The sequence below is a fragment of the Pseudomonas sp. NMI542_15 genome (assembly GCF_021283425.1).
GTDB classification, from domain to species: Bacteria; Pseudomonadota; Gammaproteobacteria; order Pseudomonadales; family Pseudomonadaceae; genus Aquipseudomonas; species Aquipseudomonas fortuita.
The window spans coordinates 1-55796 of record NZ_JAJSRO010000024.1 but is presented as its reverse complement, the minus strand read 5'-3'; the positions used below and the strand labels follow the sequence as shown (position 1 = coordinate 55796).

Annotated in this window: 53 protein-coding genes, 3 pseudogenes and 1 riboswitch (1 of these 57 running past the window's edge); of the genes and pseudogenes, 22 read left to right on the top strand and 34 right to left on the bottom strand. The window is 62.3% G+C overall.

The genetic code is table 11. The features are described 5' to 3' along the window. Both cra and LU684_RS25495 read left to right on the top strand, forming a co-directional pair. Positions 1-219, top strand: the final stretch of a protein-coding gene (gene cra / locus LU684_RS25500) for a catabolite repressor/activator (RefSeq protein ID WP_024717667.1). Its footprint begins 777 nt before the window's first position; the window shows 219 of its 996 coding nt (coding positions 778-996); its start codon lies beyond the left edge, outside the window; the stop codon is at positions 217-219. A gap of 2 nt (positions 220-221) precedes the next feature. Beyond that, on the top strand, positions 222-1010 hold the full coding sequence (locus tag LU684_RS25495) for a TatD family hydrolase (RefSeq protein ID WP_060517671.1): 789 nt from the start codon (positions 222-224) through the stop codon (positions 1008-1010). Positions 1011-1089: 79 nt separating this feature from the next. On the opposite strand, the gene ampE is transcribed toward LU684_RS25495, so the two are convergent. The 3 genes from ampE to LU684_RS25480 form a co-directional block, all read right to left on the bottom strand. Further along, the gene (ampE, locus tag LU684_RS25490) at positions 1090-1920 is read right to left on the bottom strand and encodes a regulatory signaling modulator protein AmpE (RefSeq protein ID WP_024717666.1); all 831 of its coding nucleotides are present in this window, start codon (positions 1918-1920) and stop codon (positions 1090-1092) included. Further along, the gene (gene ampD / locus LU684_RS25485) at positions 1917-2489 is read right to left on the bottom strand and encodes a 1,6-anhydro-N-acetylmuramyl-L-alanine amidase AmpD (RefSeq protein WP_016484915.1); all 573 of its coding nucleotides are present in this window, start codon (positions 2487-2489) and stop codon (positions 1917-1919) included. The genes ampE and ampD overlap by 4 nt, the downstream gene beginning before the upstream one ends. An 88-nt stretch (positions 2490-2577) precedes the next feature. Beyond that, on the bottom strand, positions 2578-4734 hold the full coding sequence (locus tag LU684_RS25480; RefSeq protein WP_232895189.1) for a DUF1631 domain-containing protein: 2157 nt from the start codon (positions 4732-4734) through the stop codon (positions 2578-2580). 240 nt (positions 4735-4974) lie between these two features. On the opposite strand from LU684_RS25480, the gene nadC reads away from it, so the two are divergent. After that, on the top strand, positions 4975-5823 hold the full coding sequence (gene nadC, locus LU684_RS25475; RefSeq protein ID WP_232895188.1) for a carboxylating nicotinate-nucleotide diphosphorylase: 849 nt from the start codon (positions 4975-4977) through the stop codon (positions 5821-5823). A gap of 59 nt (positions 5824-5882) precedes the next feature. Here nadC and trxB read toward each other — a convergent pair whose 3' ends face one another. Next, positions 5883-6845: a thioredoxin-disulfide reductase gene (gene trxB / locus LU684_RS25470; protein ID WP_016484911.1), complete on the bottom strand. Its 963-nt coding sequence runs from the start codon at positions 6843-6845 to the stop codon at positions 5883-5885. A gap of 331 nt (positions 6846-7176) precedes the next feature. On the opposite strand from trxB, the gene cysZ reads away from it, so the two are divergent. Then, positions 7177-7905: a sulfate transporter CysZ gene (gene cysZ, locus LU684_RS25465; protein WP_016484910.1), complete on the top strand. Its 729-nt coding sequence runs from the start codon at positions 7177-7179 to the stop codon at positions 7903-7905. Positions 7906-8082: 177 nt separating this feature from the next. Here cysZ and LU684_RS30845 read toward each other — a convergent pair. Both LU684_RS30845 and LU684_RS30840 read right to left on the bottom strand, forming a co-directional pair. Next, a pseudogene (locus tag LU684_RS30845) lies at positions 8083-8496 on the bottom strand (methyl-accepting chemotaxis protein); the annotation flags it as partial. A 174-nt stretch (positions 8497-8670) separates the two neighbouring features. Further along, positions 8671-9270, bottom strand: a pseudogene (locus tag LU684_RS30840) (PAS domain-containing protein); the annotation flags it as partial. A 307-nt stretch (positions 9271-9577) separates the two neighbouring features. Between LU684_RS30840 and LU684_RS25455 the strand changes: the two are divergent. Continuing rightward, complete coding sequence (locus LU684_RS25455; RefSeq protein WP_016484908.1) at positions 9578-10768, top strand: glycosyltransferase family 4 protein; 1191 nt, start codon at positions 9578-9580, stop codon at positions 10766-10768. Positions 10769-10832: 64 nt separating this feature from the next. On the opposite strand, the gene LU684_RS25450 is transcribed toward LU684_RS25455, so the two are convergent. After that, positions 10833-11315: a glutathione peroxidase gene (locus LU684_RS25450; protein ID WP_232895187.1), complete on the bottom strand. Its 483-nt coding sequence runs from the start codon at positions 11313-11315 to the stop codon at positions 10833-10835. Between the two features lie 144 nt (positions 11316-11459). Further along, complete coding sequence (locus LU684_RS25445; protein WP_016484906.1) at positions 11460-11945, bottom strand: FKBP-type peptidyl-prolyl cis-trans isomerase; 486 nt, start codon at positions 11943-11945, stop codon at positions 11460-11462. Between LU684_RS25445 and LU684_RS25440 the strand changes: the two genes are divergently transcribed. Both LU684_RS25440 and pta read left to right on the top strand, forming a co-directional pair. After that, positions 11944-12246: a DUF3565 domain-containing protein gene (locus LU684_RS25440; protein ID WP_024717665.1), complete on the top strand. Its 303-nt coding sequence runs from the start codon at positions 11944-11946 to the stop codon at positions 12244-12246. The two genes, LU684_RS25445 and LU684_RS25440, sit on opposite strands and share 2 nt — an antisense overlap. Before the next feature lie 31 nt (positions 12247-12277). After that, positions 12278-14365, top strand: a complete 2088-nt coding sequence (pta, locus tag LU684_RS25435) for a phosphate acetyltransferase (RefSeq protein ID WP_060517680.1) — start codon at positions 12278-12280, stop codon at positions 14363-14365. 117 nt (positions 14366-14482) lie between these two features. Here the strand turns inward: pta and LU684_RS25430 are convergent, their stop codons facing one another. The 8 genes from LU684_RS25430 to LU684_RS25395 all read right to left on the bottom strand — a co-directional run bounded on the left by LU684_RS25430 (position 14483) and on the right by LU684_RS25395 (position 26990). Then, entirely contained in the window at positions 14483-15205 is a 723-nt protein-coding gene (locus tag LU684_RS25430) for an OmpA family protein (RefSeq protein WP_016501466.1), read from the bottom strand. 109 nt (positions 15206-15314) lie between these two features. Continuing rightward, positions 15315-15959 (bottom strand): MBL fold metallo-hydrolase, encoded by a 645-nt coding sequence (locus LU684_RS25425; RefSeq protein ID WP_232895185.1) that lies wholly within the window; start codon positions 15957-15959, stop codon positions 15315-15317. Between the two features lie 144 nt (positions 15960-16103). Beyond that, positions 16104-16796, bottom strand: coding sequence for a sensor histidine kinase (locus tag LU684_RS25420; protein WP_016484902.1), 693 nt, complete (start codon positions 16794-16796; stop codon positions 16104-16106). Further along, positions 16793-18400 carry a tetratricopeptide repeat-containing response regulator gene (locus LU684_RS25415; RefSeq protein WP_016484901.1) on the bottom strand — a complete coding sequence of 536 codons (1608 nt, stop codon included), beginning with the start codon at positions 18398-18400 and terminating at the stop codon, positions 16793-16795. The genes LU684_RS25420 and LU684_RS25415 overlap by 4 nt, the downstream gene beginning before the upstream one ends. Before the next feature lie 159 nt (positions 18401-18559). After that, positions 18560-21277: a LuxR C-terminal-related transcriptional regulator gene (locus LU684_RS25410; protein WP_016484900.1), complete on the bottom strand. Its 2718-nt coding sequence runs from the start codon at positions 21275-21277 to the stop codon at positions 18560-18562. A 421-nt stretch (positions 21278-21698) separates the two neighbouring features. Then, on the bottom strand, positions 21699-23063 hold the full coding sequence (locus LU684_RS25405) for a DUF1329 domain-containing protein (RefSeq protein ID WP_016484899.1): 1365 nt from the start codon (positions 23061-23063) through the stop codon (positions 21699-21701). Positions 23064-23088: 25 nt separating this feature from the next. Beyond that, positions 23089-24975, bottom strand: coding sequence for a DUF1302 domain-containing protein (locus LU684_RS25400; protein ID WP_016484898.1), 1887 nt, complete (start codon positions 24973-24975; stop codon positions 23089-23091). 332 nt (positions 24976-25307) lie between these two features. Then, entirely contained in the window at positions 25308-26990 is a 1683-nt protein-coding gene (locus tag LU684_RS25395) for a fatty acid--CoA ligase (protein WP_232895184.1), read from the bottom strand. Positions 26991-27151: 161 nt separating this feature from the next. Between LU684_RS25395 and LU684_RS25390 the strand changes: the two genes are divergently transcribed. The 3 genes from LU684_RS25390 to LU684_RS25380 all read left to right on the top strand — a co-directional run bounded on the left by LU684_RS25390 (position 27152) and on the right by LU684_RS25380 (position 30020). Continuing rightward, positions 27152-28117, top strand: coding sequence for a 2-hydroxyacid dehydrogenase (locus tag LU684_RS25390; protein ID WP_232895183.1), 966 nt, complete (start codon positions 27152-27154; stop codon positions 28115-28117). 52 nt (positions 28118-28169) lie between these two features. Then, entirely contained in the window at positions 28170-29168 is a 999-nt protein-coding gene (locus LU684_RS25385) for a class I SAM-dependent methyltransferase (protein WP_016484895.1), read from the top strand. A gap of 39 nt (positions 29169-29207) precedes the next feature. Then, a riboswitch (yybP-ykoY riboswitch) is annotated at positions 29208-29348 on the top strand. An 87-nt stretch (positions 29349-29435) separates the two neighbouring features. Beyond that, positions 29436-30020 (top strand): TMEM165/GDT1 family protein, encoded by a 585-nt coding sequence (locus LU684_RS25380; RefSeq protein WP_016484894.1) that lies wholly within the window; start codon positions 29436-29438, stop codon positions 30018-30020. A 36-nt stretch (positions 30021-30056) separates the two neighbouring features. Here LU684_RS25380 and LU684_RS25375 read toward each other — a convergent pair whose 3' ends face one another. The 5 genes from LU684_RS25375 to LU684_RS25355 form a co-directional block, all read right to left on the bottom strand. Next, positions 30057-30872 carry a M48 family metallopeptidase gene (locus tag LU684_RS25375; RefSeq protein WP_016484893.1) on the bottom strand — a complete coding sequence of 272 codons (816 nt, stop codon included), beginning with the start codon at positions 30870-30872 and terminating at the stop codon, positions 30057-30059. A 202-nt stretch (positions 30873-31074) separates the two neighbouring features. Then, complete coding sequence (locus LU684_RS25370) at positions 31075-32664, bottom strand: M60 family metallopeptidase (RefSeq protein WP_232895182.1); 1590 nt, start codon at positions 32662-32664, stop codon at positions 31075-31077. A gap of 105 nt (positions 32665-32769) precedes the next feature. Beyond that, a complete protein-coding gene (locus LU684_RS25365) occupies positions 32770-33390 on the bottom strand; it encodes an SOS response-associated peptidase (RefSeq protein ID WP_016484891.1) in 621 nt (206 codons plus the stop codon). A gap of 15 nt (positions 33391-33405) precedes the next feature. After that, a complete protein-coding gene (locus LU684_RS25360; protein ID WP_016484890.1) occupies positions 33406-33666 on the bottom strand; it encodes a putative signal transducing protein in 261 nt (86 codons plus the stop codon). Then, positions 33666-33848: a CPXCG motif-containing cysteine-rich protein gene (locus LU684_RS25355; protein ID WP_023047680.1), complete on the bottom strand. Its 183-nt coding sequence runs from the start codon at positions 33846-33848 to the stop codon at positions 33666-33668. The genes LU684_RS25360 and LU684_RS25355 overlap by 1 nt, the downstream gene beginning before the upstream one ends. Positions 33849-33969: 121 nt before the next feature. On the opposite strand from LU684_RS25355, the gene LU684_RS25350 reads away from it, so the two are divergent. Further along, positions 33970-35139 carry a 1-acyl-sn-glycerol-3-phosphate acyltransferase gene (locus LU684_RS25350; protein ID WP_080640993.1) on the top strand — a complete coding sequence of 390 codons (1170 nt, stop codon included), beginning with the start codon at positions 33970-33972 and terminating at the stop codon, positions 35137-35139. 121 nt (positions 35140-35260) lie between these two features. On the opposite strand, the gene LU684_RS25345 is transcribed toward LU684_RS25350, so the two are convergent. Continuing rightward, on the bottom strand, positions 35261-35521 hold the full coding sequence (locus tag LU684_RS25345) for a hypothetical protein (RefSeq protein ID WP_016484887.1): 261 nt from the start codon (positions 35519-35521) through the stop codon (positions 35261-35263). A gap of 159 nt (positions 35522-35680) precedes the next feature. On the opposite strand from LU684_RS25345, the gene LU684_RS25340 reads away from it, so the two are divergent. Further along, complete coding sequence (locus LU684_RS25340; protein ID WP_016501484.1) at positions 35681-35887, top strand: hypothetical protein; 207 nt, start codon at positions 35681-35683, stop codon at positions 35885-35887. A 167-nt stretch (positions 35888-36054) separates the two neighbouring features. Here the strand turns inward: LU684_RS25340 and LU684_RS25335 are convergent, their stop codons facing one another. After that, positions 36055-36639: a YajG family lipoprotein gene (locus LU684_RS25335; protein WP_016484885.1), complete on the bottom strand. Its 585-nt coding sequence runs from the start codon at positions 36637-36639 to the stop codon at positions 36055-36057. 145 nt (positions 36640-36784) lie between these two features. Here LU684_RS25335 and LU684_RS25330 point away from each other — a divergent pair, with 145 nt between their 5' ends. Continuing rightward, on the top strand, positions 36785-37018 hold the full coding sequence (locus tag LU684_RS25330; protein WP_060517690.1) for a hypothetical protein: 234 nt from the start codon (positions 36785-36787) through the stop codon (positions 37016-37018). A gap of 600 nt (positions 37019-37618) precedes the next feature. Next, positions 37619-39127: a malate dehydrogenase (quinone) gene (mqo, locus tag LU684_RS25325; protein ID WP_016484883.1), complete on the top strand. Its 1509-nt coding sequence runs from the start codon at positions 37619-37621 to the stop codon at positions 39125-39127. Between the two features lie 56 nt (positions 39128-39183). Here mqo and LU684_RS25320 read toward each other — a convergent pair whose 3' ends face one another. From LU684_RS25320 to LU684_RS25310, 3 genes are all read right to left on the bottom strand, one after another. Further along, on the bottom strand, positions 39184-39474 hold the full coding sequence (locus LU684_RS25320) for a PA4642 family protein (RefSeq protein WP_016484882.1): 291 nt from the start codon (positions 39472-39474) through the stop codon (positions 39184-39186). A 68-nt stretch (positions 39475-39542) separates the two neighbouring features. Next, entirely contained in the window at positions 39543-40013 is a 471-nt protein-coding gene (locus tag LU684_RS25315) for a hypothetical protein (protein ID WP_016484881.1), read from the bottom strand. Between the two features lie 50 nt (positions 40014-40063). After that, positions 40064-40621 carry a hypoxanthine-guanine phosphoribosyltransferase gene (locus tag LU684_RS25310; RefSeq protein WP_012270498.1) on the bottom strand — a complete coding sequence of 186 codons (558 nt, stop codon included), beginning with the start codon at positions 40619-40621 and terminating at the stop codon, positions 40064-40066. Between the two features lie 160 nt (positions 40622-40781). Between LU684_RS25310 and upp the strand changes: the two genes are divergently transcribed. Beyond that, the gene (gene upp / locus LU684_RS25305; RefSeq protein ID WP_016484880.1) at positions 40782-41420 is read left to right on the top strand and encodes a uracil phosphoribosyltransferase; all 639 of its coding nucleotides are present in this window, start codon (positions 40782-40784) and stop codon (positions 41418-41420) included. 2 nt (positions 41421-41422) lie between these two features. Continuing rightward, complete coding sequence (locus tag LU684_RS25300; RefSeq protein WP_016484879.1) at positions 41423-42697, top strand: uracil-xanthine permease family protein; 1275 nt, start codon at positions 41423-41425, stop codon at positions 42695-42697. A gap of 132 nt (positions 42698-42829) precedes the next feature. Here the strand turns inward: LU684_RS25300 and hemH are convergent, their stop codons facing one another. Then, the gene (gene hemH, locus LU684_RS25295; RefSeq protein WP_016484878.1) at positions 42830-43846 is read right to left on the bottom strand and encodes a ferrochelatase; all 1017 of its coding nucleotides are present in this window, start codon (positions 43844-43846) and stop codon (positions 42830-42832) included. A gap of 13 nt (positions 43847-43859) precedes the next feature. After that, positions 43860-44765 (bottom strand): TIGR01777 family oxidoreductase, encoded by a 906-nt coding sequence (locus LU684_RS25290; protein WP_016484877.1) that lies wholly within the window; start codon positions 44763-44765, stop codon positions 43860-43862. A gap of 187 nt (positions 44766-44952) precedes the next feature. Between LU684_RS25290 and LU684_RS25285 the strand changes: the two genes are divergently transcribed. From LU684_RS25285 to LU684_RS25265, 5 genes are all read left to right on the top strand, one after another. Then, on the top strand, positions 44953-45939 hold the full coding sequence (locus LU684_RS25285) for an NAD(P)/FAD-dependent oxidoreductase (protein ID WP_016484876.1): 987 nt from the start codon (positions 44953-44955) through the stop codon (positions 45937-45939). A gap of 100 nt (positions 45940-46039) precedes the next feature. Next, a complete protein-coding gene (locus LU684_RS25280) occupies positions 46040-47008 on the top strand; it encodes a YbgA family protein (protein ID WP_016484875.1) in 969 nt (322 codons plus the stop codon). Then, entirely contained in the window at positions 46998-47897 is a 900-nt protein-coding gene (locus tag LU684_RS25275; protein ID WP_016484874.1) for a MerR family transcriptional regulator, read from the top strand. The genes LU684_RS25280 and LU684_RS25275 overlap by 11 nt, the downstream gene beginning before the upstream one ends. Beyond that, complete coding sequence (gene phrB / locus LU684_RS25270) at positions 47888-49315, top strand: deoxyribodipyrimidine photo-lyase (protein WP_232895181.1); 1428 nt, start codon at positions 47888-47890, stop codon at positions 49313-49315. Before LU684_RS25275 ends, phrB begins: the two co-directional genes overlap by 10 nt. Positions 49316-49326: 11 nt before the next feature. Beyond that, complete coding sequence (locus LU684_RS25265; protein WP_023047683.1) at positions 49327-50025, top strand: SDR family oxidoreductase; 699 nt, start codon at positions 49327-49329, stop codon at positions 50023-50025. 108 nt (positions 50026-50133) lie between these two features. On the opposite strand, the gene LU684_RS25260 is transcribed toward LU684_RS25265, so the two are convergent. The 6 genes from LU684_RS25260 to hemA form a co-directional block, all read right to left on the bottom strand. Next, the gene (locus LU684_RS25260) at positions 50134-50652 is read right to left on the bottom strand and encodes an acyloxyacyl hydrolase (protein WP_232895180.1); all 519 of its coding nucleotides are present in this window, start codon (positions 50650-50652) and stop codon (positions 50134-50136) included. Positions 50653-50756: 104 nt separating this feature from the next. Continuing rightward, positions 50757-51554: a glutamate racemase gene (gene murI, locus LU684_RS25255; RefSeq protein ID WP_016484870.1), complete on the bottom strand. Its 798-nt coding sequence runs from the start codon at positions 51552-51554 to the stop codon at positions 50757-50759. After that, positions 51547-52302 (bottom strand): molybdopterin-synthase adenylyltransferase MoeB, encoded by a 756-nt coding sequence (locus tag LU684_RS25250; protein ID WP_016484869.1) that lies wholly within the window; start codon positions 52300-52302, stop codon positions 51547-51549. Before LU684_RS25250 ends, murI begins: the two co-directional genes overlap by 8 nt. Continuing rightward, a complete protein-coding gene (prmC, locus tag LU684_RS25245) occupies positions 52296-53126 on the bottom strand; it encodes a peptide chain release factor N(5)-glutamine methyltransferase (protein ID WP_016484868.1) in 831 nt (276 codons plus the stop codon). Before prmC ends, LU684_RS25250 begins: the two co-directional genes overlap by 7 nt. Continuing rightward, positions 53126-54208 carry a peptide chain release factor 1 gene (prfA, locus tag LU684_RS25240; RefSeq protein ID WP_016484867.1) on the bottom strand — a complete coding sequence of 361 codons (1083 nt, stop codon included), beginning with the start codon at positions 54206-54208 and terminating at the stop codon, positions 53126-53128. Before prfA ends, prmC begins: the two co-directional genes overlap by 1 nt. Next, positions 54205-55482, bottom strand: coding sequence for a glutamyl-tRNA reductase (gene hemA / locus LU684_RS25235; protein WP_016484866.1), 1278 nt, complete (start codon positions 55480-55482; stop codon positions 54205-54207). The genes prfA and hemA overlap by 4 nt, the downstream gene beginning before the upstream one ends. Positions 55483-55605: 123 nt before the next feature. Here hemA and LU684_RS25230 point away from each other — a divergent pair. Beyond that, a pseudogene (locus LU684_RS25230) lies at positions 55606-55796 on the top strand (hypothetical protein); the annotation flags it as partial.

The following is a 55796-nucleotide window of genomic DNA, read 5'->3' as shown; positions in this document are numbered from 1 at the left end:
GCGCGCCCTGCCGACTCGCGCCAGCTGCAGTTGGGCACCTTTGGCGACAACCAGTTGCTCGACTTCCTGCCGCTACCGGTCAATGCCATGGCGCAGCAGCATGGCCTGATTGCCGCCACTGCGCTGGAGCTGGCGCTGGCCGCAATCGAGGAAAAACGCTACGAACCTGGCGTGCATGCTGTCGGCCGCACCTTCAAGCAGCGCATCACGGCGGCCTGAGCATGCGCCTGATCGACACCCACACCCACCTGGACTTCCCCGAGTTCGACGCCGATCGCCCGCGCCTGTTGGCCAACGCGGCGGCGCGCGGGGTGGAACGGATGGTGGTGCTGGGGGTTTACCAGGCAAATTTCCAACGGGTGTGGGACCTGGCCTGCGCCGATCAGCGCCTGTTCGCGGCACTGGGCCTGCACCCGGTGTACCTCGACCAGCATCGCCCGGAGCATTTGACGCAATTGCGCGAATGGCTGGAACGCCTGCACGGCGACCCACGGCTCTGCGCCGTGGGTGAGTTTGGCCTGGACTACTACCTCGAAGACCTGGACAAAACGCGCCAACAGGACCTGTTCGAAGCGCAACTGCACATGGCCTGCGACTTCGAGCTGCCCGCGCTGTTGCACGTACGCCGCAGCCATGCCCAGGTGATCGCCACGCTCAAGCGCTACAGGCCGGCGCGGGCGGGAGTGATTCATGCGTTTGCCGGCAGTTACGAAGAGGCGCGTGAATATATCAAGCTGGGCTTTCGGCTTGGGCTTGGCGGTGCCGGCACCTGGCCACAGGCGCTGCGGCTGCGCAAGACGCTGGCGCGGCTGCCACTGGAGAGTGTAGTGCTGGAGACCGATGCGCCGGATATGGCGCCGGTGATGTATGCGGGGCAACGGAACAGCCCGGAGCATCTGCCGGACATTGCCGGGGCGCTGGCCCAGGTGATGGGAGTGGATGTAGAGGCGCTGGCGCAGGCCAGTAGCCGCAATGCTTGCGAATTGTTTGGCTGGTGCTGGCCTTTGTAGTTGCTGCGCCTGGCAGATCGAGCGCCGCCCGGGCGGCGCTCGATCTGCCAGGCGACGCCAATAGCAAGGCGACCCTAGGTCAGACCAGCACGGTCCACAGCGCAAACCCGGCATACCACAGCACTGCACAGCGCAGCAGCAGCTCCCAAAGGCTGTCCAGCCGCCCCAGGCCACGCTGACTGTCTTCTTCCTCGGGAATGTCATCGGCAATACGCCCCACCCGCGCCACCAGGTGTGCAGCGCTGATGTGCCAGTTGAGCACCTCGTGCAGCATCACCCGGGTCACTGCGAGGAAGTTGCCCACCAGCGCAAAGCTCATTGCCATCAAGCGCACCGGTAGCCAGTCCATGATGTGCCGCAGCTGTTCGGCACGCGCCTTCAGCGCAGGCTGCTGGCTGTGCTCGCCGCACAGCGCCACCAGTCGATAAGCCAGCGCCGCACCAGGGCCTAGCACGAAATACCAGAAGATCACCGCAAAAAACCCTTGGTACACCTGCCACAGCAAGTTGCCCTGCACACGCACCAACAGGCTGTGCGGCTCATCCGCCACCACGCCCAGGTCGCGCTCTGCAACATGCAGCGTCGCTTGGTCGTCACCCCGCCGCCAGGCATCACGGAACGGGCCCAACGACGCCTTGGCATCGCCACGGCCCAGGCTGTAGACCAGCACCAGCAAATGCACCGGCAAGGCCAAAAGCCCATAGGCCACCGGTTCCAGCACATGCAGCAGCAACACCAGCAGCGCTACCGGTGCCAGCACCACGACGGCCAGCGTCCACCAGGGGTGTACCTTGCCGCTGCGCTCCAGGCGAAGCAGCTCGCCAAGGAAGAACCCGTCACGCTGCACTTGATGCCGCAGGGCCGAAAACTTCTCGACCCACAGCGCCAGCAACAACACCAGAAAACTCATGCCTTGTCCTCGTTGTGCAACAACGCTTCGCGGTAGCGCGGCCAATCGAAAGACGGGCCGGGGTCGGTCTTGCGTTGTGGGGCAATGTCGCTGTGGCCCTGAATACGGCCCAGGTCGATGGCCGGCCAGGCGCTACGAATGTGCCGGGTAAGCTGCTCCAGCACGGCGTACTGAGCATCGGTATAGGGCAGGTCGTCGGTGCCTTCCAGCTCTATGCCGATGGAAAAATCGTTACAGCCTTCACGCCCGTCGAAGCACGACACACCCGCGTGCCAGGCACGCTCGAGCAACGAAACGAACTGGGTCACCGCGCCGTCACGCTCGACGAACAGGTGCGCCGAAACGGTGAGGTGGCTGATGCTGGCGAAATAAGGGTGTTCGTTGGGGTCCAGGCGGTTCTGGAAGAACTGCTGCACCTTGCCGGTACCAAAACAGGCCGGCGGCAGGCTGATGTTGTGGATCACCAGCAGGGAAACCGATTCGCCTTCGGGGCGGGCATTGAAGTTCGGCGAGGGGCAGTGGGTGATTCCGATTCCGTGGAACCAGCCAGTGGCACGGTCCAATTGCATGGGGCAAATCCTGAAAGCGCCTTGAACAGACCCACAGTATGCCCTGCCGCCAACACCGTTTGCATGTGAATGATTGTAATGTTGCCGCCTACCTCACCGGTGGCTGCCGCAGCCCATCGAGCACCGCTTCCAGCGCCCGCTCGAACAACAACCCGTCATCCAGCAGCCGCACGTCCCCTCGCTGTAGCGCCTGGGCCAGGCCGGCACCGTTCCACTCTCTCACCTTCATGCCGGTGCGGTTGGCAAACACCAGCCTGTCGCTGCTGCCGATACGCGCCACCAGTTTGCAGCGCAACGGTTCGTCGTCATCAAGTACTTCGACCCAGTTACCGATGCGCAAGCGCTGCACCTGCCGCAACGCGGCTGCCTGGCCTTCGGCAACGTGCAGCGGCGCGCAGGACGGTTCTTCGGCAATCGCCAGCACAATATCTTCGTCCACCCGCACTTCGGCCAAGGGTTGCTCATGGCCAACCGGTAACTCAGCGCCTGTGCAGGCACGCAAGTGCAATTGCTCCAGTTGCAGGAAGAACTCGCGGGTTGCCGCCGAGTTCAGGGCCACACTGGCCAACCCATCGCGCAGCGCCTTGAGCAGCCCAGGTACCTGCTGCAACAGCGCTTGCGGTTCATGCCCAGGGGTGATGCTGGCCAATAGCGTGTCCAGCGTGTGCAGGGCATCCCGCCAAGCCTGGGAGGCCTCACCTTGCTTGAGCCAGGCCAGCAGCAGCACCTGGCTCCAGGCCTGTACCAGCATTTGCACCACCACCAAAGGCAGTACCCGGCCCCGCAGGCGCTGGTTGAGCACCCGCTGCACCTGCTGCCGGGCCTGCAGGGCACGGGCGCGTCCTTCTTCGGCGTCGCGAGTGCGCTGCTCAAGCAACCCGTTGCGCCGCCGCTCCTCCTGGTTGAACGCAAGAAACTCGTCGAGCAGGTCGGTGAAAATGCCGACATCTTCGGCAAAATCATTGATCAAGCGCTGGACCACGCGCTCTACCCGTAAGTGCAGGCTGTCGCGCAGACCTTCGCCGCTGCACTCCCAGCCAATAGCTGCGCCAGCGATTTCGTTAAGCAGCCGGCGTGCAGGGTGGCTGGCCCGACTGAACAGCCCCTTGTCCAGCAGTGCCACCTTTAACAATGGGATATGCAACCGCGCGATCAACGCACGCAGGCTGGCCGGCAGGTTGTCATCGCCCTGAATACAGGCGAACAGCAGGCCAACCAGGTTGATCGTGTCTTCGTCGGCCACGGCTATGCGCCGCCGGGTGCCGCTGCGCACGCTGACCCTCAGCAGCAATTGTTCAAGCTGTTGGCCGAGTTCAAAATCCTCAGCCTCGCCGGCAGCGGGTACGTAGTGCTGCAAATGCGAAAGCAGGCGGACCAGGTCTGCGGTGCTGATGGACTGGGCGGCAGCCACCGCCTGCAATCGGGGTGCGAACTGCCCACGCGCCGGGGCCAGCAAGGTTTGCAAAGAGGCAAAGAACGCCTGCCCTGCCGCATCTGCGCTCGCTCCCTGGCCTTGGCTTGCCACCCGCTGGCTTGCCATCATGCGCTGATCCTCGGCGCGACGGCGCGGGGCCGGTTGCAACTCGGGCAGCACACCGGCGACGGCCAGCAATTGATTGGCTTCGGCATAGATGACGTCCAGATCGCGCAAGACATAACGCTCGAACAGCTTGAGCAGGACCAGTTTGACCCTCAGGCCAACCCCCAGGTTCCGGCCAGCCTCGAGGAAGTAGCCGCACAGCGCGGCAGGGCCCAGTGGGCTGCATTGCTCATGCACGGGGCGATCGAGCAGGGCCTGCAACCGCAGGCCCAGTTGCTGCAGGGCAATGCCATCACGCGACAGCACCCGCGCAACCATGCATTCGATGGCCGCAGCCCGCTCGAGTTGCATCTTGTTGCGCAGGTTGCCCGGTTCGGCGAGAGGCGCCAGCAGGTCGACATGGCCGATGCGGGAATAGGTGTCATAAAACGTATCAAGGAAGCCGCGTTCGATACTTTTTCGCTTCAGACGCAGATCGCGCATGGCCTCGAAATACAGATTCTGGTCACAACGGTCCACGGCCTTGTCGGCCATTCCGAACAAGGTGTCATCGGCATTGTCGAACAGCGCCTGCAAGCCCTGACGCAGTTGCAACGCAGCCTTGTCGCGCACTTGCAGGAGCAATACCGGAAGGCAAGGAAGAGGCGTGCGCCCCCCTCGGTCGATGGCTGCCGCCAGGGGCACCACCTTGCCTTCGTTTTGCATCCTGGACTCCTTGCAGGTTGTCATGCCCGAAAGGGCTGAAAATCGTCAAAGCTATGACGCCAAATACTGGTCGCCATTATCGGTAAAAAATCTCACAGCTGCCAGCGCCGATTCATGGGCGGTCAACGCCCTCATTTACAGTCATCGCCCAGCAAGACCGACCAAGGGTCATAACCCAGGCAGCTGTACACATCTGGCCCCTGCCCTATAATCGCCGGCATCTTGCTTGTGGAGCCGACCATGCCGAACCTACGCCTTGCCGACCTGACCGCTGAAATCGAAGCCAACGTGCGCCGCGCACTGTTGGAGGACATCGGCAGTGGCGATATCACCGCGCAGCTGATCCCGGCCGAGCGCCTGGCCAAGGCGACCATCATCACCCGCGAGGACTGCGTGATTGCCGGCACTGCCTGGGTCGACGCCGTGTTTCGCCAGCTCGACCCGCGCGTTGCAGTGCACTGGCAGGTGGCCGACGGTGAACGGGCTACTGCCAATCAGCCGCTGTTCCACCTGGAAGGCCCGGCCCGCTCGCTGCTCAGTGGTGAACGCAGTGCGCTGAACTTCCTGCAGTTGCTGTCGGGCGTGGCCACCCGCGCGCGCGCGCTCGCCGACCTGGTGGCAGGCACGCAAGTGCGCCTGCTGGACACCCGCAAAACCCTGCCAGGCCTGCGCCTGGCGCAGAAGTACGCGGTGACCTGCGGCGGTTGCGACAACCACCGCATTGGCCTGTACGACGCCTTCCTGATCAAGGAAAACCACATTGCCGCCAGCGGCGGCGTAGCCCAGGCAGTGACAGCGGCGCACCGCATTGCGCCGGGCAAGCCGGTGGAAATCGAGGTGGAAAGCCTGGATGAACTGCGCGAGGCGCTGGCCGCTGGCGCGGATATCATCATGCTCGACGAGCTGAACCTGGACGAAATGCGCGAAGCGGTACGCATTAACGCTGGCAAAGCCAAGCTTGAGGCCAGTGGCGGGGTGAACGAGACGACCTTGCGGGTGATTGCCGAGACTGGGGTGGACTACATCTCGATTGGCGCCATGACCAAGGATGTGAAAGCCGTGGACCTGTCCATGCGGTTGAGCCTGTGAGCTGACCGCAGGCAATAAAAAACCGGCCTTTCGGCCGGTTTTTTTGGGGCGCTATCTGATCAGAACGAGGCGTTGGCCAGCCCGTCCAGGTAACGCTCCACGTCAAGGGCCGCCATGCAGCCAGCGCCGGCCGAGGTAATGGCCTGACGGTAAACGTGGTCAGCCACGTCACCCGCAGCGAACACACCTTCAACGTTGGTGGCGGTGGCGTTGCCTTCACGGCCGCCGTTGACTACCAGGTAGCCGTCCTTGAGGGTCAGCTGGCCTTCGAACAGCGACGTGTTCGGGGTGTGGCCAATGGCAATGAATACGCCGTCGACCTTGATTTCGTCGCTGCTGCCGTCGTTGTTCTTCAGGCGCGCACCGGTCACACCCATGTTGTCACCCAATACTTCGTCCAGGGTGGCGTTGAGCTTGAGCTCGATCTTGCCTTCGGCCACACGGGCGTTGAGTTTGTCGACCAGGATCTTCTCGGCGCGGAAGGTCTCGCGGCGGTGCACCAGGGTTACCTTGCTGGCGATGTTGGCCAGGTACAGCGCCTCTTCCACGGCAGTGTTGCCGCCGCCAACCACGGCGACTGGCTTGTTGCGGTAGAAGAAACCGTCGCAGGTGGCGCAGGCCGAAACGCCCTTGCCCATGAAGGCCTCTTCCGACGGCAGGCCCAGGTAGCGGGCGCTGGCACCAGTAGCGATGATCAGTGCGTCGCAGGTGTACTTGCCGCTGTCACCCTGCAGGGTGAACGGCTTGTTGGCCAAGTCGACGGCGTTGATGTGGTCGAAGACGATTTCGGTTTCGAAGCGCTCGGCGTGTTCCTGCATGCGCTGCATCAGGGCCGGGCCGGTCAGGCCGTGTGGGTCGCCCGGCCAGTTGTCGACTTCGGTGGTGGTAGTCAGCTGGCCGCCGGCCTGCATGCCGGTGATCAGCAGCGGCTTGAGGTTGGCGCGGGCCGCATAGACCGCAGCGCTGTATCCGGCAGGGCCGGAACCGAGAATGATGACGCGCGAATGACGTACTTCAGACATGTCGAACTCCTGTCGAGCCGGCCGCTCGGGCCGGCATCGGTGTACCGGCTGCGCCAGCTGGAAAATTAAAACGGACCCACGCAGCACTTGGGGAAGGCTACAACGCGCAGGCCCTGAAAGCGAAAAGTTGAGCGCACTGTAGCGAGGTCGCAAAGATTAAGGAAATATCCTTAGACAATCCACCTCATAGGCACCGTCTATTCACTGTTTTCATCGATAGCCCAGACCCCGGCGCTTTTGTTACAGCCCGTGTCCGGCTTGCCAGCCACCTTTCGTCGGCGATGCAAACTCGGTAAGGTCAGCGCGTTTCCCTTCTCTGCGGAGTCTCCCAATGCAAGCCCCTGTCCTCTCCGGCCCCCAATACCTGCGCGAAGGCCTGAAACTGGTGCTGAGCCCCAACCTGCGGCTGTTCGTGCTGCTGCCGCTGGCGATCAACCTGCTGCTGTTCGGTGGCATGGTCTACTTCGCCGGCCACCAGTTTGCCCTTTGGCTCGATGCCCTGATGCCGACGCTGCCAGACTGGTTGAGCTTCCTCAGCTACATCCTCTGGCCGCTGTTCGTTGCCTTGCTGGTGCTGATGGTGTTCTTCACCTTCACCCTGGTGGCCAACATCATTGCCGCGCCGTTCAATGGCTTTTTGGCGGAAAAGGTCGAGGTTGTGGTACGCGGCGAAGACACCTTCCCGGCGTTCAGCTGGGGCGAGCTGGTGGCCATGGTGCCACGCACCTTCAGCCGCGAAATGCGCAAGCTGGGCTACTTCCTGCCGCGGGCAGTCGGCCTGTTCATTCTGTCGCTGATCCCGGTGGTCAACGTCGTCGCCGCGCCACTGTGGCTGATGTTCGGGGTATGGATGATGGCCATCCAGTACATCGACTACCCGGCGGACAACAACAAGATGAGCTGGCAGGACATGCTGGCCTGGCTGCGCAGCAAGCGCTGGCAGTCGCTGGGCTTTGGCGGCATCACCTACCTGGCGTTGATGATTCCGGGGGTGAACGTGCTGATGATGCCGGCGGCGGTGGCCGGGGCTACGTTGTTCTGGGTGCGGGAGCGCAACTGATCCCGGAGCGCATGCGAGATTCTCTGCAGGAAATCGCTCGGTCCTTTGAGGTGCCCTGTGGGAGCGCCCGCGAATGGGGGCACGCGGTGCCTGGCACCGGCTTTGCCGGTGTTCGCGGGACAAGCCCGCTCCCACAAAGTGGACTGCTCACAGAAAAGAACCAAGCTGGCCTGGGGCTTACTGCCCCAACCGGCTGGAGAACTGCCCCACCACATCCACCACCCGTTTCGCCCCGTCCTGGATCTCGACAATCACGCTACCTGTCTCGTCAGCCAGCGCCAGCCCCTGCTCGGCCTGGCGCTTGCTGGTGTCGATGATCGCCACTGCCGCCTGAGCCAGCTGTTCGTTCTGCTGTACCACCCGGGCAATTTCCTCGGTGGCGGTACTGGTGCGCGACGCCAGCTGGCGCACTTCGTCGGCAACCACGGCAAAGCCCCGCCCTTGCTCGCCCGCGCGGGCCGCTTCAATGGCCGCGTTAAGGGCCAGCAGGTTGGTCTGCCCGGCAATGTCGCTGATGGTCTTGATGATCGAACCGATCACCCGCGACTGGGTGTCCAGCGCCTGGATGCCCTCGGCCGCCTCTTGCATCGAGGCCTCCAGGCCACGCATGACGCTGACGGTCTGGGTGACCACCTCGGTGGCTTTGCGGGCGCTGACATCGGTACCCAGCGAGGTGCTGTAGGCGACATCTGCTGCCTGGGCCACGGCCTGCTCCTGGTTGACCTGGTCGGTGATCACAGTGGCGAACTTGACCACCTTGTACAGTACGTCGTGGGCATCGAAGATCGGGTTGTAGGAAGCCTCCAGCCAGATCACCCGGCCATGGGCATCGATACGCTTGAAGCGTTCGGCGACATATTCACCACGGCGCAGCTTGTCCCAGAACGCCTGGTAGCCGGCCGAGTGGGCCTCCTCCGGCTCGCAGAACATGCGGTGATGCTTGCCGCGAATCTGCTCCAGGCGGTAACCGACAGTGGCCAGGAAACGCTCGTTGGCCGTGAGGATGGTGCCGTCGAGGTCAAACTCGATGACAGCGGTAGAACGCATCAGCGCCTTGATCAGGCTTTCATGCTCGCGGGATGCCTCGATAGTGCGGGTAAGGTCGCTGGAATGCAGGGTGAAATACTTGATGCGCCCCTCGCCGTTCTTGACCGGCTGCAGAATCGAGCGCAGCCAGGCTTCCTGGCCGTTGCCGCGCAGCAGGCGGAAGGCACCATTAAGGTGCTCGCCCCGGCTGATAGCGCTCTTCATGCGTTGATAGAAATCCAGCGACTTCACATGGGAAGGGACGATGTCCTCGATGTTGCGTCCAAGCAATTGTTCGGAACGGTAAAACATTTCGCTCTCGAAATTACCGTTGACCATCTCGATCCGTCCCTGGGGGTCGAGCTGAAGTACCAGCATCTCGCTGTCGAGACTGCTCTTGACCTGTTCCACTGACATCAGGTCTTCGCGCAGCTGCCGGATTTCTTGCTTGAGCTTGCTGTTGAACATCACCGCACTCCTGGAGCGCATCATCTAATCGAATGCATCTTCATCGGCTGCCGGTTGCACCTTCTTGAGCACCGGGCAACGAAATATTCATGAAGGCAAAAGCGTCAGTGGTCAGGCGTCATCTCTACGTCACATAACCGTCAAATTGGCGCAACCCGGCAGGCGGAAACTTTTTGTCATGAATACAGCCGCCCTGCGCATCACCCTGGTCAGCGAGACCTTCCCACCCGAAATCAACGGCGTGGCCAACACACTTGGCCGCCTTGGTGAAGGGCTGCGTCAACGCGGCCATGAGGTCGAGGTGGTACGCCCGCGCCAGGCCGGCGAAGCACCTGTGCACAACGACCCGCATCTGATGCTGTGTCGTGGCTGGGCACTGCCCGGCTACCCGGGTTTGCAGTGGGGCGAAGTGTCCATGCACACGTTGCTACGCCGCTGGCGGCGGCAGCGCCCGGACGTGCTGTACATCGCCACCGAGGGGCCGCTGGGGCTCAGCGCCCTGCGCGCCGCCAAACGCCTGGGAATCGCGGTCGTCAGCGGCTTCCACACCAACTTCCCGCAGTATTCCGGTCAGTACGGGCTGGGTTTGCTGGCGCGCCTGCTCACCCACTACCTGCGCTGGTTCCATCGCCGCACGGCAATCACCTTGGTGCCCAGCCTCAGCCAGCGCCTGGAGCTGGAACGCCGTGGTTTCGAGCGCCTGGAACTGCTGGCCCGGGGTGTCGATGCCTGCCTGTTCAACCCCGCCCGGCGCAACCAGGCGTTGCGCGAAAGCTGGGGGCTGGGCCCGGACGATATCGCCGTGTTGCATGTCGGACGGCTGGCAGTGGAAAAAAACCTCGGATTACTACGCCCATGCGTTGAAGCATTGCAGAAGACTTATCCACAGAAACGCCTGCGCCTGATCCTGGTGGGTGACGGGCCACAGCGCGCCGCCCTCCAACAGCAGATACCGGATGCCATGTTCTGCGGCGCCCAGCGCGGTGAGGTGCTGGCCGAGCACTACGCCAGCGGTGACCTGTTCCTGTTCCCGAGCTTGACCGAAACCTTTGGCAATGTGGTGCTCGAAGCCATGGCTTCGGGGTTGGCGGTGGTTGCTTATGACGAGGCAGCCGCAGCGCAGCACATACGCCACGGTCACAGCGGCGTGCTGGCGATGCCGGGGGACCAGGCGGGGTTTGTCGACGCGGCCTGCTGGCTGCTGGAGGAAGAGGAAACGTTGCGCCGGGTGCGCCTTAATGCTCGCCAGCATGCCAGCCGTCAGGGTTGGCCGGCGATTGTCGAAGAATTTGAGGGGTACCTGTGCAACGCTTGCAGGCAACCAGGTGTTGCGGCTGGGCGTTCTGCGCCATTTTTGCAGCGCCTGTGACATCGAGCGCCGCGCGGGCAGCGCTCGATCTCACAGGCGCCAAACGTTTCGCGACAGGCACTCTTCAGGCCAACGCCTTCTCGATCGCCTGCACCACCGCCGGGTCATCCGGCGCCGTGCGCGGCGAAAAACGCGCCAGCACCCGCCCATCCTTGCCCACCAGAAACTTCTCGAAGTTCCAGGTGATATCACCGGGGAACTCGGCCCCCTCACCCGCCAACAGGCGGTACAACGAATGGCGTTGCGGCCCGTTGACCTCCAGCTTGCCGCCCAGCGGGAAGCTCACCCCGTAGTTTAGGCTACAGAATTCCTGGATTTCCTTTTCGCAGCCCGGCTCTTGGCCGGCAAACTGGTTGCACGGCAGGCCAAGCACGTTGAAGCCCTTGTCCTTGTAAACCTGGTAGAGGTTTTCCAGGGCCTTGTACTGCGGCGTGAGACCACATTTGGAGGCAACGTTGACCACCAGCACCACTTGGCCCTTGAACGGTGCGAGGGACAGCTCCCCGCCGTTCAGCGCCTCCAGTTTCAGGTCGTGAAATGCACTCATGACGAATCCCCTCTCAGGTTCCCGGTTGCCGCACAGGCGAATTGCGCCCACTAAAAAGGCGCCCGTTCAAACCGTCCACCTCCCGTAGGAAGGCAAATCGGCTTGCCCGAGCGCCTGGCGACTTTCTGAGCTTAGCGCAGAAAATCAGTGGTGATGGCCACCCTCACCGTGGATGTGGCGGTGAGCGATTTCTTCTTCGCTGGCGTCACGCACGTCGACTACCTTGACCTGGAAGGTCAGGCGCTGGCCGGCCAGCGGGTGGTTGCCGTCAACGGTGACGTCGTCGCCGTCGAGGTCGCGGATGGTCACGATCTGCATCTGGCCGTCCGGCGCCGAAGCGTGGAACTGCATGCCCACTTCCAGCTCGTCAACGCCTTCGAACAGGCTGCGGTTCAGGGTGCTGACCAGCTCGGCCAGGTATTCGCCGTAGGCGTCTTCCGGCTCGATGGTAACGTTCAGCTCGTCACCGGCCTGTTTGCCTTCCAGGGCTTTTTCCAGGCCCGGGATGATGTTGCCGGCACCGTGCAGGTAGACCAGCGGCGCGCCACCGGCGGAGCTGTCGATGGTCTCCCCGGCGTCGTTGGTCAGGGTATAGTCGATGGAGACAGCCTTGTTGGCGGCGATCAGCATGGGGCAAGACCTTTTGCAAAAGTATGTAGAGCGGACAAGTGTAACCAAGCCATCGTCCGATTGCGAACGCACTGCGGACGAGCAACGGCCCATCAGTCGGATCACCGGCTTCCACCAGGACGAAGAAGGCCACTGGGTGGTCGAGCTTTCGTGCGGTCACACACAGCACCTGCGCCACCAACCGCCGTGGCAGGCACGCCCCTGGGTGCTCGATCCGGCACAACGTACGCAGCGCATAGGCCAACCTTTTAGTTGTGGCTGGTGCGCACAAGGGACCGATAGCGCTACCCTTGGCCGTTAATTTCTTGCACCGCTTATTTCGAGAAGCACGCATGCAGACATTTTTCATTGCGCCGACCGACTTTGGTGTCGGCCTGACCTCCATTAGCCTGGGCCTGGTGCGCACCCTGGAGCGCGCCGGCCTGAAAGTCGGTTTTTTCAAGCCGATCGCCCAGCCCCACCCGGGCGACACCGGCCCCGAGCGCTCGACAGAACTGGTGGCGCGCACCCACGGCATCAAGCCACCCATGCCTCTGAGCCTGGCCCAGGTCGAGCGCATGCTTGGCGACGGCCAGCTGGACGAATTGCTCGAAGAAATCATCCGCCTCTACCAGCAAGCCTGCGTTGGCAATGACGTGGTGGTGGTCGAGGGCATGGTGCCCACGCGCCACGCAAGCTACGCGGCGCGGGTCAACCTGCACCTGGCCAAGAGCCTGGATGCAGAGGTGATCCTGGTGTCGGCGCCGGAAAACGAAGTGCTCAGCGAACTGTCCGGCCGGGTTGAACTGCAGGCACAGCTGTTCGGCGGCCCACGCGACCCGAAGGTCCTCGGAGTAATCCTCAACAAGGTGCGCACCGATGAAAGCATGGCGGACTTTGCCACCCGTCTGCGCGAGCACTCGCCCTTGCTACGCGGCAACGACTTCCGCCTGCTCGGCTGCATCCCCTACCAGCCAGAGCTGAACGCCCCGCGCACCCGCGACGTGGCCGATCTGCTCGGCGCCCAGGTGCTCAACCCCGGCGACTACGAGCAACGGCGCATGAGCAAGATCATCATCTGCGCACGCACCGTGGCCAACACGGTGCCGCTGCTGACGTCGGGTACCCTGGTGGTCACCCCGGGCGATCGCGACGACATCATCCTCGCCGTCAGCCTGGCCGCAATCAATGGCGTACCACTGGCCGGGCTGCTGCTAACCAGCGACAGCAAGCCCGACGCGCGTATCCTCGGCCTGTGCCGCGGCGCGCTGCAGGCAGGCTTGCCGATCCTGTCGGTCAGCACCGGCTCGTACGACACTGCCAACCAGCTCAATTCGCTGAACCGCGAAATCCCGGTCGACGACCGCGAGCGCGCCGAGTTCATCACCGACTTTGTCGCCAGCCACCTCGATGCAGCCTGGTTGCACCAACGCTGCGGTACGCCGCGCGAAATGCGCCTCTCGCCAGCGGTTTTCCGCTACCAGCTGATTCAGCGGGCGCAGCAGGCCAACAAGCGCATTGTCTTGCCAGAAGGTGCCGAGCCGCTGCTGGTGCAGGCCGCAGCTATCTGCCAGGCGCGCGGCATTGCCCGCTGCGTGCTGCTGGCCAAGCCCGAAGATGTCGAGGCCGTAGCCCGTGCGCAAGGCATTACCCTGCCGCCTGGCCTGGAAATTCTCGACCCCGAGCTGATTCGCGGGCGCTACGTGGAGCCGATGGTCGCCCTGCGCAAGAGCAAGAACCTCAACGCGCCAATGGCCGAGCAGCAACTGGAAGACCCTGTGGTGATCGGCACCATGATGCTGGCCCTGGACGAGGTGGACGGCCTGGTCTCGGGCCTGGTGCACTCCACCGCCAACACCATCCGCCCGGCCTTGCAGTTGATCAAGACCGAGCCGGGCTCCAGCCTGGTGTCATCCGTGTTCTTCATGCTGTTCCCCGAACAGGTGCTGGTGTACGGCGACTGCGTGATGAACCCTCACCCGAGCGCTTGCGAACTGGCCGAGATCGCCCGGCAGAGTGCTGAATCGGCGCAGGCCTTCGGCATCGCGCCGCGGGTGGCGATGATCAGTTATTCAAGCGATTCGGCCAGTGATGAAGAGGTTGGGAAAGTGCGCGAGGCGACACGCCTGGCACAGGGTGCAGCGCCGCAGCTGCTGATTGATGGGCCGCTGCAGTATGACGCGGCAGCCAACCCGGCGATTGCACGGGAGCTGGCGCCAGGTAGCCCGGTGGCAGGGCGTGCCACGGTGTTCGTGTTCCCCGACCTCAATACCGGCAACACTACGCACAAAGCAGTGCAACGCAGTGCCGACGGGGTCAGCCTGGGGCCAATGCTGCAGGGGTTGCGCAAACCGGTGAACGACTTGCCGCGCGGGGCTCAGGTTGACGATATCGTGCATACCATCGCCCTGACGGCGATTCAGGCCAGCGTAGCGCGCTAAAAGCTGGGGCTGCTTTGCAGCCATTCGCGGCACAAGGCCGCTCCTACAGGGATCGTGTAATGCCCGTGGGAGCGGCCTTGCGTCGCGATAGGGCCGCAAAGCGGCCCCGGGGGTCAATCAGGGATACTGCTGAACCTGGCCTTGCTGCTGGTCATATTGCTGACCCGGAATCGGCTTCAGGTTCACTTCCACCCGGCGGTTCTGCGCACGGCCATTGGCATCGGCGTTGCTGGCGATCGGCTGGTCCGGGCCCATGCCACGCACCGAGATACGCGAAGCATCCACACCCTGCGAGGTCAGGTAGGTGCTGACCGCCTGCGCACGGCGCTGGGACAGGTCCATGTTGTGCTGGCGGCTGCCAGTGCTGTCGGTGAAGCCGACCACTTCGATGGTGTTCTGGTTGAACTGCTTGAACGAGCCTGCCAGGTTGTTCAGCGGCGAGTAGAAGCTTGGGGCAATGTTGGCCGAGTCGGTAGCGAAGGTGATGTTGCCCGGCATGATCAGTTTGATCTGGTCGCCCTGGCGTTGAACTTCAACCCCAGTGTTGGCCATCTGGGCGCGCAGCTCGGCCTCTTGCTTGTCGGCATAGTAGCCATAACCTGCGGCTGCAGCACCTACCGCAGCGGCACCGATCAGCGCACCCTTGCCACGGTTGTTGTGGTCGATGGCAGCACCGGCGATGGCACCAGCCAGCGCGCCCAGGCCGCCGTATTTGGCAGTCTTGCTCATCCCCGTTGAGCCCTGCGCCTGACCTTGGTTGTCATAAGGGTTCTGGCCGGCGCAGCCGGTCATCAGGGCCGCGGCAGTTGCGACGATAATCAGACGACGCATGGTGAACATGGACAAGCTCCTACTGAAATTCATAAATGCGGCAGATCACAAGCGGATCTATGCCAGCCTTGGATTGCATCGGCAATGAAAAATTCCATGAAAGAGCCTTCATGTGCCTTCAGGCACGGACAAAGGGGTTTTCACGCATCTCATCGCCCAGTCGGGTATCGGGCCCGTGGCCGGTCACCACGATAGCCTCCTCGTCCAGCCGGTACAGCCGCTCCTTGATGGAACGCACGATAGCCCGCTGGTCACCCCCCCACAAATCAGTGCGGCCAATGCCACGGCGGAACAAGGTATCGCCGGCAATCAACAGCTTGGCGTCGGCGAACCAGAAGCTCATCGAGCCTGGGGTATGCCCTGGCGTATGCAAGGCCACGCCACAGCCGCAGGCCAGTTCTTCGTCATCGCCCAACCAGCGATCGGGAGCCGGCACCGGCGTGTAGGGAACGCCGAACATCTGGCATTGCATCTCCAGGTTGTCCCACAGTACCTGGTCGTCCTTGTGCAGGTGCAAGGTGGCGCCGGTCAGCTCCTTCAATTTGCCCGAGGCAAGAAGATGGTCGAAGTGCGCGTGGGTGTGGATGATGCTCACCAGCGTCAGGCCGTGGGCCTGCAGGCGCGCGAGGATCTTGTCCACATCCCCACCTGGGTCGACGACGATGGCGTTTTTGGTCAGCGGGTCGCCGATCAGTGTGCAGTTGCACTGCAGGGGGCCTACGGGGAAGGTTTCGCGGATGAGGGCAGGTGGGGTCTGGGTCATGATGAGCTCTAAAGCAAAGCCTGGGTCTTTGAAGAGCGTGACAGGAAAATGGGGTGGGCGCACGCGGTTCATGCCTTGCGAGGTGTGGCGCCTGTGAAATCGAGCGCCGCGCGGGCGGCGCTCGATGTATGCACGCCACATATCCTAAGGCAGGAACAACCTGAACAACCCGCCACCCAGCGCGCCGCCATTGGAAATCTCGATCCGCCCCCGCACCCCGCCACTTTCATGCAGCGCTGCAATGCGCGCCGCAAAATACAGCCCCAGGCCAGTACTGCCGCTGGTCGAGTCAATGCCCTGGATGTACTCCTCCTGGCGCTCGAGCATGTGCTTTGGGTAACCCGGGCCGTCATCGTTGACGCAAATGGCCAGCTGGTTGTCGGCCTCTTCAATGGTGATCAGCAAGGCGTGCCCGGCAAAGCGGGTGGCGTTGGTGATGACGTTGGCAATCACCGAGGCCACCAGTTCGCGGTCGAAAAAGCCCAGCGGGTTGTCGGTGTCGATGCGCCAGGTGGCGAGGATGTCGTTGTGTTTCAGTACTTCCTGGTGCGCCGCCAGCTGGGCTTCGATGAAGTCATCCAGCTCGTGATAGTCCGGGCATACCGGCAATTGGTTCACACCCAGTTTGTACAGCCCCAGCAACTGCACCAGCATGCCGTTGAGGTGACGAAACTCGTGCTCCATGATCCCCTGTTCGGCACCACCGCGCAGCTCTTCAGGCAAGCGTTCCACCCACTGGTTGTGGGACTGGATCAGCGCTGCCAAAGAGCTTTTGAGGTCGTGCACGGTGGAGGCGATCACCGTGGAAAAATCCAGCCCCTGATTGTCTTGATTCATGCGCCGAACACTCGGATGTGCAGTTTGCGGTAACGGTCATAGCGATTGTCGCTGGCAGGGATACCGGCCACGCTGGTCAAGGCGTCCTGGCATTCCTGCATGATCGCGGGCTGAGGGTTTTCACCGCCAATGCGCAGCAGCGCCTGGGCGGTGTTAAGGGCGATGCTGATGTTCTTCGGCTGCATACCCAGCGCCTTGCGGAACAGTTGCAACGCCTCGCCAAGCTGCCCTCCCTGGTAACTGCGCACACCCTGGCGATTGAGGGTGACCGCTTCGGTAATGGCGTTGAGCACGCTGGGGTCGTCCGTCAGCTTGCCGACTTTTTCCATGACCTTGGGGTCATCGCCATAACTTTCCACACAGTTCTTCAGCACACCGAGGGCGGCGGTTTCCTGCCCCATTGCCTGCAACTGCGCGGCAACGGTCAGGGCCGCATCGACCGAGAAGAACTGGTTCATCTTGTCCAGGCGCTGGATCGCCTGTTCGGTCAGCTTGCCGGCTGTTTCCGGGTCGCCCGCCTGCTGCAGGCTGGCCGCCTTCATCATCCGCGCGCGCACCTGCAAGCCTTGGTCTTCGGGGTTTTCCTTGGCCACTTCGCTGAGCGTGGTGTTGATTTCGACCCGGGTACGGGCGTCCAGGCCAAAGCCTGCGTTCTTGCTCATCAGCGCCTGCACCAGGCCAAGGTTGTTTTCAGCATCCTTGTAGCGCGAGCTCTGCCCCTGATTCACGGCATGGCGGAACGCCTTCGACGCGCTCTCGAAGTCTTGGTTTTCCAGCGCCAGCTTGCCCAGCGTCGACTGCCGACGGACCGACAGTGGTGAGAGGCGTACGGCTTCTTCAAGCAGGTTTTGTGCGCGCCTGGTATCGCCCTGAGCCACCAGCACTTCGGCCATGCCGTCGTAAAGGCCGGGCATGATCGGGAACGCCTTGAGCGCCTGCTCGTACACGCCCTGGGCCTGGGCATTCTGGCCACGCTTGTGCATCAGGGCGCCCAACGCGGCATACACCCAAGGCTGCGGGCGGCTGGCCAGGATGGCCTTGAGGAACTTTTCCAGTTCCTCGAAGCGGTTGAGGTTGCGTAGGGCGTCGGCCCGATAACGCAGGCACAGCGGTGCCAGGCGCGGGTCCTTCTTGCACAGTTCGGCACAGGCAGCCAGCACTTCGGCCGGGCGGTTGCGGTCCAGTGCCTGCAGGATCGGCTTGAGCAGCGTCTTGCGCTGGAACAGTTTCTCGACGCGCTGGGCCAGGCCAACGCGGTTGAACGGCTTGGTCAGGTAGGCATCGGGCTCGTGCTCGATGGCGCTGAGGACAATGGCCTGGCTGCTCTCGGCCGTGACCATGATGAACACGCACTCATGGCTGATGTGCTTGTCGATGATCAGGTCTTCGAGCACCTGTTGGCCGTTCTTCTTGCCGTCGCCCAGGTGGAAGTCCTGCAAGATGAAGTCATAGCGCTTCTGTGCGCACATGCGCAGCGCCTGCTCGCCGCTGTCGGCGGTATCCACGTCGCGCACGCCCAACTCGCGCAACATGGAACGAGTCGACGTGCGAAAGTCGGTAAAGTCGTCGACGATCAGAAAGCTCTTTTGCCCGTACTGCAGCATCAACACGACCTGCCTTGGAATGATTGAAAAATCGCGCGAGGCGATGCCACCGATCGCTGTATCGGCAGCTGGTCGGGAAAGATGAGGGTAGAGCATTGCCGGCCACAATCCATGGCCTCAGGCCATCACTTTAGCGGGCAAAGACCTCAAGGGCCAGTATCACGCCAGCAGCCCCAGAGATTTGGCCTTGGCCACCGCCTGGGTGCGCCGCTCGACCCCCAGCTTGCTGTTGATATGGCTGGCGTGGGTCTTCACGGTGTGCAAGGAAATGAACAACCGCTCGCTGATCTGCTGGTTGGAACAGCCTTGGGCAATCAGTTCGAGCACTGCCATTTCGCGGCCACTCAGGGCTTCACCGGTACCGGTGTTAGCGCTCGGCAGTTGCGGCAGGCGCTTGAGCAGCTCGGCCTGAACCGGGCAGGCGGCACCTGCCTGCAATTGCTCATGAAGCCATTGCGGATGCTTTTGCAGCAGGGGTTGAAACGGTTGCAGCACTCCGCCCCGCGCAGATTCCAGCAGGCTGGGTAGCAACTGCGCGGCCTGCCCTTCCCGGCCTTCGTCCAGCAGCAGGGAAAGCCATTGGCACAGGGCGCTGACGGTGAGCATCATGCCGCCACTGGCCCGGCCGCACTCGACCAGGCTTGCCAGCCGTTGCACGGCATCGTCGCCACGTAACTGGATGCGCTCGAGCAGCGCCTGCTGCAACGCAATGTGCAACGGCAGCAGCGGGTGGAACTCCGGTGCTGCTGCCGGCTGCTCGCCGCCGTAGGTCTGGCCCAGTCGCAGCAGCCAGGACTCGGCCAGGTCGGTACGCCCCTGGGCCAGCCAGAGTTCGCATTTGACCAGGGTAATCATGGCCAGGTAGTAGACCGGGGGCACGTCCCAGATATGCATCAGGCGCTCGGCCTCGGCCAACTCGGCAAAGGCCTCGGCAAAGTGCCCTTCCCGGCCATCGAGGGTCGCTATGACGCAATGGCCGATAAGCACACTGATATCCCGACAGGCCCGCGCCTCGCCCAGCCCCGCGCGCAAACGCGCACGGCCCTGGGCCGGCTGCAGGCGCGAGACCAGCAGGTAACCTTCGTAAAGCGTCAGGCGCGCACGTACGGCATACAGCCGCTGCGCCGAGAGCCCTTGCAGGCGCTGAAGCCCTTGGCGCACTTCGTCCAGCGCCCGAAGTACCTCGCCGCGGGCGTGCAGCACACGTGCCCGGTCGTAATGGGCCAGCGCCTCGAACAACGGGTTGCCAACCCGCTGGGCCAGCTCCAGCGCTTCGCGGTTCCAGCCCCTGGCCCGCCAGAAGTCGCCATCGGCAATGGCCAGATTGGACAGCGTCGACAAGCACACCAGGCGTTGGCCATAGCGCTTGCTCGGCAGGCTCTGCAGCGCTTCGCCGCAATAAGCCAGGGTGCGTTCGCGGTCGCCTCGGCCACGGGCGATGACCCCACTCAGCGCCAGCCATTGGGCCAGCATCGATTTTTGCGCGGTCGCCGAAGGCGCGGGCAGAAAGCGGCTGAGGTAGCCGGCCAGTTCCTCGGCTGCGTCCAGCTGGCAAGCCAGACCCAACGCCCAGCTGTACAGCACGATCAAGCGCGGTGTGCTGATCAGAAGACTGTCGGGCAGGTCCATCTTCCAGCGCAGCAACATGCCGACGTTCTGTTCAGCCAGCAGTTGCTCCTCGGACAGGCTCTGCACCAGGTCGGCCGCGACATCGAGGTGGCCGGCACGCAACGCCTGCTCCACCGCTTCGTCCAGCAGGCCCTGGCTTTCAAACCAGCGACAGGCACGCAGTTGCAGGCCGGCCAGTGGTTCATTGGCTTGCCGGCTGCGCAGCAGATCGGAGAACAGGTGATGGTAGCGGAACCAGTGGCCATGCTCGTCCAGCGGCACCAGGAATACCTGGTGTGCCTGCAGGAAGCGCAACACTGCGGCGCTGTCGTGGCGGCCACGCAAGGCATCGCACAACGGGGCGCAGAAACGCTCCTGACAGGCCGTGTCATACAAGAACGCCTGCACGTCGGCGGGCAGCATATCGATGACTTCTTCAAGCAGGTAGTCGCGGATCAGGCCTTCGCCGCCATGCAAGGCCTGGGGCAAAGCTTGCTCGTCCGCCGATTCGCTGGCGGCCAGTTGCCAGAAACGCAAACCGGCCACCCAACCGTCGCTGCGCTGGATCAGATTGTCCAGTGCCTGCCCGCGCAGGCCCGGTGGCTGCCGGCCGATCACCGCCAGCGACTCTTCGGCGGTGAGGCGCAAATCCTGTTCGTTCAGTTCGACAAGCTGGCGCGACAGCCGCAAACGCGCCAGGTGCCAGTCCGGGCGCTGGCGACTGGTAACCAGCAACACCAGGCCGGCAGGCAGGTGGTTGAGGAAGAACTGCAGGCAGCGGTCGAGCACGGGCCCCTGGGCCAGGTGATAGTCATCCAGCACCAGCAGCAAAGGGGTATCGGTTTGCAGGTAAAGCGCCAGCTCGTCGAGCAGGCCGTCGATCCACTCCTCGAAGGCGAACGGCTGGTGACGCTGGCGCATTTTCAGCAAGCCCATGGCCTGCCCGCCCAGTGCCGGGCAGTACTGCTGCAGGCCTTCGAGCAGGCGCTCGAGGAAGCGGCCAGGGTCGGCATCACGTTGGCTCAGGCCCAGCCACAGGCTGCGCCAGTGCTCAGGTAGCGCTTCGCAAAACTCGATGGCCAAGGAGCTTTTGCCGAAACCCGCCGGGGCATTGACCAGCAGCAACCGACCACCCAGCCCGGCGTGCAAGCGCTGACACAGGCGCAGGCGCGGCACATGGCCGTCCGGCAGCGGTGGCCGGAAGAAACGCCCGTCCAGCAGGCCCAAGGCCTGGCTGGCGAATCCATGCGTACGGGACAAGTCTGTCATGGCCGGCTCGTTCTGGGTGGAAGACTACGGCGGTATGGATGCTTGCGAGACTAGCCGGTAACGCAGCGCATTTGAAGATGATGGGCACAATTGCCCCGGAAAAGACTGCGACAAAAAGCAACATGGCTGATGGACAGGAGGCTGGGGCGGGGGTTTGGGTGGGTATTCAGCAGATTGATTGCCCGCTCACACAGGGATTGCACAGCTTTCAAGGCCAGTGCAGTACCGGTAGGAGCAGCCTTGTGCTGCGAAGAGGCCATTGCAGCCGAAGATAGTCTTTAGCCTTACCGGCCTCTTCGCAGCACAAGGCTGCTGCTACAGGGCCTGTGTTTGACTGGAAATTATCGCCGGAGCAGGAAACAGAAACGCCCCGGGCAGGCCGGGGCGTTCTGGAGATCACATGCAGTGGGGAGTGTTCAGATCAACGAATACCCGACTGGCGCAACGCCGCAGGCTGGAAGTCCGCCTTGCTGGCACTGAAGCCAAAATCGTAGGCGCGCTTCTCTTCGTTTTTCATGCCCAGGGCCAGGTAACGACCCGACTGCAGGTCGTAGATGGTTTCCAGGGTGTACCAAGGCACCTCTTTGTTGTAATACGGCTGGGAATGGGCTTCGGACACGCGCCACAGTTGGCCACGACCGTCGTACTGGTCGATCACTGCGGCCTGCCAGGTGTCTTCGTCGATGTAGAAGTCACGCTTGGCGTAGATGTGCCGCTGGCCCGGCTTCAGGGTTGCGACCACATGCCAGACGCGGCGCAACTCGTAACGGGAAAGGTCCTGGTTGATGTGCCCGGCCTTGATGATGTCGGCGTACTTCAGCTTGGGGTCATCCAGCTTGAAGGCGTTGGAGGCGATGTACAGTTCCTTCTTGCCTTCCAGCTTCCAGTCGTAGCGGTCCGGCGCACCGTTGAACATGTCCAGGTTGTCCGAGGTACGCAGGCCGTCGGCGGCGGTACCCGGGCCGTCGTACGACACTTGCGGCGCCTGGCGCACGCGACGCTGGCCGGCGTTGTAGATCCACGCCTTACGCGGCTCCTTCACCTGGTCGAGGGTTTCGTGCACCAGCAGCACGGTCCCGGCCAGGCGCGCTGGCGCGGTCACTTCCTGCTTGAAGTAGAACAGGATGTTGCCCGGGTTTTTTGGGTCGTAATCCTTCATCCTGTCGCGGAATACGAACTGGTCGGAGAAGTAAACCGGGCTGAAAGAGCCGTTCTGCTGCGGCGTGGCCTGGATCACCAAGCGGCTGACACTGCCCCCCCGGTAACGGGTGATGTGGTTCCAGATCACTTCCAGGCCGTTTTTCGGGATCGGGAACGGCACCGCCGTGTCGAAGTTGTTCAAACCGTTGCCGCCTTCCGTCAGCGTGGTCTGGGTGGCGTTTTTCTTGATGGCGGCGAACACGTCCGCAGGTACCGTGGAGCCGCGATGGGTTTTGAATACAGGGATCTTGAAGGTATCCGGGTAGCGCTTGAGCATGGCCATCTGGCCCGGCGAAAGCTTGTCCTTGTACTGCTCGGCGTTTTGCGCAGTGATGGTGAACAGCGGCTTTTCACTGCCATACGGGTCGGCCAGGAAACCCTTGCCGTCGACGCTGCCCGCACTCTTCGACAGCGGCTCCCAAGGGCCGATCGAGCCATCGGCATTGCCAGCCTTTTCAGCCCCCATCGGGGTCAGGGTACTGCCCAACTTGGCCGCTTCGTCGGCGGATACCGCAGCCATGACGCTGGTCGCCAGCAGGGACAGGCCCAGTACACCGGCTTGCAGCAGACTTCTGGTCTTGTTCATGTCGTGTCGTCCTGGATCTGTGTGCTTAGAAGTTCACGCCGAAGCTGAGCGCGACGAAGTCACGGTCATCCACGGTGCTGTACTTGCCATCGAAGAAGTTGGTGTACGACAGGCTCGCCGTGTAGGTGTTCTGGTACTCGGCGTCCAGGCCCAGGCTGACTGCCTTGCGCCCTTCCTCGAAGTTGGCACCAGGGCCTGGCGAATAGCCGGAAACGTCATGCGACCAGGCCACGCTGGGCTTGAGGTTGACCCCGGCGAAGACGTCGTTGTAGTCCCAGATGACCCGGGCGCGATACCCCCAGGAGGTGCTGGTGGTATAGCCGTCGTTCTCGCATTTGCGATTCAGGTTGGTGGTGGACGCCCCGGCCCCTGCGCCGGCGATGGTGCTGGTATTGAGTGCCTGGCAGGTGTCCGCGCCGCCGGTGGCAGGCAGCGGGCCGGGCCCGAAGACCGGGTCGCGGCCATAGCGGGTCTCGCGGGCGTTCTCCAGGCCACCCACGTGGGTGACCCCCACTTCGCCCACCACTGTCATGCGGCTGGCGCCCATGACCTGGTCAAAGAAGTGCGTCAGAGTGGTCTGGAACTGAGTGATTTCCTTGCGACGGTAGCCGTGCAGGTCTTGCCCGGGGGTACCGGTGAGCAGCGAAGCGTTGCTCAGTGCGCCACCAATCGGACGCACACCCGCGAACAGGATATCGGTGGTATTCAGCTGCACGGGGGCGTTGGGGCGATAGCTGACTTCACCGCTCCAGGCCGTACCCGTGGGCAGCGTAGTGGAGAAGCTCAGGCCGTACAGGCGAATGTCCTCGGGGTACTCGACGAAGTATTCGGAGTTACCGGCCACAATCAGCGGAGCCAGCGCCCGCAACTGTGCAGGCAGCGCGCTCAGGCCGGCGAACACCGACGGTGGGGCACCGGTGGCGCTGAAGATCGGCGCGCGGCTGTGGTAGTTCATGAAGTAGGCACCGAACTCGGTGTCCAGCGGGTCAAACATATAGCGCAGTGCCACGCCGAACTGGCCGCTGTCGCGGGCATCACGGTCGGCCCCGCGGCGCACCATTACCCCTTCCTCGTTGATGTTCACACCCCGCGTGGCGAGGAACTGCTGGGCCGCACCAGGCACCGTACGGCTGCTGTTGAGCACACGCAGGTTGTCGGTGCAGCCGTCGGCAATGATGTCCGGCTGGGAGAAGAACGTACCGCAGTTATCAACAACCGTCTGGTCCCACTCGATCTGGTAGAAGGCCTCTGCCGACAGGTTGTCGGTCAGGCTCTGCGAGATGTAGAACATGTTGACCGGGATCAGGCCTTCCTTGATCTCGGCCCCCGGGCGGCGGAACGCCGACACGTCGATGGGGTTGATCGAGTTGATGCCGCCGCCGATGAAGGTACTCTCACCCCAGCTCACCACCTGCTTGCCCAGGCGCACCGAGCCCGGCTGATCGCCGATGGAATAGTTGTGGTAGACAAAGGCGTCGAGCAACTGGGCCCCGGACGACTTGGCGCCCTCCTTGCGGCCAGAGTCGCTGATGTCCTTGAACTCGCGGCCTTCGTCCTTCAATTCGAAGTCGTACCAGTACTTGCCCCGCACGAACACGCCAGTATCGCCGTACTTGAGTTCAAGGTCGTGGATGCCCTTGAAGATCTTGGAGAAGGTTTCGCCCTTCTTGAAGTTCAGGTGGCCATCGTCAGAGGTCTGCGACAGGCCCTTGCCGCCGTTGTTCACCCCGATCAGGTTCTTGTTGGGGTTGGCCGTCGACCAGCTGGCGCCGATGGAGAGCGACGAGTCGAACTGCCCTTCGATTTCACCAATGTTGAAACTGACAGCGAAAGCAGGACTTGCGAGCGTGGAAGCAAGGCTGACGGCCAAGGGCAACTTGGCCCGGCGCCAGAACAGGTTTGCAGATTTCATCGACGCTACTCCATGTACTTTATTGTTATGGCAGTGAGTCCTTTCAAGAACGGCCCGAGCGACCGGTTTGCAGGTTTTCACCTGCGGCGACACGGCTTGCGCGTATCGCCCTCCCCCATTCCTGAAAATCCCCTGGCCCCGACTATAGCCAGCAAGGCACAGGCGCTTGATCCCTCTAAAGTGTGATTTGCGCTCCATGCTGCCAACTCGCTGCAGTGTTGTCCCGGTTGCGGGCTGGCAGAGCTCAAGGATGGCGCATTTCTGCCATTTGGCAAGGTGCCGAGGCCTCTAGCGTGCGGGTCGCGTTCTGACGCGCGCGACCCGCACGGCGTTTACAGCGTGGACAGGAACGCGCTATTGCTGGCCTGCCACTGGACGATGTCCTGGCGGATGCGTTTCTTGTCGAGCTTGCCGACACTGGTCTTGGGAATTTCAGTAACAACGGCGATCTGGCTAGGAATCGCCCACTTGTTGATGTGCCCTTGCTCGACAAATGGCTTGAGATGGTCCTTGAGCGCCTTGGCATCGATGGCCTGGCCGTCGCGCAGCACCAGCAAGGCGAACGGGCGCTCGCCCCACTGCGGGTCGGCCACCCCCACCACCGCCACTTCGCGCACGGCCGGGTGACGGCTGATCAGGTCTTCCAGGTCGAGCGAAGAAACCCACTCGCCACCGGTCTTGATCACATCCTTGATGCGATCACGAATGTCGATGTAGCCCATGCCGTCGAGGGTGGCGACATCGCCGGTGTGCAGCCAGCCCCCCTGCCACAGCTCCTTGCTCTTTTCCGGCTCCTTGAAGTAGCCCATGGTCAGCCACGGCGCGCGCAGCACCAGCTCGCCCTGGGTTTCGCCGTCTGCCGGCAGGAAGTTGCCGTCGCCATCGACAATGGCCGCCTCGACCAGCGGCACAGGCACACCGGCCTTGATGCGGTAGGTGACGCGCTCATCCTCGCTGCCGGCCTGCAGCTCGTCGTTCAGGTGCGCAGCGGAGATCAGCGGGCAGGTTTCGGACATGCCATACGCGGCGGTCAGCTGGATGCCACGCGCCAGGGCAGCCTGGTAGAGCGAACGGTTGAGCGAGCTGCCGCCAATGATGATCTTCCAGCCGCCGAAGTCCTGCCCTTGCGAGGTCGGGCAGTTGAGCAGCATCTGCAAAATGGTCGGCACGCAGTGGGAGAACGTGACCTTTTCTTCGCGCCACAGCTTGACCAGCATGTCTGGCTCGTAGCGCCCCGGGTATACCTGTTTCATGCCAAGCATGGTGGCAGCGTAGGGAATGCCCCAGGCATGTACATGGAACATCGGCGTGATGGGCATGTACACATCGTTGCTGCCCAGCAGGCGTACGCTGTCGATGCTGCCGGTGACCGAAGCTTCGGCCAGGGTGTGCAGTACCAGCTGCCGGTGGGTGAAGTACACCCCCTTGGGGTTGCCGGTGGTGCCGGTGGTGTAGAAGGTGGTGGCCACCGAGTTTTCATCGAAATCCAGGAAATCGTAGCGGGGGCTGGCGGCTGCCAGCAGCTGCTCATACTCACCCACCAGGCCGGGCAGCTCGGCAGTCTTGTCCGGGCCATCGGTCAGCAGCAGGGTCTTGTCAACGGTGGTCAGTTGCCCGGCAATGGCCTGGTAGAGGCCGACAAAATCGCTGTTGACCAGCACCACGCGGTCTTCGGCGTGGTTCATGGTGTAGAGGATCTGCTCGGGCGACAGGCGCACGTTGATGGTGTGCACAATGGCGCCGATCATCGGGATGGCGAACATGCACTCCAGATAGCGGTGGCTGTCCCAGTCCATTACCGCCACAGTGTCACCGGCCTTTACCCCGGCCTCGGTCAGCACATTGGCCAGGCGCGCGATGCGTTCGTTGAGCTGTAGGTAGGTCAGGCGCAACTGGTCGCGGTAGACGATTTCGCGGGTTTTTTCATAACGGCTGCCGGACATCAAAAGGCGTTTGATCAGCAGCGGGTAGTCGTAGGCGCCCTCGGTGGGCTTGATGATGCGGGTCTGCAGCATGGGTATCCCTTTTCTGAAAAGCGGGCCGGAAAAGTCTGGGAACTACTGTAGTTCGCGAATGTGACGGCTAAATCAGCCGAAGGAATGATTTGGCTGCGCGGGGTATGAGTGGCATTGTCCGGGGGATGGATCATCCCTGCCCTGCCAACGGAGCCTTACTGATGCCCAGCCCGCGTCGCGCCGTGTTTCTCGATCACCAGTCCCTGGACCTTGGTGACCTCGACCTTTCCCCGCTACGAAGCCAGTTCGATGAACTCGAGCTGTTCGATGCAACCCGCCCTGACCAGGTAAGCCAGCGTCTGCAGGGCGCCGTGGCGGTGGTCAGCAACAAGGTCATGCTCGACGCCGCGACCCTGGCCGCCAACCCACAGCTCAAGCTGATTCTGGTCGCTGCCACCGGCACCAACAATGTCGACCTGGCAGCAGCGCGAGCCCAAGGCATCACGGTATGCAACTGCCAGGGCTATGGCACACCGTCCGTCGCGCAGCATACCCTCGCCCTGCTGCTGGCCCTGGCCACTCGCCTGTGCGACTACAACCAGGCGGTAGCCGACGGCCAGTGGGCCAAGGCCAGCCAGTTCTGCCTGCTGGACTTCCCCATCGTCGAGCTGGAAGGCAAAACCCTCGGCCTGCTCGGCCACGGCGAACTGGGCGGCGCAGTGGCGCGGCTGGCCGAAGCGTTCGGCATGCGCGTGCTCAGCGGGCAAATACCTGGCCGCCCGGAGCGCGCCGACCGCCTGCCGCTGGACGAACTGCTGCCACAAATCGATGCCCTGACCCTGCACTGCCCGCTGAACGAGCACACCCGGCACATGCTCGGCGCCCGCGAACTGGCCCTGCTCAAGCCCGGTGCCCTGGTGGTCAACACCGCCCGTGGCGGCCTGATCGACGAGCAGGCACTGGCCGATGCCCTGCGCAGTGGCCACCTGGGCGGCGCGGCCACCGACGTGCTGAGCGTGGAGCCGCCGGTCAACGGCAACCCGTTGCTCGAACCCGGCCTCCCGCGGCTGATCATCACCCCGCACAGCGCCTGGGGGGCAGTGGAGTCGCGCCAACGCATCGTCGGCGAGCTCAGTGAAAACGCCCAGGCCTTCTTCGCCGGTCAGCCGCGCCGCGTGGTCAGCTGAGCGGGGCGCCCGCCTCTGCTACACTGCGCCACTTTTTCAGGAGGCGTCGTCCATGGACCCGCGCAGTGAAGTATTGCTCCGCCAGGCAGAGCTGTTCCAGGGCCCGCTGCTGATCGCCGGCGCCCCCGCTGATGGCCTGCTCGGCCAATTGCCGCAGGCCCAGGCCTGGACATGGCATGCGGGCGATCACGCCATGCTCGAAAGCCGCTTTGCCGGTCGCAGCCACTATGGTGTCGAGCCACCCGAGGTGGCCTTCGACAGCGCCGTGCTGTTCCTGCCCAAGTCCCGTGAACTGGCTGCCTACCTGCTCAATGCCCTGGCGTCGCGCCTGGCCGGCGGTGAGCTGTACCTGGTTGGCGAAAAACGCGGCGGCATCGAAGGCGCGGCCAAACAGCTGCAGGCCTTTGGCAGACCGCGCAAGCTGGACAGCGCCCGGCACTGCCAGCTGTGGCAAGTCACGATCGAGCAGGCGCCCGTGGCCAAACCGCTGGAAAGCCTGGCCGAACGCTTCGTGCTGGCCCTGGAGGACGGCCCGTTGCAAGTGGTCAGCCTGCCTGGCGTATTCAGTCATGGGCGCCTTGATCGCGGTACGGCCCTGCTGCTCAAGCACCTCGACGGCCTGCCGAGCGGGCATGTACTGGACTTTGGCTGTGGCGCCGGGATATTGGGCGCAACGGTCAAGCGCCGCTATCCGCAAAGCCGGGTCACGCTGCTTGACGTGGATGCCTTCGCCGTCGCGGCCAGCCGCCTGACGCTGGCTGCCAACGGCCTGGAAGGCGACGTTATCAGCGGTGATGGTATCGACGCGGCGCCCACCGAACTGAGCCTGATCCTGAGCAACCCGCCGTTCCACACCGGGGTGCACACCAACTACCAGGCTTCGGAAAACCTGCTGAAAAAATCGGCCGTTCATCTGCGAAAAGGCGGTGAAATGCGCCTTGTTGCCAACAGCTTCCTGCGCTACCAGCCGCTGATCGAAGGGGCGCTGGGCAACTGCCAGGTGCGCGACGACGCTGACGGTTTCCGTATCTATCAGGCAACACACGGATAAAAACAGCGCTTGCCGAAAGCGTTTTGCCTAGGCAGAATCCGCACCGTCCTAGGGGAGTAGTCTCCCGCGAGCACCCTGCTCGCCCGGTACGCGTCAACATACTTGGTCAACAGACCATGGCGCGTGCGACCCACCATGCCAGCACGCATGGAGAGATCCGCAAAGACGGATCCAGGGTTTGACAAGACCTATGACACGCACACCTTACCCGGGGCGGGGAGGCTGTACGTGTCATAGCCGTGTCGACCCGCCCCCGTAGGAATCCTGATGCTGGAATCTCTGTTGGTCCCCACCGCTATCGTTGCCCTCGCCGAAATCGGCGACAAGACGCAACTGCTCGCGCTCATTCTCGCTGCCCGCTTCCGCAAGCCGTGGCCGATCATCGCCGGCATCATCGCCGCCACCCTGGCCAACCATGCTGCGGCCGGTGCCGTGGGCGCCTGGTTCGGCAGCTTCTTCAGCGACTCGGCATTGCACTGGATCCTCGCCGCGAGCTTCACCGCCACTGCACTGTGGACCCTGGTGCCGGACAAGATGGATGACGACGAGAACCCGGCGCGCCGCTTCGGGCCGTTCCTGACTACGCTGATCGCGTTTTTCCTGGCCGAAATCGGTGACAAGACCCAAGTCGCCACCGTCATGCTGGCGGCGCAGTACCCGCACCTGATCATGGTCATTATCGGCACCACGCTGGGCATGCTGATTGCCAACGTGCCGGTGGTTCTTGCGGGTAACTTTGCAGCAGACAAACTGCCGTTGACCCTGATCCGTCGCCTGGCGGCCACAGCGTTCTTCGTGCTGGCAATTGTGGCCGTGTACTCGGCGATGAAAGCCAGTGGCTGGGTTGGCTAAATGCTGAAGGGGCTGCAAAGCAGCCCCCTTGCGGTCTTACTGCTTTGCCGCCTGATACAGCGGCATCACCTTCGGAATCGCCGCCTGCAGCGAAGCAATACGGCTCGCGGATGCCGGGTGAGTACTCATGAACTCGGGCGGTGCACCTTCGGAAGCCTTGCTCATCTTGTTCCACAAGGTGATCGCGGCATTCGGGTCGTAACCGGCACGCGCCGACAGCTCCAGGCCGATCAGGTCGGCCTCGTTCTCGTTGGCCCGGCTGTTGGGCAGGGTCATGGCGTAGTTCACCACCGTGTCGGCCATGGCCATGCTGCCTTGGCCGAGGCCGAAAATGGCGCCGGCACCCTGGCGGGCCATTTCCACGCCATACGCCTTGGACATGGCCTCGCGGCTGTGCTCACGCAAGGCGTGGGCAATCTCGTGCCCCACCACTGCGGCAATTTCCGCATCGGTGAGCTTGAGCTGATCGATCAGCCCGGTGTAGACGATGATCTTGCCGCCCGGGCCGCAGTTGGCGTTGAGCTCGTCGCTTTTGATGACGTTTACCTCCCAGTTCCATTGCGCGGCATCCGGGCGGAACTTGGGCGCCTGGGCGATCAGGCGGCTGGCGATCGCCTGCACACGCTTGGCATCGGCGCTGGACTTGTCGAGCACACCCTTGCTCGATGCCTCACCCAGGGTCTGCTGGTAAGACTGGGCGTACATCTGGTTGACCTCATCGGTCGAGAGCATGCTGAACATGTACTGCTGGCGCTCGACGCCAACAGCACCGCCGCTGGTGGTGTTCACTGCCTGGCAGCCGGCCAGCAGGATGCCAGCACTGAGCAGGCTGACGACAAAAGACTTACGCATGAAAACACTCCCTTTTTACATGCGCCGTATCCTAGGCCGAGTCGCCAGTGCCCGCTATAGCCGTAGGGAAGATTCTTCACATCCGGGTACACCTGCGCCCACACCCGATCGCGCGTAGGCAGCTTGTCTTGTAATGCATCACACCGGCGTTTCGCTGGCGTGATGACTGCCACTAGCCCCAGTTATCGACTATCACCGAAAGTCAATGATCGGCACCGGTTTCATGTTCCGTACAGCAAGAGAATTCTGCAGCCGTGCCCTGCAGGTTCACTGGCACATGGTTCGACTCGCCCAACGCCTCTCCTGTTTGCGGGTCATAGGATTTGACCACTGCGTTGCCATCGACCAACCTTCGAGTGACCACAGAAAAATCGCCTGAAGCGTTGGCGTAGGTAATCCCGCCTTCTGGGTCATACCAACCCATATCAGGATCATTGGTGGTTTTCAGGCGGCTCCCAGGGCGGGCAACCCCCCTTATTTCGATACCATCTGAATGCGGCTCAACTGCGTCGATCTGCGTTTCGGCCTTCACGTGGAGGGTGGACGGGTCCGGCTCTGGCATTGGCAGCCTCAAATCTCGGATCGCATCAAGTGTGCGCGGGGTTGGATGCCAACCCCATCGAGTGAAGAATGTTGTGAGATCGTGCTGCGCAGCCCATGCGCTGGTGACCATGAAGTAATGACGGTATTGAGCGTCACCCTGGCCAGGTTCATGGTTGCCATGACTACGGCTCTCACGATGGAGCCGATGAAAGAACGCGTCGCCGTAAGCTGTCCTCAATTGCTCCCACATGATGAGGCGGACAAACTCGTCATTGTCTTCAAACTTCTTATTCGGATCGGAACTATTCAAAAAGGCATGCGCTTCACGGTCGTAAGGCACCACCCTTGAATATTTTTTTTGCGCGCGCTGCACTGCAAGGGAAAATATATTGACGGAGTTCTCAGTCAACGCATTTGCGCTCCATGAAATTTGGTGCTGCATATGACCCAACTCATGCCAGATTCCCCAGTCGCCGCGCACACCGTCGGGAGTCAATAGCGACCTGCCGTATTGCGGTAGACTTATTCGATAGTGAGTGGCATTAGGGTTGCCACTTTCCTTCTCCGAGACCAATATGCGCAGCGGACTGGGTGGTTCTTGTTCCGCACCATAACCAATTGCACCGATTTCATTTTCAACTCTTAGAATTTCTTTGTACTCGTCTAATACAGCCGAGGGATCGTGACTCTTATAGGCATAAGCCGTCTCCCACCACGCGGTGATAACAACTTTATCACTCATGAGCTGCACTGGCGCTCGCCCATGCTCCTTGGCAGCCTCAAGCATCTGGCCCCACTGATCTACGGACGTTTCGCCTTGTATAAATACAGGTACTCGATGTGAGTTAGCAATGCATTCAAAATTAATCGTTACCTCCTCGACGGTCGGGCCCACCCCATCAGGTATTACCCGCACCCATAATAACCCGCCTTCCGGATCAGTGACGATTCCAGGGTATTCTGGCATTTCATGGGTACGAGGGCATTCAGTCTCGGAGCCTTGTGTATTGAAGCCGGGAGTTCCGACGAGGAGTTGCATCTTCACGTTTGCCCTAGGCGGCAGCGAGAATTGATACCGGACATAACCTCCGGGCTCGAGGAAGATGCCCGTGGGCTGAAAATCAGCATAACCGAACCAACGGCCAAAGACTCTTGTATCTGAATCCGTCGAAGGTAAAACCCTGAATGCCGTGAGCGCAGACGAAACAGCAAGTTTTTCCTGGCCTGACAATGCATTATTTTTCATCATCAATCCCCTCAACAGCTGCACCAAGTAGGTACGATCAACCTTATGGCGGGCCCTGGAGGTGGTCAACTAGCAGAAATACTAGGCGTTATAGGCAGTCCACTACAGTCATAACGGCGTCAAACACTCCGGCGCATCCAGTTTCGGGTCATTGACGAAATTGGCCAAGGCCCGCTCTCGCAATATTGCCGAGGGGCTGGCCAGCAACTCGTGCAAGCGGGTGATCGGCGTATCCGGGTCAAGCCACGCCGCCTGCGCGGCCTCGTCCAGTATCAGCGGCCGACGCTGGTTCATGGCTGCCTGGGTCACCACAGCACAGCTCAGCCACACTTGGTCCTGCACCGGATAGGCCTCCCACACCGCTGCAAAATACAGCGACGAGCCCTCCCCCGGGGTCAACCAGTACGGGCGTTTACGCACGCTGCCACGCCACTCGTAAAAGCCGTTGGCCGGCATCAGGCAGCGACGCTGGCGAAAGGCATCGCGAAACATCGGCTGCTCGGCCAGGGTTTCGGCGCGGGCGTGGGCAGGTGTGCGGGACAGGTCAGTGAGCCAGGCCGGGGTAAGCCCCCAGCGCGCCTTGGCCACTTGCTGCTGGCCCTCGAGCTGGCGCTGGATCAGCACCGAAGCCCCGGGTGAAATGTTCCATTGGGCCGGCTGGCCTTGGGGGAAGCCAGGCAGGCTGGCAAGCGCCTGGGGCCAGCGAAACAGGGCATAACGTCCACACATGGGCGAATTCAGAACCTAGCAGATCAAGGTACCGGGGAAGCTCTCCGGTTCGTCGCCAACCAGTGGCTGGGCATCATTGTACGCATCGATCAGCTGCCGTGCGTACTCGGCCTGCTCATCCGCCACCGCAAGCCCCAACAGACCTTGCAGGGGCAGTTCGCCTACGCCCCCCATCAAGTCACGGCCCACCAGCTGCACGTTGATGCCCTCACTGGCCAGCATACCGAGCAGCATTTCGGCCTCGAGCAGGTTTTCAGGTTCGTAGATCCGTCGCATCAGTCATTCTCACCGAAGACATCCAGCATCCATTCCTCGCCATGCACCTGCAGCAAGAAGCGGACAGGCTTGCAGCACACCTGACAGTCCTCGAAGTACTCCTGATCGCCACCGGACAGGTCCACCGTGGTTTCGATTTCTTCGCCACAATAAGGGCAATCGTAGTTGGCAGTTTCCAGCATCGCGGCCTCCGGGGTGACTTATGCGTATAATTGCCGGTCTGTTTACAGGGCCTGTGTGTGTCCGAGCCGTTTTTCGGAGCCCGCCCCTACCTATTACCCTAGCCGTTTCCAACAAGAGAGCATGATGGGCGAATTCGATGCCATCCGACCGTACGACGACGCTGAGGTCCCTGCCGTCCTGGCACGCCTGCTCAGCGACCCGGCATTCCTCGATATCCTCACCCACTTCCGCTTCCCGCGTGCGGCCGGTGCTCTCGGCTGGTTGCTCAAGCCGCTGATTGCCCGCCGCCTGCGCAAGGAGTTTGCCGGCGTCACCTGCGTTTCGACCTTGCAGGACAAAGTCGAGTACTACGTCGACCAGACCATCGACCGCGCCACCGACGGCGTTACTTATTCGGGCGTGGAACAGCTCAAGGCAGGCACCGCCTACCTGTTCCTGGCCAACCACCGTGACATCGTCATGGACCCGGCCTTTGTCAACTACGCGGTGTACCACGCAGGCTTGCCCACCCCGCGCATTGCCATTGGTGACAACCTGCTGCAAAAGCCCTTTGTCAGCGACATGATGCGCCTGAACAAAAGCTTCATCGTGCACCGCTCGATCAGCGGGCGCCGCGAGAAGCTGGCGGCTTACCAGTTGCTCTCGGCCTACATCAACCACTCGATCCGCAACGACGCCACGTCGATCTGGATTGCCCAGGCCGAAGGCCGCGCCAAGGACGGTGACGACCGTACCGATTCGGCGATCCTCAAGATGTTCCACATGAGCCGCAAGGACGAGCCGTTCGGTGCGGTGATCCAGAGCCTCAACCTGACGCCGGTGTCGATCAGCTACGAATATGATCCGTGTGACCAGGCCAAGGCCCGCGAGCTGTACATCCGCGCCACTACCGGTACCTACACGAAGGCACCAGGCGAGGATGACAACAGCATCGCCAAGGGCATTACCGGCTACAAGGGCCGCGTGCACATCAACTTCACCGCGCCGGTGACCGCGTACCACGAGGATACCAAGCAGCTGGCAGCGGAAATCGACCGGCAGATCCTTGGCGGTTACCGCCTGTTCCCGGTGCACTACCTGGCCTATGCGATGTGGGAAGGCAAGGACGAAGCGTTGCAGGTGCCGAGTGCCGAGAAGGTGTTCCCGGCGGACGAGCTGGCCAAGGCCAAGGAAGAATGGCAGCGTCGGCTGGATGCCTGCCCCGAAGAGCAGCGGCCTTACCTGGTGCTGCAGTATGCGACGCCAGTGCGTAACCAGTACCAGGTCAGGCAGCAGGCACCTGTAGCCTGATCGATCCCGGGGGCTGCGTTGCAGCCCAATCGCGACACAAGGCCGCTCCCACAAGGAGTACGCAATTCCCTGTGGGAGCGGCCTTGTGTCGCGATGGGCCGCAACGCGGCCCCAATGGTTCTCAGACCCAGGTACTGAACCAGGACAACAGCAACGCCATCGCCAGGCACGAAAAACCAAGAATGTAGAAGTAGCGTGGCACCCGCAGGTCGAACGCGTCCACCACCCCCTCCTCCACAGCCATGTATTCGCGGGTCTCGGCCTCGCGTCGCCGGGCACTGTGCAGCAGCAACCCGCCTGGGCAGGTCAGCAGCAGCGCCAGCAGGTTGATCAACTTGGTGGGATGGGCGGCCAGAAACCCCCAGAGCACTTGCAAGGACATCACGCAACCTCGGTGTGAGAAGCGGCAAAGGCCCGCATTCTACCCAACTCGCTGCCCCGCGCCCGGTATAGGCGACAAACTGTCATTAAATTTCATCTGTCATCCGCTCGTCATCTGAACAGGCCACCCTGTCGGCCTTTCATGACCCGGAGCTTGTTCATGTTGCACGCCGAAAACCAGGACCGCCTCTACCTCGTTGCCCAGAGCGATGAACAACAGGCTTTGATCGATGGTTTTGCCATCAATGTGCAGGACCGCCAGTGGCTGGTCTACTGTGCGTTGGGCGGGCATGTGCATGAAGATTTGCCGGAGGTGGATGCCGGGACGGGCTTCAGCTTGCTGGATTTCTACGTAGAAGCAGCGTAAGCCTGAACCGGCCTCTTCGCGGGTGAACCCGCTCCCACAGGGACCGCACCGGATCCGAGGCCTGCGCTGGACCTGTGGGAGCGGGTTTACCCGCGAAGAGGCCAGCACAGGCAACAAAAAACCCGCTACCTGACACAGGGAGCGGGTTTTTTCATGCAGCCAAACGCTTACTGGCCCAGTACCTGCCCGATGGTCGGGTCTTTGAACAGGCGGGTCAGGGCATCGCTCAGCACATCGCCCACCAGCTGGGTGTTGGTGTCCTGGTTCGGCGCCATGCCGAAACGCTGGTCCAGCGAAGCGCCGTAACGGCCGCTGTAGCTACGGCCGCCATTGCGCACGTCGGCACGGAACGTGGCGCCGATGGTGGCCTCGGTCACGTACAGGTTGTCTTTGGGCGACTGATATTTCAGCTCGGCCAGGGTCACGGTCAGCTGGGGTGCACCAGAGGCGTTCGGCGTAGGGGTGAAGCCGAGCAGGCGCACCGCAGCTTCGGCCTGGGCCTGCAGCTTGGGCACCACGTCATTACCGCTGACGCTGATGGTGCTGGTCTCGGGGTACATGCCACCACGGGTACCCAAGGATTGCGAAGGCCGGCCGTCAACCACCCGGACCACGACCGGCTGGCCGTGGCCCACCGGGGCGAGCTGAGCCTTGAGCGTGGGTTGCGGGTTAAGTTGTTGCGGGCTGTGGGCACAACCGACCAGGCTGAGGCTGGCCACGGCGATCAAACCGAACAACAGACGTTGCAACATGCGCGTTTCTCCAGAAAATGCGGCAAAGGCCCACAGTATACCTAGCCAGGCACAGACCAGTCATCGGCCCGACCCGCTTGTCACAATCGTTTCATGGCCACGCCCTTATCCTTGCGCCAAGCCCTCACGCAAAGGACTCGCCGCCATGGCCTCGCTCTGGACTCTGCTCTTCCAACGCCCGCGCCACACCGCCTACGCCCGCCTCGATGCCCAAGGCAAATGCCTGGCCTTCAAGCAATGCAGCCAGGTACCGAGCGGCAGCGGCTGGGTTCAGGTCAGTGAAATCCAGCTGGCCTGGCTGGGTCGCGAACTGCCCGCCGACGCCAGGGTTTGCGCCCGCGCAAGCCGCCGCTGGCACCAGCGCATCCTCGCGGCCTGACAAACGCTGCAATAAAAACCACGAATGGCGACATTTCTGCCCGCGACATCGCTATAATCTCCCCCCGATTATAAGGACGTCTCCTGATCGGGCCCCGCACTCGCCGATTGACCCCGGCAACTTCACCGCTTCGCCCACAGAGAGCCTTCCACTCAGGTCTTGCATCGGCTGTCGTGCCTGCTTTTCCGGCCCTTCACACTGCATGAACCTGCGGGTTGCCATCGCGCAGTCCCCTTTTGAGGTTCACGTCTCCAAAAGAGCGTGAAAAAACGGTTTTCACAACTTCACAAGAGTGTGGCGAGCAAATGAACAGTCTGGCATGTGCAAAAGCGGCAGATGTGTCCCGAACAGCCCTGAACAGGCGGCAACTGCGCTCATCCCGTATGAGTGTCTGAACCGTTCCATAACGCACGCACGACACCTTGACCATAAGTCGAATTGCCGCACCCGTGGCAAACGGCGTTCAATAGCTGAACCCGAAGACTGATTGGCGGTGTCCGCGGAAGTTGCAAGAACTGCGAAAAGTCGGACATGGCGACCCTGGCTACCCCAGGTCCTATGCTGTCAATTAGGTAGCTGTAGATTGTGGAGACGCGTTAAATGGCGCAGAACGAATCGGTTGATGTAGTACTGGTAGGCGCGGGCATCATGAGTGCCACCCTGGCCGTACTGCTGAAGGAGCTTGACCCGACCCTGAAGCTTGAGGTCGTCGAGGCGATGGACTCCGGAGCCGCGGAAAGCTCCAACCCCTGGAACAACGCAGGTACCGGCCACGCTGGTCTGTGCGAGCTTAACTACACGCCCCAGGCCGCCGATGGCAGCATCGACATCAAGAAGGCCGTGCACATCAACGCCCAGTTCGAGGTTTCGCGCCAGTTCTGGGCTTACCTGAGCAAGAAGGGCAACTTCGGCTCGGCGCGTGCATTCATCAACCCTGTCCCGCACCTGAGCTACGTCGAGGGTGACAAGGGTGTTTCCTTCCTCAAGAAGCGCTTCGAGCTGCTCAAGCAGCACCATGCCTTCGCCGAGATGGAATACACCGAAGACAAGGCGGTGATGAACGACTGGATGCCGCTGATGATGCCTGGCCGCCCAGCCGACCAGCACATTGCAGCTACCCGTGTAGCCAAAGGCACCGACGTCAACTTCGGCGCCCTGACCAACAAGCTGCTCAAGCTGCTGGGCGACTCGCCGGACGCGCAGGTGAAGTACAGCAAGAAGGTCGTCGGCCTGCGCCGTAACGGCAGCGGCTGGACCGTGAGCATCAAGGACGTCAACAGCGGCGGCAGCCGCGAAGTCGACGCTCGCTTTGTCTTCCTCGGTGCCGGTGGCGCGGCCCTGCCGCTGCTGCAGGCGTCCGGCATCCCGGAAAGCAAAGGCTTCGGCGGCTTCCCGGTCAGCGGCCAGTGGCTGCGTTGCGACAACCCGGAAATCGTCAAACAGCACCAGGCCAAGGTCTACAGCCAGGCCGCCGTGGGCGCCCCGCCGATGTCGGTACCGCACCTGGATACTCGCGTTGTGGACGGCAAGACTTCGTTGCTGTTCGGCCCGTACGCCGGTTTCACCACCAAGTTCCTCAAGCACGGTTCGCTGATGGACCTGCCGCTGTCGGTGCGCATGGGTAACATCGGCCCGATGCTGGCCGTGGCCCGTGACAACATGGACCTGACCAAGTACCTGGTCAGCGAAGTGATGCAATCGATGGAGCAGCGCCTGGAAGCCCTGCGTCGCTTCTATCCGCAGGCCAAGGCCGAAGACTGGCGCCTGGAAGTGGCTGGTCAGCGCGTGCAGATCATCAAGAAGGACCCGAAAAAAGGCGGTGTGCTGCAGTTCGGTACCGAGCTGGTCTCGGCCCAGGACGGCAGCCTGGCCGCACTGCTCGGTGCCTCGCCAGGCGCTTCGGTGACCGTGTCGATCATGCTGGAACTGATCGAACGCTGCTTCCCCGAGCAGGCCAAGGGTGCCTGGGCTGCCAAGCTCAAGGAAATCTTCCCGGCGCGCGAGAAAACGTTGGCAACCGATGCTGCCCTGTACCACAAGATCAGTGCCGAAAACGACGTGGCGCTGGACCTGGTGGAAAGCAGCCCGGCGGCCAAGCATTACGCCTGAACCGACCGGTAACGAAAAAACGCCCCTCGGGGCGTTTTTTTGTGCCTGGATCTCTATCAACCGCGGGCGCGGTCGATGATCTCGATGTACTCAGGCGCATTGCGCTGGTCGGCGATCTGCTCAACGAAGGTTTTACCGTGCTCGTCTTTGCCATCCAGGTCCAGGCCAGCTTCGACAAAGAAGCCGACAAAGCGCTCGAAATCGTCTACGCGCAGCCCACGGTAGGCCTTGACCAGCTTGTGCAGCGACGGCGAGGTCACACCATCGGCCGGTTCGAACTGAAGGAACGACTTGATGTAGTCGTCGCTAATTTCGTCGCCGATTACCTGTTTCTTGTCTTTACGCATTGCCGACTCCAACTGGACCATCACGGGATTTCGAAGGCCGGCAGTTTACCCCTCGCAGGCCGCGTGCCTCAACGCGTACGTACGGTACCAGTGTGCAGGTCGGCCCAGATGTGACCATTGCCGTAGGTGAGAAACTGCACATACAAGGTTTCGTTGCGCAGCAGGTCCATGATCACCCGGTAGTCACTGACCGGGTAATTCAGGCTCAAGGTGCGGCTTTTTTCGTCATACACAGGCTTCTTCAGGCTCTTGGCCGCTTCGCCATCGAAGGTCAGCAGCACCTGGGCGATGGTCGCACCTTTGCTCAATGGCTTTCCCTTCAGGCGCACCTGCAACGAAGAGGTGATCGGGATAGGCTGCTGGTCGGACTGGCGCTGGGCCCCCACCACCACCGAGTAATCGGTCACTTGCAGCAGTTGCTGGCCGGTCGGCGCTTCCTGGCGCAGTGACTGGTCGTCAGGCGGCAGGAACTGGCTGTGCAGCGGTGCGGCGGCCAGTGGCAGGCTGACCGCCAACAGGAGGGGAAGAATCGCACGCATGTGAGGCTCCTTGAATGAAGGAGCACTCTAGCATGCAGGGCGGCGCTTGATTACAGCCCCTTGACGGCGAAAATGCCGTTGGCATTGCGCCAGTAGCCTTTGTAATCCATACCGTAACCGAAGATGTAGCGGTCGACACACGGCAGGCCCACGTAGTTGGCCTTGAGGTCCGGGCTGGCCTTGCGGTCGTGGTCCTTGTCGATCAGCACCGCGGTGTACACCGAGCGTGCGCCGGCATGCTTGCAGAACTCGATGATGGCGCTGAGGGTGTGGCCTTCGTCGAGGATGTCGTCGACGATCAGCACATCACGGTCGATGAACGACACTTCCGGCTTGGCCTTCCAGAACAGCTCACCGCCGCTGGTCTGGTTGCGGTAGCGGGTGGCGTGCAGGTACGAAGCTTCGAGCGGGAACTGCAAGTGGGTCAGCAGTTTGCCGGAGAAGATAAGGCCACCGTTCATCACGCAGAACACCACCGGGTTCTTGTCGTGCAGGTCCTTGCAGATCTGCTCGCCGACGTTGGCGATGGCCGCTTCGACTTCGGCTTCGGTGTACAGGCAGTCAGCTTCACGCATGACTTGACGGATGTGCTCGAGATCGGCGGACATGGCGCTCTCCGGGGGTGCATTTTGGAAAAGCGGGCAAAGGTACGCATCCGCTCGTCCCAGATCAAGCATTTATGGACTAACGTCCAAAATGACCAGACGACAGCACAGGTTGAATAGATTAATCTAGCGCGGTTTTTTTGCCCGCCTTTCGGAGCCCCCTATGCCCACTCGTGAGATCCGCCACCCGCTGATCCGCCACAAGCTCGGCCTGATGCGCCGTGCCGATATCAGCACCAAGAATTTTCGCGAACTCGCCCAGGAAGTCGGCGCGCTCCTGACCTATGAAGCCACCCAGGACCTGCCACTCGAAACCTACGAGATCGACGGCTGGTGTGGCAAGGTGCAAGTTGAAAAAATTGCCGGCAAGAAGATCACGGTAGTCCCCATCCTGCGCGCCGGCATCGGCATGCTCGACGGCGTGCTCAGCCTGATCCCGGGTGCCAAGGTCAGTGCCGTCGGCGTTGCCCGCAACGAAGAAACCCTCGAAGCCCATACCTACCTGGAAAAACTCGCGCCGGACATCAACCAGCGCCTGGCCCTGATCATCGACCCGATGCTGGCCACCGGCGGTTCGATGGTCGCCACCATCGACCTGCTGAAAAAGGCCGGCTGCAAAGAGATCCGGGCCATGGTCCTGGTCGCCGCGCCAGAAGGCATCGACGTGGTGGAAAAAGCCCACCCGGACGTGAAGATCTACACCGCCTCGATCGATCAGCGCCTGAACGAACACGGCTACATCGTGCCGGGCCTGGGCGATGCCGGTGACAAGATCTTCGGCACCAAGCAAAAGGACGCCTGACCATGCAGGACGGCTTCAACGACCCGCTCTGGCGCCAGGTCGTTTCGGGCGCGCAGATGCTCTTCGTGGCATTTGGCGCGTTGGTGCTGATGCCACTGATCACCGGCCTCGACCCGAACGTCGCGTTGTTCACCGCCGGCATCGGCACGCTGCTGTTCCAGCTGGTTACCGGCCGCCAGGTACCGGTTTTCCTGGCCTCCAGCTTTGCCTTCATCACCCCGATCATCCTCGCCAAGGGCCAGTTCGGCCTGGCCGAGACCATGGGCGGCGTGATGGCTGCAGGGTTCGTGTACACCTTCATGGGCCTGATGGTAAAAATCAAAGGCACCGGTTTTATCGACCGCATGCTGCCGCCTGTGGTGATCGGCCCGGTGATCATCTCCATCGGCCTGGCCATGGCACCGATTGCCGCCAACATGGCAATGGGCAAGGGTGGGGACGGCGTTGCGTTGATGCCCTACAAGACCGCCATGCTGATCTCCATGCCAGCCCTGCTGACAACCTTGATCGTCGCCGTGTTCGGCAAAGGTATTTTCCGCCTGGTCCCGATCATCTCCGGCGTGCTGGTGGGCTTTGCCCTGTCGTTCGCCTTTGGCGTGGTCGACACGGCCCGGATAGCCGCCGCACCGTGGCTGGAAATCCCCAATTTCACCGCACCGGCGTTCAACTGGCAGGCCATCCTGTTCATCGTCCCGGTTGCCCTGGCGCCGGCCATCGAGCACATCGGCGGGGTGATCGCGGTCGGTAGCGTGACCGGCCGTGACTACCTGAAAAAGCCTGGCCTGCACCGTACCTTGCTAGGTGACGGCCTGGCCACCACGGCAGCCGGCCTGTTCGGCGGCCCGCCCAACACCACCTACGCGGAAGTAACTGGCGCGGTGATGCTGACCAAGAACTACAACCCGAAGATCATGACCTGGGCGGCGGTCTTCGCCATTACCCTGGCGTTCATCGGCAAGTTCGGCGCGCTGCTGCAAAGCATCCCGGTGCCAGTGATGGGCGGTATTCTGTGCCTGCTGTTTGGTTCGATCGCGGCGGTGGGCATGAACACCATGATCCGCCACAAGATCGACCTGGCCGAAGCGCGCAACCTGGTGATCGTGTCGGTAACCTTGGTGTTTGGTATCGGCGGCGTACTGATCGGCAGCGGTGACGGCCCGGACGACTGGGGCCTGAAGGGCATCGCCCTGTGCGCCATCGTGGCGATTGCCCTGAACCTGATCCTGCCGGGTAATGATGGATGGAAGCACAAGCAGCTGGATGATCACTTGCCTTGATCCGGCTTTAACCCGAACCGCCCCTATCGCCGGCAGGCCCGCCCCCACAGGTACACCACAGGCTTCAGATACTGTGTTGCTCCTGTGGGAGCGGGCTTGCCGGCGACAGGGCCGGTACAGGCAGCCGCAATGTCAGGCCTTTTCGCACATCTGCGCCAGCACCCTCACCCACTCCGGGTGATCATTCAGGCATGGCACCAGCACCAGCTCCCGCCCGCCAGCCTCGACGAACTGTTCGCTGCCCCGCATACCGATTTCTTCCAGCGTCTCGATGCAATCGGCCACGAACGCCGGGCACATCACCAGCAACTTTTTCACACCGGCCTTGGCCAGCTCATCCAGCCGCGTCTCGGTGTACGGTTCGATCCACTTGTCCCGACCCAGCCGTGACTGGAACGATACCGACCATTTGCCATCCGGTATGCCCATGCTCTGCGCAAAGGCTTTGGCCGTAGCCAGGCATTGCCCGCGGTAACACACCGCACGCACCTCGGCGGATGCACCGTGACAGCAATCGGCGGTACGCAGGTCGTGCTTGCTGCCCTTCGGAAACAGCTTCTTCAAGTGCCGCTCGGGCAAGCCATGGAAGCTCAGCAACAGGTGGTCGTAATCCTGTTCCAGGTAAGGCCGGGCGCTGGCAGCCAGCGCCTCGATGTATTCAGGGTGCTCGTAGAACGGCTGCAGCACGCGCATCTGCAGCGGCAGCTGGCGTTCGTTGACCACCTGTTTGGCCAGCTCGACCACAGTGGTCACGGTACTGTCGGCAAACTGTGGATAAAGCGGTGCCAAGGTCACCTTGCGCACGCCTTGAGCTGCCAGGCGTTCCAGCACTTCGGGCAAGGCTGGCTGGCCATAGCGCATGGCAATCTCCACCGGGCCATGGGGCCAGTGCTCGACCATTGCGGACTGTAAACGGCGGGTCAGCACCACCAGCGGCGAGCCTTCCTCCCACCAGATCGAGCCGTAGGCATGCGCCGACTGCTCCGGGCGTTTGAGCAGTATCAGCGACACCAGCAAGCGCCGCACCGGCCAGGGCAGGTCGACAACATACGGGTCCATCAGAAACTGGTTGAGGTAGCGGCGCACATCGGCAACCGAGGTGGATGCCGGAGAACCCAGGTTGACCAGCAGCAGGGCGTGATCGGTCATGCAGCGTCCTATGTCAGAGGCGGCTGGACAGGTCGTCCAGGGCCGATTGCAGATCGTTGAAACGGAAGGTGAAGCCAGCCGCCAGCAAGCGTACCGGGCGTGCCCGCTGGCCGCCCAGCAGCAAGGTCGACATCTCCCCCAGGCCAGCCTTGAGCAACAATGACGGCACCGGCAGCAGCGCCGGCCGATGCAGGGCCCGGCCCAGGCGCCTGGCGAACTCACGGTTACGCACCGGCTCCGGGGCGCAGGCATTATAAGGACCGCTGGCATCCTTTTGCTGCAAGAGAAAATCAATCAGGGCGACCTGATCGTCTATATGGACCCACGGCATCCATTGCCGCCCATCACCCAATGGCCCGCCCAGCCCCAGCTTGAAGGGCACGCGCAGGCGCGACAAAAAGCCGCCATCGCTGGCCAGCACCAGCCCGGTGCGCACCAGCACCACGCGGATCCCCTGTGCCAGGGAGCGCTGGGCCGTTTCTTCCCAGGCAATGCACAACTGGCTGGCGAAATCTTCGCGTACCGGTGGCGAAGCCTCGGTCAGCTCGCGTTCGCCACCGTCACCGTACCAGCCCACCGCAGACCCGGAGATCAGCACGTCCGGGCGTTGCTCACGGGTGCCCAACCAGGTCAGCAATTGCTCGGTCAGGGTGACCCGGCTAGCCCACAGCAGGTTGCGCCGGGCAGCCGTCCAGGGCCGATCGGCAATCGGCGCACCGGCCAGGTTGACCACCGCATCAAGGTGATCGTCCGCCTCCAGTTGCTCCAGCCGGGCGATGCCACGCACGCCACTGCCACATATTTTCGCCACCTGTTCAGGTCGCCGGCTCCAAACCGTAAGCCGGTGCCCCTGGCCAAGCCAGTACTGGCAAAGATGCTTGCCAATCAACCCGGTGCCGCCTGTCAGCAATATATGCATGGCTGTGTCCTCGCAGAATGCGGCGGTGGTCTATTTTTAACATCAAGGCACTTTTTTGACCCGACGCTCTCGGATAAACATAGGCCAACCTGACCGCCAAAGCGGTATAACCTTATACAGAATTTCTGGATTGTACAGGTTTGCCTGACAGCGTAGTCTGCTAACAGCAAGGTTTGAAGAGGCCATCATGACAGTACCTATTGCCATCATCGGGGCCGGTATCGCCGGCTTGTCAGCCGCCCAGGCCCTACAAAAGGCCGGGCAATCCGTGCATCTGTTCGACAAAGGCCACGGCAGTGGCGGGCGCATGGCCAGCAAGCGCAGCGAGGCCGGCGCGCTGGACCTCGGCGCCCAGTACTTCACTGCCCGGGACCGGCGCTTCGTCGAGCAGGTGCAACAGTGGGTTGCCGCCGGTTGGGCCGAGCAGTGGAAGCCACAGCTGTACAACTACCGTGATGGCGAGCTCACTCCCTCCCCTGACGAACAGACCCGCTGGGTAGGCGTGCCACGCATGAGCGCCATTACCCGTGGCCTGCTCAAGGATGTGACGGTGAACTTCGGCTGCCGTATCGCCGAGGTGTTCCGTGGCAAGCAATACTGGCACCTGCAAGACACCGAAGGCTGCAGCCATGGCCCTTACAGCCGGGTGGTGATTGCCGTGCCGGCACCGCAGGCCACGCCACTTCTGGCCTCCACCCCAAAACTTGCCGCGGTGGCTGCGGGCGTGCAAATGGAACCTGTGTGGGCGGTCGCCCTGGCCTTCCAGACACCTTTGGACACCCCGATGCAAGGCTGCTTCGTGCAGGACAACCCGCTTGACTGGCTGGCCCGTAACCGCAGCAAGCCCGGCCGCGATGAGCAACTCGATACCTGGGTGCTGCACGCCACGTCTGACTGGAGCCGGCAGCACATCGACCTGCCCAAGGAAGAAGTGATCGAACAGCTGTGGGGCGAGTTTGCCGAGCTGGTCGGCTGCGTGGTGCCGGCGCCTAACTTCGCCCTGGCCCACCGCTGGCTCTATGCGCGCCCCAGCAGCAATCATGAATGGGGCGCACTGGCGGATGCTGACCAAGGCCTGTATGCCTGCGGCGACTGGTGCCTGTCCGGGCGAGTCGAAGGCGCGTGGCTCAGCGGCCAGGAAGCGGCGCGCAGACTGCTCGAACACCTGGAATGATTTAGCGCCATACACAAATTCTAGTTTGCATAACTTCCGGGCTGTGCTGGAATAAACCTGTACACGATTTTAGACTCGTACAGGTTTACGGGAGACAGCCATGCACGACACTTCAGCCCACAGCAAGCCGCGTATCGCCATCAGCGCCTGCCTGACCGGGCACAGCGTGCGTTACAACGGCGGCCATAAGGCCTCAGACCTGTGCCGTACGCAACTGGACGCCCATTTCGACTGGCTGCCGGTGTGCCCGGAAGTTGCCATCGGCCTGGGCATACCGCGCGACCCGATCCGCCTGGTCGGCAATCCCGAACGACCGGAAGTGGTCGGTACCCGTAACCCAGGCATGGACCTGACCGGCCCGCTACGCAACTATGGCGAGCAGATGGCCGCCGAGCTCGACAGCATCTGCGGCTATATTTTCATGCAGAAATCGCCCTCTTGCGGCCTGGAGCGGGTCAAGGTGTATCAGGACAATGGCCACCCGGCCATCCAGGGGGGGCGCGGCGTGTATGCCCAAGCGTTCTGCGCAAGACGCCCGGACCTGCCTGTGGAAGAAGAAGGTCGCCTGCATGACCCGGTGCTGCGCGAGAACTTCATCAGCCGCGTGTACGCCTACGCCGACTGGCAGCGCCTGCTGGCCGAGGGCCTTAGCCGTGGAAGCCTGGTGCGCTTTCATTCGCGTTACAAATACCTGGTGATGGCCAACAACCCCCAGGCCTACCGCACCTTGGGCCGCCTGCTCGGCAGCATGAGCAAGGATGACGACCCACAAACCATCGGCCCACGCTACTTCAGCCAGCTGATGCAGGCCCTGAGACGCTGTGCCAGCCGCGGCACCCATTGCAATGTGCTGCAGCACATCAGCGGCTATTTCAAGGACAACCTCACGCAGCAAGACAAAGCCGAGCTGCAGACAATCATCAGCCAGTACCAGCAAGGCGTGGTGCCGCTGGTGGTACCGCTGACCCTGCTCAAGCACCATTTGCGCAAGCATCCAGACCCGTACCTGCTGCAACAGGCCTACCTGCAGCCGCACCCGGAAAGTCTGGGCTTGCGCAATGCAGTCTGAAACCTTGCTGCCCATCGGCGAACTTGCCCGTCGCACTGGGGTGAATCCGGTCACCCTGCGCGCCTGGGAGCGCCGGTATGGCCTACTCAAGCCGCAGCGCACCGCCAAGGGGCATCGCCTGTATCCGCTGGATCAGGTGGGTCGGGTCGAGGCAATCCTTGGCTGGTTGCAGCGTGGGGCATCGGTCGGCCAAGTACGCGAGCTGCTCGACAAACCCTCCAGCACGCCGCCCAAAGGTGACTGGCAGGCCCGACAATTCCAGCTGGTCGAGGCCATTGCCAACCTGTCCCAGCGCGCCCTTGACCAGCAGCTCAACCAGGCCATGGCCCTGTACCCGGCCGTTACCCTGTGCGAACAACTGCTGCTGCCGCTGCTCGACCTCCTCGACCTGCGCTGGCGTAGTTACTTCAATGCGCAGCTGGAACAGGTGTTTTTCCACAGCTGGCTACGCAGCAAGCTTGGTGCCCGCGTCTACCATGACAACCAGCTGCTGCAGGGCCCTGCGGTGTTGCTGGTGGAAGACAGTGAACGTGTCTTCAGCCCCGGTTTATGGCTTTGCGCCTGGCTGTTCACCAGCAACGGGTTCCCGGTCGAGGTGCTGGAGCGCCCCGTTGCCGGCCCGCACCTTCAACGCGCCGTCAGCACGCTCAGCCCCCGCGCCGTACTTCTGCACCTGGGGCCCCGCATCGATGGCAAGGCACTGCAACGCACCCTGCACAACCTGCCCATGCCAATCCTGGCCGGCGGCCCGACGCTGTTGCTGCATGAAGCGCAGCTGCGTGCCCTCAAGTTGCCCAACCTCGCCCTGTTCGACACCCCGCAAGTGGCATTGAGCTTGCTTCAAGCCCATGACCGCCTGCCTGTAGAGATGAATGCCCCATGCACCTGACCTGGCTGCGCAGTGACCTGCGCATCGATGACAACACCGCGCTCAGCGCCGCCACCGAGCGCGGGCCCACCATCGCCCTGTGGCTGATCAGCCCCGGGCAATGGCAGGCCCATGATGACGCCGCCTGCAAAGTCGATTTCTGGCTGCGCAGCTTGCGCGAGCTGCGCAAATCGCTGGAAGGCCTGAATATTCCCCTGCTGATCCGCAAGATAGACACCTGGGAGCAGGCACCACAAGCCGTGCTGGAGGTATGCCGCCAACATCAGGTGGCAACCGTTCACTGGAACGAAGAGTACGGCATCAACGAGCAGCGCCGCGACGATGCCACCCGCGCCCTGCTAGAAAAGTCGGGCATTCAGGCACACAGCCACCTCGACCAGCTGTTCTTCCGCCCGGGCACCATCCTCACCCGCAGTGGCGATTATTTTCAGGTTTTCAGCCAGTTCAAGAAAACCTGCCTGGAGCACCTGCATCGCAGCCTGCCCGCGTTGGCCCACCGGGTTAAGCGGCAGGCACCGCTGCACATCCCTGCCGACCCTGTTCCGCAACACGTGGACGGTTTTGAAACACCCGCCCGCGCCCTGCGTGAACACTGGCCAGCGGGTGAAGCGCAGGCGCAAGAGCGGCTGTCCCGCTTTCTCGACGAAGCCATTGATGACTACCAGCAACTGCGTGACCTACCTGCCAAACCTGGTACCAGCCAGCTTTCGCCTTACCTGGCCGCCGGCGTGATATCGCCTCGCCAGTGCCTGCACGGTGCACTGGCCAGCAACCGGGGCGAATTCGACAGTGGCAGTACGGGCGTGCAGACCTGGATCAACGAGCTGCTCTGGCGCGAGTTCTACAAGCACATCCTGTGCGGTTACCCACAGGTCTCGCGACACCGTGCCTTCCGCGCCCAGACCGAAGCCCTGCCCTGGCGTGATGCACCGGCCGACCTTGAAGCCTGGGAACAGGGCCGTACGGGTTTCCCGATCATCGACGCCGCCATGCGCCAGTTGCTGCACACCGGATGGATGCATAATCGGCTGCGCATGATCGTGGCCATGTTCCTCAGCAAGAACCTGCTGATCGACTGGCGCAAGGGCGAGCGGCACTTCATGCGCCACTTGATAGACGGTGACCTGGCGGCCAACAATGGCGGCTGGCAGTGGAGCGCGTCCACCGGAACGGACGCAGTGCCCTACTTCCGTATCTTCAACCCGATTTCACAGTCTCAGCGTTTCGACCCTCAGGGGCATTTCATTCGGCACTGGCTGCCGGACCTACGTGACATAGATGAGAAAAATATCCATGAACCGATGAAATCCAGGGATCTATTTGCTACTAATTTGTATCACAGTCCTATGGTCGATCTCAGCAGCAGTCGCCAGCGTGCAATAGAAGCTTTCAAGGGCCTTCCCCGCCGGCAGGATTAGAGGACAACGTCTTGACTAACTCACGCAGTTTTTGGGTTACGGGCGCCAGCAATGGGCTAGGTCTGGCTTTGGTGGAACGCTTGCTCGAACAGGGCCACCGCGTTGCCGCCAGTACGAAGGAAAGCGATGAACTGGAAAGATTGGCAGCACAACATGGTCGGCGTTTCTTGCGCCTGCCCTGGCAGTTGCATGCCGAGCCAAATGCAGCGGATGCCTGCCAGCAGATAGGCCATGCCTGGTGCTCGCTGGATGGTCTGATCATCAATGCCGGTACCAGCGATTATCTGCCAGACGACGTAGCGGACAGCGACCTGTTCGAGGCGATCGTCACAAGCAACCAGCTGGCGGCTGAGCAGTGCCTTGGCCATGCCTTGCCCCTGCTGGCCAAGGGGGATTCACCGCAGGTGTTGGCAGTGTTCAACCGCTATTCGGCATTGCAATTGTATGCCCCGACGCAGGTAACTGCAGGCTGGAACAACCTGCCGCAGTGGATGCGTGAGCAGCGCCAGGCCTTGAAAGCTCAAGGGGTAGGCCTGACCATAGTAGGGCCACAGTCGCTCAAGGTAGCGGTGACGTCGGCGCAGGCGATACCGGAGCAATGGACGCCACAGAGCGTTGCTGAAGCGTTGTTGCGTCGGTGGCCGCAAGCTGAACCGGAACTGGTTCTGGAGGCGCTGGAACTCAGCAGCCTATGGCCGTTGACGCGCTAAGCCCCTGAAGTCGGCGTTAGCCCCGCCCCCACAGAACGCACACCCTTTGAGGATCGTGCATTCCCTGTGGGAGCGGGTTCACCCGCGAAAAGGCCTGTGCAGGTGAACTCAGAGCGCCATGCGGTAGTGCAAGCTATAGCTCTCCACACCATCGTTAGGCTCTTTGATGCCCGCATTGGAATAATGGATCGCCCGCACCCCGATCTCATGCCCCCCTGCAAAGCGCAAACCAAAGCCGATGCGGTCCTCGAACTGGAATGCCGAGCCCAGCTCGTTGCTTTCCAGCTCGGTGCTGGAGAACGCGGCTACACCGATCCCCGCTTCGATGTAGGGCTTCACCGACTCCCCGGCAAATTCGTAAACGAACACTGGCGCGAACGACAAGCTATGGTTGCTCGCCGTCTCGTCGCCGTCCCAATACGTATAGGCCCCATCCCAATATCCGGTCAGCCGACCAACACTGGTCTGCCACCAGCTTGCGTCCCAGTTCGATTGCAGCCCTAGCCGGTAGACCATGGTCGAGTCACCGGTCTGCCCCACCGAAACCGAAATGTCGGCAGCCTGTGCCGACATTGCTTGACCCAAAATAAAGGCGGCAGCCGCCGCCAAGCCGAGCAGTTTCCTCATGAGAAACATCCTTCTTCCTGATGCTGTTATTAGTGTCCGCCTCAATCAGGCAAGCGGTAGAAAGCAGAAGTGGAACGATAGTTCAGCTGTTTTTCACGTTTTTTTCACAACGCAAAGCTTTGCACATCGTCGGACTTATGCCACAGCACAGGCAGGATTTTTCGGAGGAATTCTGGGTCAGCGCTGGTCCAGAAGCGGGTGTCGCCGGCCGGGCCTTCGGCTAACAGGTCATTGGCACCCAGCAGCCTTTGCAGTTGACGCGCCACAGCGGCGCCGGTGTCGATGATCGCCACGTCCGCTGGCACCAGGTCGGCCAGTAACGGGCGCAAGAAGGGGTAATGCGTGCAACCGAGGATCAGCGTATCGCAGCCGGCGGCCAGCAACGGCTGCACATAGCCAAGCAGCATCTGGCGAAGCGCCGGGCTGGCCAGGTCACCGGTCTCGATCAGCTCGACCAGCCCAGGGCATGGCTGAGTAATCACCTGGACGTCATTGGCGAAGCGGTCCAGCAGCGCTGCAAACTTGGCACTTTGCAAGGTACCGGTAGTTGCCAGTACACCGACCACGCCCGAGCGGGTGGCGGCAGCAGCAGGCTTCACGGCCGGCTCCATGCCCACCAGCGGCCAAGTCGGGTACAGCTCGCGCAAGTCAGCCACCGCCGCCACCGTGGCGGTGTTACAGGCCAGGACCATGGCTTTGGCGCCTTGTGCCTGGAAGAACCCGGCAATATGCCGGCAGCGCTCGCGTATATAGTCCGGCGACTTCTCACCGTAAGGCACATGGCCGCAGTCGGCCACATACAGCAGCGTCTCGTTGGGCAGCAGGCGCTGGATTTCGGCGAGTACCGACAAACCGCCGACCCCCGAGTCCATCACGCCGACCGGCGCCGAACGCTCAGCCATCGCGCTTGCCGCAAACTGCGCAAGCCGGGTCGCGCTTGACGCGCAGCTCACGGATACGGGTGCCGAGAGCATCGATCAACAGCAGACGACCCACCAGCGGCTCGCCGAAGCCGGCCAGCAGCTTCATTGCCTCCAGCGCTTGCAGGCTGCCCACCAAACCCACCAGCGGGCCGATCACGCCAGCTTCGCTGCAGGTCAGTTCATCGTCACTGCCATGCCCGTACAGACAGTGGTAGCAGGGGCTGTAGTCGCGCCGAGGGTCAAACACCGACAACTGCCCTTCAAGGCGGATCGCCGCGCCGCTCACCAGTGGTTTGCCAGCAGCCATACAGGCCGCGTTGACCGCTTCACGAGTAGCGAAATTGTCGGAGCAGTCCAGCACCAGGTCGACTGCCGCCACAGCGGCAGCCAGCGAATCTTCGTCCAGGGCTTGGCGATGGGCAACCAGACCGATCTCCGGGTTTATTGCCTGCAAGCGCTGCAAGGCCGAATCGACCTTGCTCATGCCGACGCTGGCACTGTCGTGAATCACCTGGCGTTGCAGGTTGGTCAGGTCGACGGTGTCGAAGTCGGCCAGGTGCAGCTCACCCACCCCGGCGGCAGCCAGGTACAGTGCCACCGGGGAGCCCAGGCCGCCAAGGCCGACAATCAGTGCCTTGCTCTGCTTGAGCCGTAACTGGCCGTCGATGTCGATCTGGGCCAGCAATACCTGCCGGCTGTAACGCAGAAGTTCCTGATCACTCAGCATGGCAGGCGCCCCAGGGTAATGCGTTCATGGCCGCCCAGGTCCGTTCGGCTGGCGACCTCGATAAAGCCTTGCTCAGCCAGCAAAGCGCGTACCGCCGCTGCCTGGTCGTAGCCATGTTCCAACAGCAACCAGCCACCGGGCAACAGGTGCGCGGGGGCCTGGGCAACGATCACGCGCAGGTCGTCCAGGCCATCGGCACCGGCCACCAATGCACTGCTGGGCTCGAAGCGCACGTCACCGGCCACCAGGTGTGGGTCTGCGGCGGCAATATAGGGGGGGTTGCTGACAATCAGGTCGAAACGCTCGCCGGCCAGGCTGTCGAACCAGTGGCTTACCCGCACCTGCGCGTTGCTCAGGCCCAAACGTTGGCGGTTGCGCTCGGCCAGGGCAGCGGCTTCTTCCACCCGGTCAACTGCAGTCAGCTGCCAGGCCGGGCGATCGCTGGCCAGGGCCAGGGCAATCGCACCGGTACCGGTGCCCAGGTCAAGGACCTTGGCCGGCGAGGCGGGTTGCAGCTCGAGGGCAGTCTCGACCAACAGCTCGGTATCCGGCCGCGGGATAAGGGTATGCGGCGCCACTTCCAGGTCGATCGTCCAGAAGCCCTGCTGCCCGAGGATGTAAGCGACCGGCTCGCCGCCACGGCGGCGCTGAAGGTAACCGGCGTAAGTCTGGGCATCCTCGCTGCTGACGATTCGCTCGGGCCAGGTGTGCAGGTAGCTGCGCGACTTGCCGATGGCAGCAGCCAGCAGCAATTCGGCATCCAGCCGCTCGGTGGGCGACTCGGGCAGCTGCGCGTTGCGCAGCAAGCTGGCGATGATGGTCATCAGTCCCCCAGGGCAGCCAGTTGATCGGCCTGGTATTCGGCCAGCAGCGGTTCGATCACTGCGTCCACGCCACCGCTGAGGATGTCGTCCAGCGAGTACAAGGTCAGGTTGATACGGTGATCGGTTACCCGACCCTGTGGATAATTGTAGGTGCGGATGCGCTCGGAACGGTCACCGGACCCCACCAGCAGTTTGCGCTCGCTGGCAATGGCATTCTGTGCTGCGCTGGTCTGCATGTCGTTGAGCTTGGCCGACAGCCAGGACATGGCACGGGCGCGGTTCTTGTGCTGCGAACGCTCTTCCTGGCACTCGACCACGATACCGGTGGGCAAGTGGGTAATACGGATCGCCGAGTCGGTCTTGTTCACGTGCTGACCACCCGCGCCCGATGCACGGTAGGTGTCCACGCGCAGATCGGCCGGGTTGATTTCGATGGCTGCTTGTTCGTCCGGCTCGGGCAGCACCGCCACTGTGCAGGCGGAGGTGTGCACGCGGCCTTGGGATTCGGTTTCCGGCACGCGCTGAACACGGTGTGCGCCAGACTCGAACTTGAGCTTGCCGTACACGTGCTCACCCTCGACACGGGCGATGATTTCTTTGTAGCCGCCGTGCTCGCCTTCGTTCTCGGACAAGATCTCCAGGCGCCAGCCGCGTTTTTCGGCGTAGCGCGAATACATGCGGAACAGGTCGCCAGAGAAGATGGCCGCCTCGTCGCCACCCGTACCGGCGCGAATTTCGAGGAACACGTTGCGGCCGTCGTTGGGGTCTTTGGGCAGCAGCATGCGTTGCAGCTTCGCCTCCAGCGTCAGCAGCTGTTCCTTGGCTTCACGCACTTCTTCCACGGCCATTTCACGCAGGTCCGGGTCGCTGTCCTTGAGCAATGCCTGGGCGCCCTCAAGGTCACCCTGGACTTTGCACCACTCTTTATAAGCAGCGTAGACCGGCTCGACCTCGGCATATTCACGGGAATACGCGCGAAAGCGCGTCTGGTCGGAAATGACCTCAGCATCACCGAGCAGTGCGGTGAGCTCTTCGAAGCGGTCCTGGAGGATATCCAGTTTGTTCAGCAGCGACGCTTTCATTGCGGGGATTTGTCCGTGGAGCCCTCGTTGAGGGCAAAGAGTTCCTGGGCCATGGCCAGCGCATCAAGGCGGCCCTCGGCCGAGAGCTTTTTCAACTGCACGCTGGGCGCATGCAGGAGTTTGTTGGTCAGCCCCCGGGCCAGTTGGGCCAGTACGTCCTCGGGGTTGCCGCCGTTGGCCAGCAGGCGCTGGGCCTTTTGCAATTCGTCGTCACGCAGGCGCTCGCTCTGCTGGCGGTAGGCCTTGAGCACGTCCACCGCCGCCAGTTCACGCAGGCGCAGCATGAAATCCTCGGCGCCCACCGAGACCAGTTCTTCAGCCGCCTGGGCTGCGCCCTGGCGGCTCTTGAGGTTTTCCGCCACCACGTCATGCAGGTCATCGACAGTGTACAGGTACACGTCGTCCAGCTCGCCGACTTCAGGTTCGATGTCGCGCGGCACGGCAATGTCGACCATGAAGATCGGCTTGTGCCGGCGCTGTTTCAGCGCACTCTCGACCGCGCCCTTGCCCAGGATGGGCAACTGGCTGGCGGTGGAACTGATGACGATGTCGCTGTTGGCCAGTTCCTGGGGGATGTCGGCCAGCAGTACGGCGTGTGCGCCAAACTGCTCGGCCAGGGTACTGGCCCGCTCCAGGGTACGGTTGGCCACGACGATACGCCGCACGCCTTGCTCATGCAGGTGGCGTGCGACCAGGGTGATGGTTTCGCCGGCACCGATCAACAAGGCCTGGCTGCGGCCCAGGTCGCTGAAAATCTGTTTGGCCAGGCTGACTGCGGCAAACGCCACCGATACCGGGTTTTCACCAATGGCGGTGTCGGTGCGCACCTGCTTGGCGGCGCTGAAGGTGGCCTGGAACAGGCGCCCGAGCAACGGGCCGACGGTGCCGGCCTCCCGCGCCACGGCGTAGGCTGACTTCATCTGGCCGAGGATCTGCGGCTCGCCGAGCACCAGCGAGTCCAGGCCCGAAGCCACGCGCATCATGTGCTTAACGGCATCATGCTCTTCATGCACGTAGGCACTGGCGCGCAACTCGTCCAGGCTGAGGCGGTGATAGTCGGCCAGCCATTGCAGCACGGCGTCGGCAGACAAGTGGTCCTGCTCTATATAGAGCTCGCTGCGGTTGCAGGTCGACAGGATCGCCGCTTCGCGGCTGGAAGTCAGCCGGCAGAGCTGCTGCAGGGCGTCTACCAGCTGCTCTGGGGTAAACGCCACGCGCTCGCGTACGTCTACCGAGGCAGTCTTATGGTTGATACCAAGTGCAAGAAAGGCCATGCAAGGTCGCTGGTTGTGACGGGAAGCCGATAATTGTCCTCTTTCACAGGTATTAGAACAACCACCGTTCGCTATTGCGCTGATAGCGCTGCGGCTATCGCCGCTCGCGGGCAAGGATGAGCGTTGATTTCAGCTTTCACTCCCGCTTTTGATCTGGCTTTTGATCTGGCTTTTGATCTGGCTTTTGATCTGCTTTTGATTTTCGCGACTTCAGGAGGCCGAACGCAGGCCTTGCGAAGGGAGGTGACGGGCATGGATGCCCGTCAAGCGCTGGGCCCCAGGATGGGGCCTGCAGCGCGGTCCTCCCGGGAGCA

Bases quoted from the DNA above. Each gene is read 5' to 3' on its own strand.
- LU684_RS25495 (WP_060517671.1), top strand. From the start codon at position 222: ATGCGCCTGATCGACACCCACACCCACCTGGACTTCCCCGAGTTCGAC.
- ampE (WP_024717666.1), bottom strand. From the start codon at position 1,920: ATGAGTTTTCTGGTGTTGTTGCTGGCGCTGTGGGTCGAGAAGTTTTCG.
- ampD (WP_016484915.1), bottom strand. From the start codon at position 2,489: ATGCAATTGGACCGTGCCACTGGCTGGTTCCACGGAATCGGAATCACC.
- LU684_RS25480 (WP_232895189.1), bottom strand. From the start codon at position 4,734: ATGCAAAACGAAGGCAAGGTGGTGCCCCTGGCGGCAGCCATCGACCGA.
- nadC (WP_232895188.1), top strand. From the start codon at position 4,975: ATGCCGAACCTACGCCTTGCCGACCTGACCGCTGAAATCGAAGCCAAC.
- trxB (WP_016484911.1), bottom strand. From the start codon at position 6,845: ATGTCTGAAGTACGTCATTCGCGCGTCATCATTCTCGGTTCCGGCCCT.
- cysZ (WP_016484910.1), top strand. From the start codon at position 7,177: ATGCAAGCCCCTGTCCTCTCCGGCCCCCAATACCTGCGCGAAGGCCTG.
- LU684_RS25455 (WP_016484908.1), top strand. From the start codon at position 9,578: ATGAATACAGCCGCCCTGCGCATCACCCTGGTCAGCGAGACCTTCCCA.
- LU684_RS25450 (WP_232895187.1), bottom strand. From the start codon at position 11,315: ATGAGTGCATTTCACGACCTGAAACTGGAGGCGCTGAACGGCGGGGAG.
- LU684_RS25440 (WP_024717665.1), top strand. From the start codon at position 11,944: ATGGGGCAAGACCTTTTGCAAAAGTATGTAGAGCGGACAAGTGTAACC.
- LU684_RS25445 (WP_016484906.1), bottom strand. From the start codon at position 11,945: ATGCTGATCGCCGCCAACAAGGCTGTCTCCATCGACTATACCCTGACC.
- pta (WP_060517680.1), top strand. From the start codon at position 12,278: ATGCAGACATTTTTCATTGCGCCGACCGACTTTGGTGTCGGCCTGACC.
- LU684_RS25430 (WP_016501466.1), bottom strand. From the start codon at position 15,205: ATGTTCACCATGCGTCGTCTGATTATCGTCGCAACTGCCGCGGCCCTG.
- LU684_RS25425 (WP_232895185.1), bottom strand. From the start codon at position 15,959: ATGACCCAGACCCCACCTGCCCTCATCCGCGAAACCTTCCCCGTAGGC.
- LU684_RS25420 (WP_016484902.1), bottom strand. From the start codon at position 16,796: ATGAATCAAGACAATCAGGGGCTGGATTTTTCCACGGTGATCGCCTCC.
- LU684_RS25415 (WP_016484901.1), bottom strand. From the start codon at position 18,400: ATGCTGCAGTACGGGCAAAAGAGCTTTCTGATCGTCGACGACTTTACC.
- LU684_RS25410 (WP_016484900.1), bottom strand. From the start codon at position 21,277: ATGACAGACTTGTCCCGTACGCATGGATTCGCCAGCCAGGCCTTGGGC.
- LU684_RS25405 (WP_016484899.1), bottom strand. From the start codon at position 23,063: ATGAACAAGACCAGAAGTCTGCTGCAAGCCGGTGTACTGGGCCTGTCC.
- LU684_RS25400 (WP_016484898.1), bottom strand. From the start codon at position 24,975: ATGAAATCTGCAAACCTGTTCTGGCGCCGGGCCAAGTTGCCCTTGGCC.
- LU684_RS25395 (WP_232895184.1), bottom strand. From the start codon at position 26,990: ATGCTGCAGACCCGCATCATCAAGCCCACCGAGGGCGCCTACGACTAC.
- LU684_RS25390 (WP_232895183.1), top strand. From the start codon at position 27,152: ATGCCCAGCCCGCGTCGCGCCGTGTTTCTCGATCACCAGTCCCTGGAC.
- LU684_RS25385 (WP_016484895.1), top strand. From the start codon at position 28,170: ATGGACCCGCGCAGTGAAGTATTGCTCCGCCAGGCAGAGCTGTTCCAG.
- LU684_RS25380 (WP_016484894.1), top strand. From the start codon at position 29,436: ATGCTGGAATCTCTGTTGGTCCCCACCGCTATCGTTGCCCTCGCCGAA.
- LU684_RS25375 (WP_016484893.1), bottom strand. From the start codon at position 30,872: ATGCGTAAGTCTTTTGTCGTCAGCCTGCTCAGTGCTGGCATCCTGCTG.
- LU684_RS25370 (WP_232895182.1), bottom strand. From the start codon at position 32,664: ATGATGAAAAATAATGCATTGTCAGGCCAGGAAAAACTTGCTGTTTCG.
- LU684_RS25365 (WP_016484891.1), bottom strand. From the start codon at position 33,390: ATGTGTGGACGTTATGCCCTGTTTCGCTGGCCCCAGGCGCTTGCCAGC.
- LU684_RS25360 (WP_016484890.1), bottom strand. From the start codon at position 33,666: ATGCGACGGATCTACGAACCTGAAAACCTGCTCGAGGCCGAAATGCTG.
- LU684_RS25355 (WP_023047680.1), bottom strand. From the start codon at position 33,848: ATGCTGGAAACTGCCAACTACGATTGCCCTTATTGTGGCGAAGAAATC.
- LU684_RS25350 (WP_080640993.1), top strand. From the start codon at position 33,970: ATGATGGGCGAATTCGATGCCATCCGACCGTACGACGACGCTGAGGTC.
- LU684_RS25345 (WP_016484887.1), bottom strand. From the start codon at position 35,521: ATGTCCTTGCAAGTGCTCTGGGGGTTTCTGGCCGCCCATCCCACCAAG.
- LU684_RS25340 (WP_016501484.1), top strand. From the start codon at position 35,681: ATGTTGCACGCCGAAAACCAGGACCGCCTCTACCTCGTTGCCCAGAGC.
- LU684_RS25335 (WP_016484885.1), bottom strand. From the start codon at position 36,639: ATGTTGCAACGTCTGTTGTTCGGTTTGATCGCCGTGGCCAGCCTCAGC.
- LU684_RS25330 (WP_060517690.1), top strand. From the start codon at position 36,785: ATGGCCTCGCTCTGGACTCTGCTCTTCCAACGCCCGCGCCACACCGCC.
- mqo (WP_016484883.1), top strand. From the start codon at position 37,619: ATGGCGCAGAACGAATCGGTTGATGTAGTACTGGTAGGCGCGGGCATC.
- LU684_RS25320 (WP_016484882.1), bottom strand. From the start codon at position 39,474: ATGCGTAAAGACAAGAAACAGGTAATCGGCGACGAAATTAGCGACGAC.
- LU684_RS25315 (WP_016484881.1), bottom strand. From the start codon at position 40,013: ATGCGTGCGATTCTTCCCCTCCTGTTGGCGGTCAGCCTGCCACTGGCC.
- LU684_RS25310 (WP_012270498.1), bottom strand. From the start codon at position 40,621: ATGTCCGCCGATCTCGAGCACATCCGTCAAGTCATGCGTGAAGCTGAC.
- upp (WP_016484880.1), top strand. From the start codon at position 40,782: ATGCCCACTCGTGAGATCCGCCACCCGCTGATCCGCCACAAGCTCGGC.
- LU684_RS25300 (WP_016484879.1), top strand. From the start codon at position 41,423: ATGCAGGACGGCTTCAACGACCCGCTCTGGCGCCAGGTCGTTTCGGGC.
- hemH (WP_016484878.1), bottom strand. From the start codon at position 43,846: ATGACCGATCACGCCCTGCTGCTGGTCAACCTGGGTTCTCCGGCATCC.
- LU684_RS25290 (WP_016484877.1), bottom strand. From the start codon at position 44,765: ATGCATATATTGCTGACAGGCGGCACCGGGTTGATTGGCAAGCATCTT.
- LU684_RS25285 (WP_016484876.1), top strand. From the start codon at position 44,953: ATGACAGTACCTATTGCCATCATCGGGGCCGGTATCGCCGGCTTGTCA.
- LU684_RS25280 (WP_016484875.1), top strand. From the start codon at position 46,040: ATGCACGACACTTCAGCCCACAGCAAGCCGCGTATCGCCATCAGCGCC.
- LU684_RS25275 (WP_016484874.1), top strand. From the start codon at position 46,998: ATGCAGTCTGAAACCTTGCTGCCCATCGGCGAACTTGCCCGTCGCACT.
- phrB (WP_232895181.1), top strand. From the start codon at position 47,888: ATGCACCTGACCTGGCTGCGCAGTGACCTGCGCATCGATGACAACACC.
- LU684_RS25260 (WP_232895180.1), bottom strand. From the start codon at position 50,652: ATGAGGAAACTGCTCGGCTTGGCGGCGGCTGCCGCCTTTATTTTGGGT.
- murI (WP_016484870.1), bottom strand. From the start codon at position 51,554: ATGGCTGAGCGTTCGGCGCCGGTCGGCGTGATGGACTCGGGGGTCGGC.
- LU684_RS25250 (WP_016484869.1), bottom strand. From the start codon at position 52,302: ATGCTGAGTGATCAGGAACTTCTGCGTTACAGCCGGCAGGTATTGCTG.
- prmC (WP_016484868.1), bottom strand. From the start codon at position 53,126: ATGACCATCATCGCCAGCTTGCTGCGCAACGCGCAGCTGCCCGAGTCG.
- prfA (WP_016484867.1), bottom strand. From the start codon at position 54,208: ATGAAAGCGTCGCTGCTGAACAAACTGGATATCCTCCAGGACCGCTTC.
- hemA (WP_016484866.1), bottom strand. From the start codon at position 55,482: ATGGCCTTTCTTGCACTTGGTATCAACCATAAGACTGCCTCGGTAGAC.